Below are 57,671 nucleotides of genomic sequence, written 5' to 3' on the forward strand. Positions count from 1 at the left end.
GGCTCGACGACCTGGAGGGTTTCGACGCGGACCTGTTCGGCTATCCCGCCGAGGCGGCGGCGCTGCTCGACCCGCAGCACCGGCTGTTCCTGGAGGTCGCCTGGCACGCCCTGGAGGACGCCGGGATCGACCCGGACCGCGACCCGGCCCAGATCGGCGTGTTCGCCGGATGCGCGCCCAACCGCTACCTGCACCACCACCTGCTCGGCAACCCCGCGCTGGCACCGGCGGCGGGCACGCTCGCCGAGGACTGGGACGATGCGCTGACCGGTTCCGGCTGCGACTACCTGCCGACGCGGACCGCGTTCGCGCTGGGGCTGTCCGGCCCGGCCGTGGCGGTCCAGACCGCCTGCTCGACAGCGCTCGTCGCGGTGTGCCAGGCCGGGCAGAGCCTGCTGGACTACCGCTGCGACGTGGCGATAGCGGGCGGCGCGGCGGTGGTGTCCACCCGGCAGGCCGGGTACCGGCTGCGGCCGGGCGGGCTGCTGGCCACCGACGGGATCTGCCGCCCGTACGACGCCGCCGCCACCGGGCAGGTGTTCGGCAACGGCGCCGGGGCGGTGGTGCTCAAGCGGCTCGCCGACGCCCGCGCCGACGGCGACCACGTGTACGCCGTGCTCGCCGGGTGGGCGGTGAACAACGACGGCGCCGACCGGCCCGGCTTCACCGTGCCGGGCGTGTCCGGGCAGGCGGCGGTGCTGGCGGAGGCGCTGGCGTCGGTGGGCTGGGACGCGGCCGACGTGGGTTACCTGGAGGGGCACGGCACCGGCACGCCGGTCGGCGACGCGATCGAGGTGGACGCGCTGGCCCGGGTACGCCGGGGCGCCCGCGCGCCGCTGCTGCTCGGCTCGGTGAAGGGCAACTTCGGCAACCTGGACGCGGCGGCAGGCGTGCTCTCGCTGATCAAGGCCGTGTACGCGGTCCGCACCGGGCAGGTGCCGGGTACCGCGCACTTCACCGCCGCGCACGGCGACATCGACCTGGCCGCAGCGGGTGCCGAAGTCGGCGCGGAGACCCGGCCGTGGACGGGGGAGCGACGCGCGGGCGTCAGCTCGTTCGGCCTCGGCGGCACCAACGCGCACGTACTCGTCGAGCCCGCGCCCGCGACGGACGAGCCGGACGCCGGGGCACCCGGCCCGGTGGTGCTGGGACTGTCCGCGGGCAGCCCGGCGGCGCTGCGGGAACTGGCCCGGCGGCTGGCCGTCCGGCTTGCCGACGGCGACCTGGCGGTGGCCGACGTGGCGCACACGCTCGCGGTGGGACGGCGGCGGCTGGCGTACCGGGACGCTGTCGCCTGCGCCGACGCGGGGGAGGCGGTGCGCCGGCTGACCGCGCTCGCGGCCGGCGACCCGGCCTCCGACGACGACGCCGCAGTTCGCGCCTGGCGCGCCGGTGACGAGCCGGCCGTCCCGCCGGGCCGGCGGGTGCCGCTGCCCGGCTACCCGTTCCGGCGGACCCGGCACTGGATCGAGGCACCGCGATGACCGTCCGCGACGATCAGCGCGACCAGCGGGTCGGTCCCGAGCTGCCCTACCCGCAGGTGTGCCTGCCCGACCTGGTCGCGGCGCACGCCCGGCGGCGTCCCGGCGCCCCGGCCGTGGTGCAGGGCGACCTGACACTCAGCTACTCCGTCCTGGTCGGCCGGGCCGCCGCGCTCGCCGCGTCGCTGCGTGCCCACGGCATCGGCGCGGACGACCTCGTCGGCGTCTGCGTGGACCGCCGCCCGGACCTGGTGGTCGCGCTGCTCGGCGTGCAGACGGCCGGCGCCGGGTACGTCCCGCTCGACCCGGCGCTGCCGGCCGGACGGCTGCGGGAACTGGCCGCCGAGGCCCGCCTGCGTGTCGTCGTGGGTACGCCCGCCGCCGAGGCGTTCACCGGACGCACCGTGCTGGACGTCCCCACCGGCACCGCGCCCTGGCAGCCGACCCCGGCGACGCTCGGCACCACCGCGTACGCGATGTTCACCTCCGGGTCGACCGGGCAGCCCAAGGGCGCGGTGATCGAACACCGGGCGCTGACCGAGAAGATCACCTCGATCGCGGAGTTCTCCGGGTTCGACACGGCGACCCGGTGCCTGGCGTTCGCCTCGATCGGGTTCGACGCGTCGGTGGCCGACATGCTCGCCCCGCTCGCCGCCGGGGGCACAGTCGTGCTCGCCGGTGACGCCGAGCGGGCCGACCCGACCCGGCTCTACCGGATCTGCGCCGAGCAGGCAGTCGACGTGGTGGTGCTGCCGCCGCCGATCCTGCCGCTGCTGGACCCGGACCGGCTCTCCGGCGTGCGGCTGGTCGTCACCGGCGGCGAGGCCACCGGCCCGGAACAGGTCGGCCGCTGGACCGCCGGCGGGCGCCGCTTCATCAGCGTGTACGGCCCGACCGAGGCGACGGTGCTGGTGACCTGGTTCGAGGGCAGCGGCGACTGGACCCGGCCCATCCCGATCGGCCGGCCCGCCGCCAACCACCGCATCCACCTGGTCGACGACGAGCTGCGCGAGGTCGGCCCGGGGGAGATCGGCGAGGTGCTCGCCGGTGGTCCCGGGCTCGGCCGCGGATACCTGTTCGACGCCGCCCGCACGGCGGAACGGTTCCTCCCGGACCCGTTCTCCGGCAAGCCGGGGGAGCGCCTCTACCGCACCGGTGACCTGGCCCGGTGGCTGCCGGACGGGAGCCTGGAGTTCCTCGGCCGGGCCGACCGGCAGGTCAAGATCCGCGGGCAGCGGATCGAGCTGGGCGAGGTCGAGGCGGTGCTGCGCCGCCACCCGGACGTCGACCTGGCCAGCGTCCAGGTCCGCGCCGGCGCCGGCGGTCAGGAACTCGTCGCGTACGTGGCGACCGGCCTGGCCCCCGCCGAGCTGCGCGACTACTGCGCCCGGCTGCTGCCGCCCGCCGCCGTACCGGCCCGGATGCTCACCATGCCCGCGTTGCCGATCACCATCAACGGCAAGATCGACACCGAGCGGCTGGCCGCGCTCGACCTGGCCGGACCGGCTCACGTGCCGTCCGGCGAGCCGCCCGCCACCGACACCGAACGCCTCGTCGCGCAGGCGTGGGCGGCGCTGCTGGACGTCCCGGCGGTCGGCCGCGACGACGACTTCTTCCACCAGGGCGGGCACTCCATCACCGCCATGCGGCTGGTCGCCGACCTGCGCGAGCGGCTGGGCCGCGACCTCGCCATCGAGGACGTGCTGGTGGGGCGGACGCCACGCGGCATCGCCGCCCGCGCCGTCGCCGCCGCCGGAACCGGCCCGGCCGACGCCGCCGTCCGGGGACGGCCACCGGCGCTGTCCCCGGCGCAGCAGCGGCTGTGGTTCCTCGACCGCTACTTCCCGGCCGCCGCGTCCGCGTACAACGTCGCGTTCGCCGAACGGATCACCGGCCCGCTCGACGTGGCGGCGCTCGCCACGGCGCTCACCGCGGTCGCGGACCGCCAGCAGATCCTGCGCTGGCGCATCCCGGAGCGCGACGGCGTGCCGTACGCGGTCGCCGACCCGTCCACACCGGTGCCGCTGCCGGTACGCGACCTCGCCCCGGGCACCGATCTCGCCGGCCATCTCGCGGCGAGCGCCGCCACACCGTTCGCGCTGGCCACCGACACGCTGTGGCGGGCCGAACTGATCCGCGCCGGCGCCGACGAGCACGTGCTGGCCGTGTACGCCCACCACGCCGTGTTCGACGGCTGGTCGCAGTCGCTGTTCTACGCCGACCTCGCCGCCGCGTACCGGGCCGCGCTCGGGGACGGGCCGCCACTGCCGCCGCTGCCCGCCACCTACGGCGACTACGTGGCCTGGCGCGCCGACCGTGCCCGGCGCCGCGCCGCCGCCGACCTCGACTGGTGGCTGGAGCACCTGACCGGGGCGCCTGTGGTGCTGCGACTCCCCGGGGGACGGGACCGGCCGGCCGAACAGACGTACACCAGCGCGACGGTGCGTACCCGGCTGGACCGGGCCGCCACTGCCGCGCTCACCGACCTCGCCGCCGGGCTCGGCGCGACCCCCGCCGCCGCCGTACTCGCCGCGTTCACGCTGGTGCTGGGCCGGCGTACCGGCCTGCCCGACCTGGTGGTCGGCACCCCCACTGTGGACCGGCGGGCCGCCGACTTCGAACCGATGGTCGGCTTCTTCATCGAGATCGCGCCGCTGCGGCTGCGCCGGACGCCCGGGGCCGGCTTCGCCGCGCACGTCCGCGCCGCCTGGGAGGAACTGCTCGCCGCGCTCGCCCACCCGGAGGCACCTGTCGAGCGCATCGTCGGCGGTCTCGGACTGGGCGGCCTGCTCGACCGCAGCCCGCTGGTGCAGGTGCTGTTCAACATGTACACGTTCGACGAGCCCCGGCTGGACCTGGCCGGACTGTCCGCCGAGCCGGTGCCGGTGCCCGCGCCCGGCTCACCGTTCGACCTCACGCTCTACGGCATCACCCGGGACGGGCGGCTGCGCGTGGAGATCGTCTTCAACCCGGACGTCTACGGTGAGGCCCTGATCAGCGACGTGCTCGCCGACGTCGAGCGGTTGCTGCGGGCCGGCGCCGCCGACCCGGAGCGGCCGGTGGCCGAGCTGCCCGCCTGGACCGCCGTCCCGGCCGGGACGGCCGGCGACGTGCCCCGGGCCGCCCGCGTCACCCGGGCCGCGGGTCGCGCCGGGGTGCCCGCCGCCCGCCCGGCAACCGCCACCGAGCGGCGGATCGCCTCGGTCTGGTGCGACGTGCTCGGCGTACCGGAGGTGGCCGCCACGGACAGCTTCTTCGACGTCGGCGGCGGCTCGCTCGCGGTCGCCGTCGTACAACGGCAGCTCAACCGGCTGCTCGGCACGAACCTGCGGGTCGTGGACCTGTTCCACCACCCGACCGTCCGCGCGCTCGCCGCGCACCTGGACAGCCTCGGTGCCCCGTCGTCCGGCGAGGACGCCGAGGACGAGGCGGTGGCACGGGCCGCGCGCCGGGGCGCGCTGCGCCGCCAGCGGGTCCAGCGCCGCCCGGTGGTGGAGGAGGAGCCGCGGTGACGTACCTGGTCCCCCTCGGCGACACCGGCTGGTCGGTGTGGCGGGACGTGCTGCTGCGCAGCGCCGGGTTCCCCGCCGACGGACTGGACCGCCTCGCCGCGCCGGACTGCGCCGACGCCGCCGACCGGCACCTGTCCGGTGAGCTGGACGAGGCGTCGTTCAGCGCCGCGTACGCCACCGCCGTCCGGGCGTCGTCGGCGGCGCTGTGCGGGATCGCCGCCGACCCGCTGTTCCGCGAGGCCGTGGCCTGGCAGAACCCGGAGGCGATGGTGGCGCTGGACGGGCTGCTCCGCGACGGCCCGGACGCACCCCGCAACGTGCGCCGCCGGGGCCGGGAGAACGTCGTCGCCGGGTACTGGCAGCGCTACGTCGCCAAGTGCGAGACCATCGGCTTCTTCGGGCCGGTGTGCTGGGGCACCGTGGCACCGGGCGCGCCCGGCGTCACCGCCGTGCCCGGCCCCGGGCTGCTCCGCCGCCGCGCCGTCCACCTCGAACACTGGGCGCTCGCCGCGTACGCGGACCGGCTGGCCGCCGACCCGCAGGTCCGGCAGTGGCTCGCCCCGGTCCGGGCGCCGCACGTCCACCTGGCGGACCGGGTCGTGCACCGGCCGGCCCAGCGCCCGGAACCGGTGTCGCTGAGCGAGTCGATCGCGCTGTGCCGGTGCGACGGCACCCGCCCGGCCCGGGACGTCGTCGACGACCTGGTACGCGACGGGCAGACCGGCGTACGCCGCGCCGAGGAGGGGTTCCTGCTGCTGACCCAGCTCGTCGAGCGAGGGCTGCTGCGCTGGGACTTCGACCTGCCGCAGGGCTTCGCCGCGCAGGAGCACCTGCGGGAGCGGATCGCCGCGATCGGTGACCGGGACTGCCGCGCGCGGGCGCTGGCCGGGCTGGACCGGCTGGCCGCCGCCCGCACCCGGGTCGCCGACGCCGCCGGTGACCCGGCCGCCCTCACCGCCGCGCTGGCCGCGCTGGACGCCGAGTTCACCGCGCTCACCGGGCTGCCGCCGCGCCGCCGGGCCGGGCAGAACTACGCCGGGCGGGCGCTGTGCCACGAGGAGACCGCACGCGACGTGGACCTCACCGTCGGCGGCGGCCTGCTCGACTCCCTCGCCCCGGCGCTGGACCTGCCGCTGCGGGCGGCACGCTGGCTCACCGCCGAACTGGCCACGGCGTACGGCGACGCGCTGCGCGACCTGTACGACGACTTGAGCGGCGACGGCCCGGTCCGGCTCGGTGACCTGTGGTTCGTCGCGCAGGGGCCGCTGTTCGGGCCCGGTGACCGGCCGGTGGACCGGGTCGCGGCCGAGTTCGCCGCCCGCTGGGAACGGGTGCTCGGGCTGGCCGGACTGCCCGAGGGAACGGCCCGGGTGGAGTTCGGCGCGGCCGAGCTGGCGCACCGCGTGGCCGACCGGTTCCCGGCGGCCCGTCCCGGCTGGAGCGCGGGCCGGGTGCACAGCCCCGACCTGCAACTGTTCGCCGAGTCACCCGAGGCGCTGGCCGCCGGCGAGTTCGGGGCGGTGCTCGGCGAGCTGCACGCCGCGTACGCCACGTTCAACGCCGAGCTGTTCACGCACTGCCACCCCGACGTGGACCGGCTGCGGCGCGCGTACGCCGCCGACCTGGGCCCGCGACGGCTGCGCCCGCTCTACCCGGTGGACTTCCCCCGCGTCGGCGGGCGGCTGTCCGCGTCCCTGCCCGGGCCGGACGATTACCGGCTCGCGTTCGCCGACGCGCCCGGCGCGCCGCACGACCGGCTCGTCCCGGCGAACGCGGCGATCGTGTCCGAGGTGGACGGCATGCTGGTGGCGACCGGCCCGGACGGCTCGCGCTGGCCGTTGGTCGAGGTGTTCTCCGACCTGATCGCGGTGCACGCTGGTGACGCGTTCAAGCTGATGACCGACCGCCCGCACAGCCCCCGGGTGACAGTGGACCGGCTGGTGCTGGCGCGGGAGACGTGGCGCACCACCGTCGGGGCCACCGGCCTGGCCGACGTGGTCGACCAGGCGCGGCGCTACCTCGCGGTACGCCGCTGGCGGGCCGCGCTGGGCCTGCCGGAGCGGGTCTTCGTCCGGGTGGCCACCGAACTGAAGCCCACCTACGTGGACCTGACCAGCCCGCTCTACGCCAACCGGCTCTGCCTGCTGCTGCGCGCCGCCCGGCGGGCCGGCGGCGACGACGTGGCGGTGACCGTGTCGGAGCTGCTGCCCGCGCTCGGGCAGGCGTGGCTGCCCGACCGCGCGGGCCGCCGCTACGTCAGCGAACTGCGCCTGCACATCAGCGATTCGGCCGAGCCGGAGGTCATGGCGTGAACGAGACAGTGGAGCCGATCGCGATCGTCGGGCTCAGCCTGCGCGTACCGGGGGCGGCGTCGGCGGACGAGTTCTGGCGCAACCTGGTCGTCGGCGCCGAGTCGCTCACCCGGTTCACCCGCGCGGAGCTGCTGGCCCGGGGCGTTCCCGCGGAGCAGCTCGACGACCCGGCGTACGTGCCGGTGGCCGCGGTGCTCGACGGCGTGGACCGGTTCGACGCGGAGCTGTTCGGGCTGAGCCCCCGCGACGCGGAGCTGACCGACCCGCAGCAGCGGCTGTTCCTGGAACACGCGCACGCCGCGCTCACCGACGCGGGCTGCGACCCGGCCCGCTACGACGGCGAGATCGGCGTGTACGCGGGCGGCAACGCCGACCTGTACCAGTGGCTCAACGTCCGGCGGAACCCGCGGGCGCTCGCGGACGCCGGTGAGCTGCGCGTGTCGCTCGGCAACAAGCCGGACTACCTGGCCAGCACCGTCGCGTTCCGGCTCGGCCTGCGCGGCCCGGCGATGACGGTGCAGACCGCCTGCTCGTCGTCGCTCGTCGCGGTGCACCTGGCCGCAGAGGCGCTGCGCAGCGGCGAGTGCGACACGGCGCTCGCCGGCGGCGTGTGCGTGGAACTGCCGCACGGCGTCGGGTACGTCGCCGACGAGGGCTACACCTCCGCCGACGGGCACTGCCGCCCGTTCGACGCGGACGCCGACGGCACCGTCTACGGCAGCGGCGTCGGCGTGGTGGTGCTCAAGCGGCTCTCCGACGCGCTCGCCGACGGCGACGACATCCGGGCGCTGGTCATCGGCAACGCGGTGAACAACGACGGCTCGGCCAAGGCGAGCTTCACCGCGCCGAGCGTCACCGGTCAGGTGGAGGTGGTCACGCAGGCGCTCGCGGTGGCCGGCGTCGCCCCGCGCTCGGTCGGGTACGTCGAGGCGCACGGCACCGGGACCGTCCTCGGCGACTCGATCGAGCTGGCGGCGCTGAGCACGGCGTACGGGCGGCGCACCGCCGAGCGGGGCTGGTGCGGCGTCGGCTCCACGAAGGCCAACATCGGTCACCTCAGCGCGGCCGGCGGCGTGATCGGCCTGATCAAGACCGTTCTGTCGATGCGGCACCGGCTCATCCCGCCCACAGTCAACCACGACCGGCCGCACCCGGACATCGACATCGAGGCGAGCCCGTTCTACGTGGTGTCCACGCTGACCAAGTGGGAGCCGGAGGACCAGCGACCGCTGCGGGCCGGTGTCAGCTCGCTCGGCCTCGGCGGCACCAACGCGCACCTGGTGCTCCAGGAGGCACCGCCGCGCGTACCCCCGGAGCCGGATCACGGCGGCGGCGAGCTGCTCCAGGTGTCCGCCGCGACCCCCGACGCGCTGGCTGCCGCCTGTGCCCGGCTGGCCGAGCGGCTCACCGGCGCGCCGGAGTTGGAGCTGCGCGACGTGGCGTACACGTTGCGGGAGGGCCGGCCGGCGTACCGGCACCGGGCCGCCGTCGTCGCCGTCGACCGGGCCCGGGCCGCGGCGGCGCTCACCGACCCGAAGCGCCGGGCCGCCGGGGACGCCGCGACGCCGCCCCGGGTGGGCCTGCTCCTGCCCGGCCAAGGCGCGCAGCACTCCGGCATGGGCGCGCACCTGGCCGCTACCGAGCCGGTGTTCGCCGCCGCCGTGGACGAGTGCGCCGCGATCCTCGGCTGGGACGCGGGTGAGATGATCTTCGACGCCGGACCCGGCGCGGACGAGCGGCTGGCCGAGCCGTCGGTGGCGCAACCCGCGCTGTTCGCCGTCGAGTACGCGCTGGCGGTGCTGTGGCGGCACTGGGGCGTCACGCCCGCCGCGATGATCGGCCACTCCGTGGGCGAACTGGTCGCCGCCACTGTGGCCGGGGTGTTCGACCTGCCGGACGCGCTGCGGCTCGCCGCCGCCCGGGGCCGCCTCGTGCAGGCCGCGCCGGAGGGCCGGATGCTCGCCGTGCAGCGCGGCGCCGACGAGATCGCGCCGCTGTTGCCCGGCGGCGTGGCGGTGGCGATCAGCAACGGCCCGCACACCTGCGTGCTGGGCGGTGCCCCGGCACCGGTAGCCGCCGCCGAGGACCTTCTGCGCGAACGCGGCATCGGCTGCACGCCGCTGCGGTCGCCGTACGCGATGCACGTGCCGCTGCTGGCGGCGGTGCGCGACGAGTTCGCGGCGCTCGTGGCGGCGGTGCCGCGCCGGGCGCCGGACCTGCCGGTGTTCTCGGCCGCGACCGCCGCGCCGTTCACCGACGAGCAGATCACCGACCCGGCCTACTGGGCCGACCAGCTCTGCCGGCCGGTGCGGTTCGGCGCCACGGTGTCCGCGCTCGCCGCGACCGGCGCCGCCGACGACTGGCTGCTGCTGGAGTGCGGCCCCGGCCGGCAGCTCGCCGGTCTGGCCCGGCTCAGCCTGCCGGCGGGGGCCCGGGCGCCGCTGCGCACGCTGCCCGCGCCGGGGGAGCGGCTGACCGACAGGCAGACCGCGTACGAGGCGGCGGGCCGGCTGTGGGCGGCCGGGGTGCCGGTGCGGCTGCCCGCCTCCGGCACGCCGCGCCGGGTGCCGCTGCCCGGCTACCCGTACCAGCGCGCCCGGTACTGGATCGACCCGGAACCGGTGGCCGCACCCGCCGAACCGGCCACCGGCGAGCGGTACGACGACGGCGTGGTCGAGGTGCCGGTCTGGCACCAACTGCCCGACACGACACCCGTCGAGGCGCCCGGCCCGCTGCTGCTGTTCGCCGCCGGGGAGCGCGGCACAGCGCTCGCGGACCGGCTGCGCGAGCGCGGCGCGGACGTCACTGTGGTCCGCCCCGGAACGGCCTTCGCGGTCCGCCCGGACGGCTACCGGCTGCGCCCGGCCGGCGTCGCCGACCACCAGCGCCTGCTCGACGAGTGCGCCGACGACGGCCGGGCCGCCCGGATCGTGCACGCGTGGGCGCTCGACGGCGACCCGGCCGGCCCGGACGCCGACGCCGTGGCGGCGGCCCAGGAACACGGGTACCTCGCGCTGCTGACGCTGCTGGAGGCGTTGCCGGCCGCCGACGTGACGCTGGACGTGGTGACCGCCGGGACGGCCGACGTGACCGGCGCCGACCTGCTGCGCCCGGAACACGCCACAGTCGCCGGGGTGGTGCGTTCGGTGCCGCTCGAGCGTCCGGGCCTGCGCTGCCACTGGGTCGACGCCGACCCGGCCGAGCCGGGTGCGGACGCGCTGGCGGACGAACTGCTCGGCGCCGAGCGGGCCGAGGCGGTCGCACTGCGGCTGGGCGGGCGCCGCTGGACGCGCGGGTTCTCGGCGGCGCCGGCTCGCCGGCGTGCCGGGCCGGCACTGCGCGACGGCGGGCGCTACCTGATCACCGGCGGACTGGGCCGGATCGGCGGGGCGTTCGCCGCCGAACTGGCCCGCCGGGGCGCCCGGCTGGTGCTGGTCGGCCGGACCGCCCGGCCGGACCTGGTCGAGGCGCTGGAACGGGCCGGGGCGCAGGTCCGCCACGTGCGCGCCGACGTGACGGACGTGGACGCGCTGCAGGCGGTACGCGCCGACATCGAGGACGACCTCGGCGGACTCGACGGCATCGTGCACGCCGCGCGGCTGCCCGACACCGGGCTGTCCGCCGGGTCGCGGCTTGCCGAGGCGACCGCCGAACTGCTGCCGAAGGTCACCGGCACGCTGGCGCTGCGCGCGGTCTTCGGCGATCTGCCGCTCGACTTCGTGCTGCTCAGCTCCTCGGTCACAGCGCTCGCCGGTGGCCTGGGCCGCGCCGACGACACGGCCGCCAACGCGTTCCTCGACGCGTACGCGCGCAACCCGCACGGCTGGCGGGCGCCGGTGCTGTCGGTGGCCTGGGGCGCGTGGCGGGAGGAGGGCGTACCCGACCACGACGGGCTGGCCCCGGACGCGGCGGTACGCGCGGCGTGCCGGGCCCTCGCCGAGGGGCGGACCGGCTCGGTGGCGGTCGGCGCCTACACGGTGGAGGCGGTCGCCGGGCACGAGCGGCGGCTCGCCGCGACCACGGCGGCCACCGCCTCGACGGTGACCGCCACCGACGGCGACCTCACCGCCACCGTCGCCCGGATCTGGCGCGACGTGCTGGGCGTGGCCGAGGTCGGCCCGCACGACGACTTCTTCCGGCTCGGCGGCACCTCGCTCGTGGCCGCGCAACTGGTGCTGCGGATCCGGCAGGCGGTGGGCGCCCGGCTGTCCATGCGGGTGCTGTTCGACGCGCCCACCGTCGCGGCGATGGCCGCCCGGATCGAGTCGCTGCGCGCCGCCCCGTCCGCCTCCGCACCGGCCGAGGCGCCCATCCCGCGCCTGCGCCGACCGGGACGGCCGGGATGACCGAGTCACGCCACGACGTCACGCCGGTGGACGACGTCTACACCGTTCCCGCGTCGTACGCCCAGGAGCGGGTCTGGTTCACCGCCCAGCTCAGCCCCGGGCAGCCGCTGTTCACCATGACCGACGCGGTCACCCTGCCGGCGGGCGCCGGGCCGGAGCAGGCGCTCGCCGCGCTGCGGGCGGTCACCGACCGGCACGAGGCCCTGCGTACCACGCTGCGCCTGCACGACGGACGGCTCTACCAGGACATCCACCAAGCGGTCCCGGTGGAGCTGCCGGTCACCGACCTGTCCGCGCTGCCCGGGCCGGAGCGGGACGCCGCCCGCGCCCGGATCGTCGCCGAGCACGCCCGGCTCGACCTGCCGATGGACGCGGCCCCGCTGTGGCGGGCCCGGCTGCTGCGGCTCGACCAGGACACCTGGTGGCTGCTGTTCGCCGGGCACCACGTCGTCCTCGACGGCACCTCCCTGCTCCACCTGCGCGCCGAGCTGACCGAGCTGTGCGCCGCCGCCGTCGCGGGCCGCGCGCCGGACCTGCCCGAGCTGCCGATCCAGTACGCCGACTACGCGGCCTGGGAACGCGACCGCCTCGACGGCCCCCGGTGGGACGAGCTGCGCGAGTACTGGCGGGAGGCGCTGACCGGCCTGCCGGCAGTGCACGCGCTGACCACCGACCGGCCGCGCCCGGCGACGCTCACGTTCGACGGCGCCGACGTCCGCCGCACGCTGCCCGGCGACGTGACGGCGGCGCTGCCCGAGCTGTCCCAGCAGGCCGCCGCGACCCCGTTCATGGTGCAGCTCGCCGCCTACGTGGCGCTGCTGCACCGGCTGTCCGGGAGCGACGACGTGGTGGTCGGCATGCCGGTGGCCGGCCGGGACCGGGCCGAGCTGGAACCGCTGCTCGGCATGTTCATGAACATGCTGGTGCTGTGCTTCGACGTGTCGGGTGACCCGCCGTTCCTGACGCTGGTCCGCCGGGTCCGCCGGGTCGTGCTCGACGCCTGGGACCACCAGGACATGCCGTTCCAGAAGCTCGTCGAGGAGCTGGCGGTACGACGCGACCCGGGCGTGCCGCCGCTGTACCAGCTCACGTTCCACCACCTGCCCACCGGCCGGGGCGAGGCGTTCGGCGGCGCAATGGACGACCTCTCGCTGGAGATCGCCGGGAACGAACTGCGGCTGGAGTACCGCACCGCGCTGTTCGAGCGCGCCGCGATGGAGGCGTTCGCGGACCGCTACCTGCTGCTGTTCGCCGCCGCGGTGACGGCGCCCCGGACCCGGGTGAGCGCGCTGCCGGTCATGCCGGACGCCGAGCACGCGGCGGTCGTGACCGGCTGGAACGCCACCGCCGCGCCGGTTCGCCGGACCACGCTGGCGGAGCTGTTCGACGTCCAGGCCCGTCGTACGCCCGACGCTGTCGCGCTGGTCGACGGCGACACCCGGATGACGTACGCCGAGCTGTCCGACGCCGCCGAGCAGGTGGCGTCGCGCCTGGTCGCGCACGGCGTGGGACCGGAGTCGGTGGTCGCGATCCACGAGCCCCGCTCCCGCCGCCTGATCGCCGGGCTGCTCGGCATCCACCGGGCCGGCGCGGCGTACCTGCCGCTGGACCCGGACCACCCGCCGCAGCGGCTGGCCTTCATGCTCGCCGACGCCGGCGCCGGGGTGCTGCTGGCCGACGAGCTGCCCGACGGGCTGACCGTCCCGGGTACCGTGCTGCCGCTGACCGCGCCGGACCGGCCGCGCACCGCCGCCGGCACCGCCGCCGGCACCGCCGCCGGCAGTGCCGCCGGCACCGCCGCCGGCACTGCCGCCGGACCGGGGAACGCGGCGTACGTGATCTACACGTCGGGCTCCACCGGGCGGCCGAAGGGCGTGGTCAACGAGCACGCCGCGATCGTCAACCGGCTCGACTGGATGCAGGACGCCTTCGCGCTCGGCCCGGACGACGTGGTGCTGCACAAGACACCGATCGGATTCGACGTGTCGGTGTGGGAGGTGTTCTGGCCGCTGCTCGTGGGCGCGCGGCTGGTGCTCGCCGCGCAGGGCGGGCACCGCGACCCGGCGTACCTGCGGGAGCTGATCGAACGGGAGCGGATCACCACTGTCCACTTCGTCCCGTCGATGCTCGACGCGTTCCTGTCCACCGCCGGCCCGGCCGACCCGGCCCGCTGCGGGTCGCTACGGCGGATCGTGTGCAGCGGCGAGGAACTGCCCGCGGACCTGGCCCGCCGCGCCGTGGCCGCGATCCCGTCGGCGGCGCTGCACAACCTGTACGGACCCACCGAAGCGGCGATCGACGTCACCGCCTGGGCGGCCACGCCCGACGCACTGGCCGGCGTGACCCGGGTGCCGATCGGCGCGCCGATCCGCAACGTCCGCACGTACGTGCTCGACGAGGCGATGCGCCCGGTCCCGGCCGGCGTGGCCGGGCAGCTGCACCTCGGCGGCGTGCAGGTGGCCCGCGGCTACCTGAACCGTCCCGCACTCACCGCCGCCTCGTTCGTCCCCGACCCGTTCGGCGAACCCGGCGGCCGGCTGTACGCCACCGGCGACCTGGCCCGCTGGCGTGCCGACGGGACGCTGGAGTTCCTCGGCCGCATCGACGACCAGGTGAAACTGCGGGGCCTGCGGATCGAGCTGGGGGAGATCGCCGCAGTGCTGCGCGAACAGCCGGGCGTCGGTTCCGCCGCCGTCGTCGTGCGCGGCGCCACGCCCGCCGAGCAGCGCCTCGTGGCGTACCTGACGGGCGAGGCCCCGGAGCCGGCGGAACTGCGGGCGGCGCTGAAACGGCGGCTGCCGGAGTACATGGTGCCGTCGGCGTTCGTGACGCTCGACGCGCTGCCGCTGTCCGCAAACGGCAAACTCGACACCGCCGCGCTGCCCGCGCCCTCGTCCGGTGTCGCCCCCGCGCAGCGCCGTCCCCCGGTGACCCCGGTCGAGCAGACGGTGGCCGCCACCTGGCGCGACGTGCTCGGCGTACCCGAGGTGGGCCTGGACGACGACTTCTTCGAGCTGGGCGGGCACTCGCTGCTGGCGATCCGGATGCTGGCGCTGCTGCGCGAGGCGTACGGGCAGGTCGACGTCGGCGTGATGGACGTGTTCGCGCACCCGACGGTGCAGGGGCTGGCCGCGCTGATCGACGCCCCGGCGGACGGGGACCGGCAGCGCCCGCTGCTGTACGAGCTGACCCGGCCGGTCCCGGCGGACCAGCGGGTGCGCTCGTACGTGTGCGTGCCGTACGGCGGCGGGCTCGCCAGCATCTACCAGCCGCTCGCGGACGCGCTACCGGCCGGGCACACCTTGTTCTCCGTGGCGATCCCCGGCCACGACGTCGGCGTCCGCGACGCCGAGCTGCCCTTCGACGAGCTGGTCGAGCGGTGCGTGGCCGAGATCGAGGAGCGGGTGGACGGCCCGCTGGTCCTGTACGGCCACTGCGTCGGCGGCGCGCTGCTGACCGGTATCGCCCGGCGGCTGCACGAGCGGGGACGCCCGATCGAGGCGATCTACGCCGGTGGCGTGTTCCCGACCGCCCGGCCGGACAACATGCTCGGCCGGCTCGTCGACTGGGCCGACTCCCGGGGCGCCGACCGGCGGTACGAGACGTTCCTGCGCTCGATCGGCGCGGAACTGGCCGACCTGGACCAGGCGCAGGTCGACCGGTTCGTGCACCACGTACGCCGGGAGGCCGCCGAGGCGCAGGAGCGGTTCACCGGGTGGCTGGACGGCGAACCGGTCCGGGTGCCCGCACCGGTGATCTCCGTCGTCGGAACCCACGACGTGCTCACCGAGTACTACGAGGAGCGGTACCGCGAGTGGAGCTTCCTCGGCGAGTCCACCGCGCTCGTGGTGCTCGACGAGGCCGGGCACTACTTCGTCAAGCAGCGGGCCGAGGCGCTCGCCGAGGTGCTCACCCGCACCCATCCCCGGCTCGCCGCGCCGGCCGCCGCGCCGCGCCGCCTCGCCGGTGACGGCTGGGCACTGGCGGCCACCAGCACCGATCCGGTCACCGCCGAGACCGGCGTGCAACCGGGCGTACGCCGGTTCCTGGCGATCACCGCCAGCCAGCTCATCTCGTCGACCGGCTCGGCGCTGACCCAGTGGGCGGTGCCGGTCTGGGTCTACCTGGAGACCGGCTCGATGCTGTGGTTCGGCCTGTCCGGGGTGATCGCGTACCTGCCGGCGCTGCTGACGCTGCCGGTCGCCGGCGCGGTCGCGGACCGGTTCGACAGGCGCCGGGTGCTGCTGGCGGCGTGCGCGACGGCGGTGACCGCGGAGGCGCTGCTGGCGCTGCTGCTCTGGACCGACCGGCTCGGGCTGGCGGCCGTCTACACGCTCGTGTGCGTGCTCGGCGCGGCGTCGGTGTTCCAACGCATCACCTACCTGGCCGCGATCCCGCAGGTGGTGCCGAAGCGCTACCTGGGGCACGCCAACGGCATCGCGCAACTCGCGGTCGGGCTCAGCTCGCTCGCGGTGCCGCTGCTGGCTGCGGGACTGCTCGCCGCGATCGGCCTGGCCGGCGTCCTGGTGATCGACATCGTCAGCTACGTGGTGGCGATCGGTGTGCTGGCCGCGGTGCGGTTCCCCGACCTGCTCGGCCGGCGCCGCAAGGAGCCGTTCCTGGCCGAGCTGATCGGCGGTGCGCGGATGGCGTGGGCGGAGCCGGGCTTCCGGGCCATGCTGGGCTTCTTCTCGCTCTACAACCTGTGCCTGGCGAGCCTGCTGCTGGTGCCGCCGATGGTGCTCGCGTTCGGCACGATGGGTCAGGTCGGCACGGTGGCGTTCGCCGAGGCGCTCGGCGCCGTCCTCGGCGGGCTCGCCATCGCCGTGTGGGGCGGCCCGACCCGGCGCCGGATGCCCGCGCTGATCGCCATCGCGTTCGGCGTGGCGGTCAGCCTGGTGCTCAGCGGCGTCCGCCCGAGCCTGCTGCTGGTGGCGCTCGGCAGCTTCGGCGTGGGGCTGGGCCTGGGCCTGCACAACGGCATCTACCTGTCGATCATCCAGGTGAAGGTGCCGCAGCGGTTCCACGGCCGGGTGCTGGCGATCATCCAGACGCTGACCTGGGCGACGCTGCCGCTGGGCTTCGCCGTGCTGGTGCCGCTGAGCGGGTCGCTGCTGGAACCGATGTTCGCCCCCGGCGGGGCGCTGGCCGGCAGTGTCGGCGCGCTGATCGGCACCGGCCCCGGCCGGGGACTCGGGTTCGCGTTCGTGGTGTCCGGGCTGGCCCTGGCCGTGGTGGCGCTCGGCGCCTACGGTGTCCGCCGGCTGCGCCGGTTCGACACCGAGACCCCCGACGCGCCGGCGGACGCCACCGAGTGGCTACCGCACCTGCGCCGGGTCGACGATCTGTAGCCGCAGCTCCGAGGCGTACGCCCGGCCGGTCCCGTCGGTCAGCCAGGCGTCGTCCGGACCGGGCAGCAGCTCGGTGACGGTGAGCCCGACCTCGTCGCCGCCCTTGGCGTGCGCGCCGCGCAGCAGCGTGCACAGCAGCCGGGTGTAGACGCCGCTGGTCAGGTCCACGTAGCTGGGTTTGAGTTCGGTGTCGACCCGCACGAAGATCCGCTCGGGCAGGCCGAGCGCGAGCCGCCAGCGCCGTACCGCGAGGTAGCGTTCCCGCTCGCCCTTGACCGTGTGCAGGCCGGTCTCGCCCACAGTGGTGCGCCACGTCTCGCGGACCAGCACCAGGCCGTCGACCGTGATGCGCGGCGTGCGCCCGGCGTTGCCGGCCAGCTTCCACGTGTCGAACACCTGGTGGTCGAACAGCGGCGCGAACACCTCCAGCAGCGGCCACCGGCGCCCGTCGTCGGCGTGCGCGGTCAGCGTGCCGTCGTCGCCCGGCCGCACGGTCAGGGCGGTGATCGGCACGAGGCGGTCCGGGTCGGCGCCGGGCGCGTCGACGAACCCGAGCTGGGCGTCGGCGGGCCCGTGCAGCCACTCCGCGATCCGGGCGGTGTGCCGGGGCCAGTCCACCGGCGGCAGCAGCCGGACCCGGCCGCCGGGCAGGTCGGCGTGCATCCCGTCGCGCAGCCGCTGCGGGTCCGGGTGCCCGTACGCGAAGAAGTGCGTGTCGAACGCGGCCAGGGCCACGTGCAACTCGCCGAGCACGACGGTGAAGTCGCCGCGCAGCAGCGCCGCCTCGTTCGGGGCGCACACGTGCACGTCCGGGCTGTGGATGCGGGCGGCGGCCCAGCCGGGCGCGTCGGCGGGGAACGCGGCGGCGACCCGCTCGGTCAGCTCGGCGGCGTCGAACCGCAGCTCCCGGGCGTCGGAGTCGGCGTCGGCCAGGCCCAGCACCTCTGCCCACCGGTCCAGGAACTCGGCGGTGACGGCGGCGGCGGGCGGGTCCGTCCCGAACACCACCGCCTGCGCCAGGAACCACAGGTCGGCCACGGGCACGTCGTCGGTGGCCGACTCCGCCGCCAGGTCGCGGTACAGGGCGGCCAGCGCGTCGGCGTACGCCTGCCCGATCGCCGCGGTCAGCCACCGCGCCGACAGCAGCAGCGGTTCCAGCGGCGCGAGTCGTGCCAGCAGCGCCTCACCGAAGCGGACGTCCAGGTCACGGACCGTCTCCAGGTGGCACAGCGTGCGCCCGGCGTACACCTCGCCGGGCTGCTGCCGCGCGTCCCGTCCGGTCAGTTCCACGAACCGCCGGTCCAGCGCGGACATCGCGGCGGCCAGCGCGTCCGGGCCGTCGGCGGCGGCCACCGCGTCGCGCAGGTCGCTCACCGTCGCGAGGTCGCCGAGCACCCGCTCGCGGACCGGGTCGTCGCCGATCGCGGCGAGCTGCTCGCGCAACGCGTCCTCGGCCGTGAGGTCGACCGGCAGGTCGAAGCCGATCCGGAGCACGCCGCGCCCGGCCAGGTCGTCGAGCTGCGCGTGCACGTCAGCGGCCCGGCGGAAGCCGCTCGCCGGGTCCGCGAGCAGCGCGGCGACCAGGTCGGCCACGCGCGGTCCGCGTCGCGCCAGCGTGAGCAGCGCGGCGGTCGCCGCCGGGAGCGTCTGCGGTGGATGGTGCGGGTGCCGCAGCACGCGGTCGCGCAGGCTCAGGTGCGGGGCGAGCCGCACCGGCAGCCAGTCCCGCACGCCTGGTACGCGGGCGAAGGCCGCCGCGAGCGCGTCCAGGCCCCACCGTTCCAGGAACACCTTCCGGGTACGCGTCAACGCCGCACCCTGACGCACCGTCGCGATCGGAGCGCTGCCGCCCAGCTCGGTCCAGCAGATCGGGCCGAAGAAGCCCACCGTGTCGTTCTTCAGGCAGTACCGCTGCCAGTACTTCGCGACGACCTCCTCCCGGTGCCGCCGGCGCAGGTTGCGCCGGGCGTGCGGGCCGTCGCGCCGGATCGCGTCGACGGCGAGCAGGACCGCCGGGTTCTGCCAGGTCAGCGCCGTACGGAAGGCGTCGTCGCAGGCGATGTCGTCGACCGCCTGCCCGAGGTCGGCAGCGGCGGCGTCGAACGCCGCAGCGAACTCCGCGGCGTCGCCGTCCCCGCGTAGGTGCCGGTCGGCCGCCTCCGCGAGCGCCGGAGCGGCGAACCGGCTCATCCCGTCGGCCGGAAAACCGGCCGACCGGAGCAACGCGAAACGCCATACGTGCCAAGGGGTTCCGGGCAGGGACGTGAGATGCTCTCGGGGCATGGGGGAATGGTAAGCAGCGGCGGATCTGCGGCGGGACGGTCGAGCATGAGCTTCGGGCTGGTGTCCTTCGGTGAGGCGCTCGGCGACCCGGCGCCCGTCGCCGACGTGGTGGCGCAGTACACCGACGACGTCAACCGCGTCCTCGGCTACGGCTACCGGCGGGTGCACCGCGCCGCGCCGGACGTCGGCCTGACCGACCTCGCCGAGCGGGCCGGCCGCCGCGCCCTGGACGCCGCCACGCTGCCCGCCGCGCGGGTGGACCTGCTGGTGCTCGCCGTCACCGACCTCACCGAACACCTCTACTGGGACGCCGCCGCCGACCTGGCTCACCGGCTCGGCGCGGCCGGCGCCGAGGCGGTGCTGCTCACCCAGGCGTGCACCACCGGCGTGCTCAGCCTCGACACCGTCGCCGGCAAGTTCGCCACCCACCCGGAGTACGCCACCGCGCTCGTCGTGGCCGCGAACCGGACCTGCGAGGCGTACTGGAACCGGATGGACACCCAGCCGATGGTGTTCTCCGACGGCGCGGTGGCCACAGTGGCCCGGCGCGGGCACCCTCGGCTGCGCTGGCAGGTCACCGAGGCCGCCACGGACGGCCGCTACGCCGGGTTCTACCGGCTCGACGGCGGTGGCGCGGCGGCGCCGTTCGCCCCCGGCGCCGAGCCGCCCACCGCCCGCGACGTGTGGCACGTGATGGAGTTCTTCGACTACGACCCCGAGCAGTTCGCGCAGTACGCCCGCCACCTCGACGAGCGGATGGTGCGGGTCACCGAACGCGCCTGCGAGCGGGCCGGTGTCACCGTCGCCGACCTGTCGCGGCTGATCCTGGTCGCCGACAACGAACGCGCCATGACGTCGCTCGCCGAGGCACACAAGGTGCCGCCGGAGCGGACCAACCGGGAACTGGCGGCCGAGTACGGGCATCTCGGCGCGGCGGATCAGTTGTTCGGACTGAGCCGTCTGCTCGACGCCGGTGAGCTGCACGACGGCGACCGGGTCGCGTTGATCTCGCTGGGCCGGGGCACCCACTGGGCCTGTACGATCATCGAGGTATGAGCATGTCCAGCCGGCTGGTGCGGCTCGTCGCCGACGTGCTGGAACTGCCCGTCGACCAGGTCGACGCGCAGACCGGCCCCGCGACCACCGCCGCGTGGGTGAGCCTGCGGCACCTCCAGATCGTCGCGGCCGTCGAGGACGCGTACCGGATCTCGCTGACGCCCCGGGAGATCCGCACCGTGCGGTCGGTGGCCGACCTGCGCGCGCTGCTCGCCCAGCGGGGCGTCCCGGAGTGAGCGTCGCGCCGGCCCCGCTCGACGACGCCGACCTCGGCGCCGGGCTGCTCATCCGCCGCTTCGAGGAGCACCTGCTGCGCCTGTACGCCGACGGTCACCTCGCCGGCACCACGCACACCTGCCTCGGCCAGGAGTACGTCCCGGTCGCGCTGGCCCCGCTGCTGACCGGCGACTTCGTGTTCAGCAACCACCGCGGCCACGGGCACTACCTGGCGCACTGCGGTGACCCGGAAGGGCTGCTGGCGGAACTGCTCGGCCGCGACGGCGGGGTGTGCCACGGGTACGGCGGCAGCCAGCACCTGCGCCGGGACCGGTTCCTGTCCACCGGCGTGCAGGGGGAGAGCCTGCCCGCCGCGGTCGGCGTGGGCCTGCACCTCAACCGCACCGGGCAGGACGCGATCGTGGTGGCGTACATCGGTGACGGCACGTGGGGCGAGGGCGCCGTCTACGAGGCGCTGAACATGGCCGCACTGTGGCGGGTGCCGCTGCTCGTCGTGGTCGAGCACAACCGGATCGCCCAGTCCACCCCGACCACCGCGCAACTCGCCGGCACCATCGCCGGCCGGGCCGCCGGGTTCGGCATCACCGTCAGCGAGTCCGACTCGCTCGACCTCACCGAGGTGCGCGCCGCCGCCGTGCCGCACGTCGAGCGGGTCCGCGCCACCCGGACGCCGCACGTGCTGGTGCAGCACACGGTCCGGCTCGGCCCGCACAGCAAGGGCGACGACACCCGGTCCGCCGGCGAACTCGACCGGCTGCGCCGCCTCGACTGGCTCCAGCGGTACGCCGAGGCGTACCCGGAGCGGTTCGCGGCCGCCGACGCGCGGGCCCGGCAGCGGGTCGCGGAGGTCTCGGCCGAGGTGCTGGCCCGGCCGCTCGCGCGCGGAGCGGCGGCGTGACGCGCGCGGAACGGGTCAGCCGCAACCTGAACCGGGCCCTGCACGCGCTGTTCGCCGCCGACGAGCGGGCCTGGCTGCTGGGGGAGGACGTCGCCGACCCGTACGGCGGGGCGTTCAAGGTGACCCAGGGCCTCTCCACCGCCTACCCGGACCGGGTGCTGTCGACGCCGCTGAGCGAGAACGGCATCACCGGCGTCGCGGGTGGCCTGGCGTTGTGCGGCGACACAGTGATCGTCGAGATCATGTTCGGGGACTTCGCCGGTCTCGCGTTCGACCCGATCCTCAACCTGATCACCAAGTCCGTCGCCATGTACGGCGAGCGCACCCCGATGCGGGTGGTGATCCGCTGCCCGGTCGGCGGTGGGCGGGGCTACGGCGCGACGCACAGCCAGAGCCCGCAGAAGCACTTCATCGGCATCCCGCACCTCGCGCTCTACGAGCTGTCCCCGCTGCACGACGCGGCCGACGTGCTGGCCGCCGCGCTGCGCCGCGACGAACCGGCGATGCTGTTCGAGGACAAGATCCTCTACACCCGGCGGCGGTACGTGGACGGCCGCGTCGACGACCGCCTCGCCTTCGAGTTGCGCGGCGCGGACGGCAACTGGGCCCGCGTCCACGACCCGGACGCCACCGGCGCGCCCACGCTCGTCATCGCGCCGGGCGGGGTCGCCGACCGGGCGATCGCCGCCGCCACGCGGGCCGCCGAGCGGGGACGTCCGGTCGAGGTGCTGGTCCCGGCGCGGCTCTACCCGGTGGACGTGGACGGCCTGCGCGACCTGCTCGACGGCGCGCACGGCGTGATCGTCGCCGAGGAGAGCACCGCGGGCGGCACGTGGGGGAGCGAGGTCGCGGCCCGCCTGCACGCGGAGGCGTGGCCGCTGCTGCGCGGCCCGGTCGAGCTGGTCAGCTCCGCCGACCGGGTCATCCCGTCCGCGCCGCACCTGGAACAGGCCGTGCTGCTCGGCACCGACGCGATCCTGGACCGGATCATGCGCCTGCCCGCCCCGAGGACGGCGGCCGCCGACCGGGGTGGACGGACTGTCGCCGGCCCGGCGGCTCCGGCCGGCGTGTCTCCGGGCGTCCCGGTGGACGTACCCCGGCTCAACCCCAACGACGACAGCTACGTGCTGCTGGAATGGCTGGTCGCGGACGGCGCCACTGTCGAGGCCGGCGAGCCGGTCGCGGCGGTCGAGACGTCCAAGGCGATCGAGGAGCTCGCCGCGACGCAGGCCGGCGTGCTGCGCCAGGACGTGGCCGCCGGCGCCGACTGCGCCCCGGGCACGCCCATCGGCCGGATCCTGCCCGAGCCGGCCGTGCCCGCCCCGGTGGAGCCGCCGGGCGCGCCCGCTGCGGCGTACCCGGAGCCGGTCGAGGCCGTGGGGACGCGGACCGTGCCGCCGGGACGGCCGCTGCCACCGGCGCAGCGCCGCATCGCCGACGTGGTGTCCACCTCGCACCGGGAGATCCCGGTGGCCTTCACCGCCGTCCGCGTGGACGTGACGGCAGCGCTCGCGTACGCCCGCCGCGCCGCCGACGAGACCGGCGCGTCGGTCGGCCTGACCGAGGTCGTCATCGCCGCCGTGGCCGCGCTGCACGAGCGGTTCGGCGGCCTCTACGCCCGGCTCACCGGCGACGGGTTGGTGGTCGACGCGGAGGCGCCGTCGATCGGGCTCACCGTGGACGTCGGCACCGGACTGTTCCTGCCGGTGATCCGTGACGCGGCCGGACTGGACCTCGGCGACCTCGCCGACGCCGTGGTCGCGCTGCGGATGAAGGCGCTGCGCGGCCGGCTCCGCGAGGAGGACATGGCCGGCATGAACTTCCTGGTCGCGCTGAACGACACACCCGGCGTCACGGTGGCCCGGCCGGTCGTCCCGCCCGGCGTCACCTGCGCCCTGTCGGTGCCGGACGTGCACCGCGAGGTCGTGCTCGACGGCGACGGCGGGGTACGCGAGCGGACCGTGGCGGACCTGGGTCTGGCGTACGACCACCGGCTCGTGAACGGTGCGCAGGCCGGGGCGTACCTGGCCGCGCTCGCCGAGGTGCTGCAACGCTGACGGTCACTGCGGCCCGGCCGCCGTGCGGTCGTGGCGCGTGCCGGTTGCGACGCCGGACCGGTGAGAACCTTGCGGCAGCGGTGCCTCTGGCCGGGGGATGACCGAACCTGCATCATAGATGTCCATGAGTGCGCAGCAGTCCGCGGCCCGCATGTCGGTGGCCGGCCCGCAGCGCGACCGATGGGCCACTGTGCTCGGTCACGTCACTTCAGCGATCCCGGCCGGCACCGCCTACGTGCTCGTCGACGGCCACGAGCGCCACGCGACGGTGCTGGCCGACCGTCTGGCCGCCGCCCTGCGCGACGCGGGCCGCCCGCGCATACGACTCAGCCGGGCGATCTGCGCCGGCCCCGCCGACCTCCGTGGCGGACTCACCCCCGGTTCCGTCGTCATCGCCGCCGGCCCCGCCTGGCGGGCCCAGCTGCCCACCGGCCACTGGCACCTGACGATCCGGGTGCGCGGCGCCTCCCCGGAACGCGGACGCCGCCACCGGAGCGACGCCGCCGACATCGTGGTCGACCTGGCCGACCCCGCGTGGCCGGTGATCCGGCACATCGGCGCCTGGTTCACCCACACCGACGCCTGGTACCGCACGGAGACGCAGGCGTTCTTCGCCGCCCGCGCCGCCACCTGGGACACCGAGTCCGGCGACGACCTCACCGCGTACGCCGCCGCCGTCACCGACGCCGCCATCCCCACCGGAGCGAACGCCATCGACGTCGGCTGCGGAACCGGCCGCGCGCTACCGGCCCTGCGCGACGCCGTCGGACCAGCCGGCACCGTTCTCGGCGTCGATCTGACCCCCGCCATGATCGACGTAGCGCGCTCCCGCGCCCACGCCGCCGACGCCGCGCTCGCCCTGGCCGACGTCCGCCGCCTCCCCCTGCCCGGCCGCGCCGTCGACGCCGTCTTCGCCGCCGGCCTGCTCCTGCACCTGCCCGACACCGACGCCGGACTGCGCGAACTCGCCCGCGTCACCCGCCCCGGCGGCCGGCTCGTCCTCTTCCATCCCTCCGGCCGCACCGATCTCGCCGGTTGCGGCACGCATAGCGGTGATCCGCTCACCGAGACGTCCCTGCGCCTCGCCGCGCACCGCACCGGATGGCACCTCACCGGCTACGACGACCCGCCGCACCGGTTTCTCGCCCTCGCCACCCGGCGGTGACCTTTCGCGGATGAGCAATCTGGGAGAAGAGGGGCTCACCCCATGACGTCTAGCGTCGATGCGTGTACGTTCCGTGATCGCCGGCGAGGGGGATACCGCATGTCGAACGGGTTCATCGGCGCGCTCAACGGTCGTCATCACCGCGTGGCACTGTCGGGCTTCATGGTGGTCGTGCTCGCCCACTGGGCGGAGCATCTGGTTCAGGCGTACCAGATCTGGGTGCTCGGCTGGCCCCGTCCGCAGGCGCGGGGTGTCCTCGGTGAGTTCTACCCCTGGCTGGTCACGTCCGAAGTCATGCACTACGGGTACGCGCTGCTCATGCTCGTCGGTCTGTTCCTGCTGCGCCCGGGGTTCGCCGGGCAGGCGCGCACCTGGTGGACGATCGCCCTGGCCCTCCAGTTCTGGCATCACATCGAGCACCTGCTGCTGCTGATCCAGGCGCAGACCGGGCACTTCCTGTTCGGCAGCGCGGCGCCCACGAGCCTGCTCCAGGTGGTCTATCCGCGCGTCGAGCTGCACCTGTTCTACAACTCCGTCGTCTTCATCCCGATGGTCGTCGCCATGTACCGGCACCTGCGGCCCTCCGCCGCCGAGGAGCAGGCCACGGTGTGCACCTGCGCCGGCCGCCGGGTGGCGCCGGCGCTGGCGGTGTCGCGGGGTGGTGTGTGACCCGCGCCGGCTGGGCGTCCGCCGTCGTCGTGGGCCTCGCGGTGCTGTTCGGCTGGACCGGGGCCGCGTGGGCCGGCTCCGGCGCGGCGAGCAGCGTCCCCGCCGACGGCGCCGTCCTCACGTCGGCGCCGTCGGCGGTCGAGCTGGTCTTCACCGGGCGGCCGGTGGCAGCCGACTCGCACGTGGCCGTGCGCGACGCCGCCGGACGGTCGCTGGCCGTCGGCGAGCCGCGGCGAAGCGGGGACCGGTCCCTGGTGCAGACGGTACGCAGCGCCGAGCGCGGCGATGTCGTCGTCGCCTACCACGTGGTGCTCGCCGACGGCAGTGAGAAGAGCGGCACGCTGTGGTTCAGCGTCGGCACCGGTGTGCGGCCGGCCCGGGCGTCGGATCAGGGCGCCGAGGCGGCCGCCCCGCTGCACGAGCACGGGATCGATCCGTTGAGTGCCGTGCTGCTCCTGATCAACGCCGTCGTCGTGTTCGTGGCGGTCGCCATGCTCGTCCTGCGGCCGCGGCGGAGCGTCGAGCCGCCGCCCGCCCCGGCTCAGCGCCCGGAGATGAGCAGCCGCTGAGCCCGGCCGGGCGCGGCGGGCAGACCCCACAACGCGTCCACCGCGGCCATTCCCGGCCCGAGCGGCACCGGCGGAAGGTTGAGCCGCCGGGCCGCCGCCACCGCGCCGGGCGTTCCGTGCGCCATGCCGGCGCCGCTCCAGATCGACCACTCCGCCACCAGTGTCACCGCCGCCGGCAGGTCGGCCGCGAGGCGTACGGCGCAGCGCCGCAGCAGCTCGTTCGCGAGCGCGTACGCGCCGAGGCTGCGGTGCGGCCGCTCGGCCGTGATCGAGCCGAAGACGAGCACCCGGCGCAGGGCATGGCGGTCCACCGCGTCCAGCGCGTGCCGCAGGCCGTCCACCTTCGCCGCCTGGACGGCGCTCAGCCCGGCCGCCGTGCCGGCCGTGACCGGGCCGCCGCGCAGCAGCCCGGCGCAGTGCACGACGCCGGCCAGCCGCAGGTGTCCGGTGGCCGCGAGTGCCCGGCGCAGGGCGGCGCTGTCGGTGACGTCGGCCCGGAGCACTGTCACGCCTGTGGTCCCCGCCATCCGGTCGAGGTGCCGGCGGCCCGCGGTGCCGAGCCGGTCGGGCGTGGCCGTGTCGGCCAGGACCGGGTGCAGGCCGTGCCGGCAGGCCAGGACGGCGGCGGCCCGCAGGCCGAGCCCGCCGAGTCCGCCGGTGACCAGCACGGCTCCGCCGGGACCGGCGGGGCCGGCCGCCGGGGGCAGGTGAACCGGCTGCCAGTCGGTGGTGCGGAGCCGGCCGTCCCGGTCCACCCGCACCTCGCCGGCGACCGGGGAGGCGGCAGTGACCAGGTCGGTGGCGGCGCGCACCGCGGCCGGTGCGGGGCCCTCGGTCAGCTCCGCCACCACGCAGGACAGGCCGGGATGCTCGACCGCCGCGGCGCGTGCCAGGCTGCCGCCGCCCGCGCCCAGGTGCACGACCGCGAGCCGGCTGCCGCGTGCCACGGCCGCCCGGATCGCCCGCAGCAGGCGCCTGTTGTCGACCCGGTGGAAGGCGCGGCCGAGCAGCACGGCGACCGCCTCCGGTGCGTCGTCGCGGCTCGCCGCCCGCAGCGCCGGGGCGAGCGGGTGCCGCTCGGGGCCGACGATCGTCCACCGGTACGCCCGCGCGTCGCCGGGCGGCGCGGCCTCGCGTTCCCGGGGCGTGCGGATGTCGAGCGCGGTCCTCATCGCAGGACCGCGAGCAGGGTGGGGATGGCCTCGGCCTGGAAGTCCACATCCACGTCGAAGTCGTTGATCATCCCCTCGAGGACGAGCAGCGACATGAGCGGGAAGACGAACTCCGGCGCCGCCGTGATGCCGTACCGCCGCTGCAGGTTGAACAGCTCCGCGGCGAACGGCGCGAGCCGGAACTGCCCGGCGGTGCGGCGGTGGTTGCGCACCACGAGATCCCGTACGCCGGCCTGGAACGCCTGCACGTCGCACCCCGGCGGTACGTGTTCGGCGCTGCGCAGGATGACCTCGGCGGCCTGCTGGCCGCGACCCATTGACATGGACAGGAAGAACTCGGCGAACAGCCGCCGTACGTGCGGCTCGAGCCGGACCACGAACCCCGCGTCGAGCAGCACCACCTCCTCGACCCGCAGGTAGAGGTTGCCGGGGTGCATGTCGCAGTGCACGAGCCCGTCGACGAACAGCATCCGGTACACGCCGTGCAGCACCCGCCGGACGATCTGGCGGCGCTGCTCGCGGTTGAGGTCGCCGGGCTTGAACTGCCGCAGGTCCGGGATCCATTCCATCACCAGGACGCCGTCGCGGCAGAGCGCCGGCCGGGGTGCCGGGATCCGGAACGCCGCGACATCGGCGAGGTTCTGCCGCAGCTGTAGCAGCGCGGTGGCCTCCTGCGCGAAGTCGAGCTGCCGCAGCACGGCGGTGGAGACGTGGCCCAGCATGCGGCGCATCGGCACCTTGCGCAGGCCGGGCAGGCGTTCCAGCAGCCCCGCGCCGGCACTGAGCAGGTCGAGGTCGCGGCGCATCTGCGGGCCGATGCCGCCGCGCCGCACCTTGACGGCCACCGGCGTCCCGTCGTGCAGCCAGGCCCGGTAGACCGAGGCGATGCTGCCGCTGGCCACCGGCTCGCTGCCGATCCGCGCGAAGGGCGTGCCGTCCGGGTAGGCCGCGTCCAGCACCGCGCGCGCCTCCCGGGCGGACATGGCCGGGACCCGGTCGTTGAGGCGGGCGAGCTTGTCGCACCACCGGCCGGGCAGCAGGTCACGACGCGTACCGAGGATCTGGCCGCCCTTGACGAAAGTCGGGCCGAGCCGGGTGAGCAGTGCGGTCACCCCGGCGGTGGTGGGCGAGGCCCGCCGGGTGAGCCGCCGGCCGGCCGCGACGGCGAGGTGCCGAGCCGTGATCGCCGCCCAGGCGGCGGCGCGGCCGGACATCTGCGGGAGGGACGAGCGCGGTACGGACGTGGGCGTGTAAGCCACCATCGGAGCCCCCGATCGCTACATGTACTGACAGCTTAGGGAGGGATGGAAAGGCGTGAGAAGTGTCCAGGTTCATTTTTCTATAGCGTCGTCGATGTTGAGCCTGACGGAACCGACCGAAGGGAATGCGAGATGGCGATCGACCTATGCAACAAGTCTCCAGTGTCCGCCGACGGTGAGGTCCGGACGTGGCCGCAGGAAACCGCGCTGCTCGAGGATCTCGGCACCGAACAGCGCGATGCGCTCAACTTCGCGTACCGCACCACCCTGAGCAACGTGGATCCCCGGCTGGTGGCCGGCGACCCGGCGGCGTGGGCGAGCGACTTCGGGTACGCCCTCAACCGGGTGGCGATCCGGCTCGACAACCGCACCAACGACGAGCTGCGGCACGACGCCCTGCACCACGCCGACCCGGCCATGCGCGAGCAGGCGATGTACGAGTACGCCGACCGCGACCAGGCCGACGCCTTCGAGCTCCTGGAGCAGGTCGTCCGGCACGACACCAACCGGGAGGTGCGGTGGGACGCGCTGTGGGCGATCGAGAAGCTGGGCGGTGCCCAGGCGATCTCGACGCTGCAGAAGTTCCTCGGTGACGCCGACCCGGAGATCGCCGAATGGTCCAAGCTGTTCATCAGCGAGCTGCAGAGCGGTGACCCGTCGTTCGACGGCCGGGACGCCCTCTACACGCCGGGCCGCACCTTCGACGAGACCATCTACCTGCTGATCCACTGCGACCTGTACGTGCGTCTCGACGAGTCGAACACGCACTGGGGCAAGATCTCGCTGGCCCCGCAGGGCCTCGCGCGGATCTACGGCCAGGCCCACGCCTGTCCCAACGTGCAGACCCGCGAGCGCCAGCTGGTGATCGCCAAGACGATCTCCGGCCTGCACGCCGACGACTCGCCGCACTGCGACAACTACCTGTTCCGCGGCTTCACCGACCGGACGCGCCGCGACCGGGGCAACTTCTTCTTCGAGTCCCTGGTGCCGCGGACGTTCTTCAAGTCCGGTCGCGCCGACGACCCGAGCGAGGGCGTGCGCAAGGCGAACATCGGCTTCGCCCGGTACGGCACCTGGCACCTGGAGCCGAAGTTCCAGATCCGCGAGGAGGCCGCGATCCGCTACGTCCGCGGCCGCTTCCAGGGCTGGGGCTACGTGAACCTGGCCCGCATCGCGGGCCGCTCGATCGAGCAGGTCCTCACCCCGGGCAACGGCGTGCTGTCCACGCTGCACGACCCCGAGGTCGGCCCGATGACCAACGCCTTCATCCTCGGCACGTTCAAGGGCAAGCTGAACGACTGGGACGGCGACGGCCGCATCGACATGAACTCGCGTGACGTGTACTCCACCGTCGACGGCGAGATCGACTCCGACCAGGACGGCGTCGCGGACGAGCCCGGCCTGACCTGCTGCGACCACACCACGCTGATGCCCTGACGGGCGAGGCACCCCGCATCCGTTCCCACGATCCATGCGATGCGTCCGGGCGGCCGAGGCCGCGCCGAACTCTCAGGAGGAGAAGACAATGACAGCCCCCGCCAGCAAGCCCTCCGTGATCTACGGCCGGCCGGTTCCCACCGACGGCGTCCCGAACCGGTACGTCGGCACGGAGGTCAAGCCGTGGACGCCGCCGGTCCCCGGCATCGACAACCTCGGCATCACCTCGGTCGACACGTTCGCCGTGCCCGGCGTCGGCGAGTACACAGTGCCGTTCGAGGGCTACGTCCGGGTCGTGCGCTCGGAGCCGACCTCCGAGGACTGGGCGACCGCCGAGGTCTACACGAACCTGATCGAGATGAAGATGACCGGCAGCTGCGAGGAACTCGGCGAGATCACTGTCACGCTGAACCCCGACTGCCTGTCGACCGGCCAGATCCGTACCCCCTTCGACCCGTACGCCGGTGAGGGGCCGTCGGCGAAGGCCTGCCGGATGGCGGTCGGTGCCATCTTCGACATGCCGAAGCTCGGCCTGAAGCTGATGAACAAGGAACCGATCATCCTGACCATCGACGACGTCCGGCAGATCCCGCCGGCCGGCTCGCCCGGCAAGGGCCAGATCTACCGGATGCTGCCGCTGCACGACACCCGGTACCCGGAGAAGGACCCGGTGGCGTACGTGACCAGCCTGCGGTTCACCATGGGCGGTTACCTCGCCGAGGACGCGATGTAGCAGTGAGATGGACGCGGGCCGGACGCGACGTGGTCCGGCCCGCGCTCGCTGGCCGGGAGGAGGGACGATGGACGACCACAGTGGTGACCGGGGTCGACGGCTTCTCGGCGCGCCTCCGGTCCGGACGGCGATCACCGTGCCGGTCGGTGTGGACGAGCTGTGGGCGGCCCTGACCGACCCGGTCCGTCTCGCCGCCTGGTTCGGCACCACCCGCGGCGACTGGCACGTCCGGACGCCGTGGCGGATCGACTTCGGCGACGGTGACTTCTTCGTGGTCACGCCGGTGCGCGTCACCGACCGGCTCATCGAGTTCACCTGGTCGTTCCTCGGCGTCGGGCCCGAGCAGCACATCACCTGGCGGGCCGAGCCCACCGCCGGCGGCGCGCGGCTCACCGTCGAGGACGCCGACCCGGTGCGGCCGCCGGCCGAGATCGAGCAGATGCGCGCCGGCTGGACCGACTTCCTGCAACGACTCGACGGGTACCTGCGCACCGGACGCTCGACGCGCTACGACTGGCGGTCCGACATCGACGGCTCGGTGGACCTGCCACCGGCCTGGGACGCGTTCGAACCGTCGCTGCTCTACCGGTGGCTCCCGGTGGCGAGCGACGGCTTCCGGCCCGCCTGGTTCTTCGTCGTCGACGCCGACGGGCCACGTCGTTTCCCGCTCGACGACTGGTCGGTGCGGGAGGGCACGGTGACGTTCACCGTGCAGGTCACCGAGCGCGGTGCCGGCACCACCGCCGAGCTGGCCCTGCACCGGCTGGCCGACCGTCAGCGGCTGGAGTTCAGCCACCAGGGCTGGCGCCATCTCGGGCTGCCGGACAACCGCGCGCACGCGCTGCGCCGCCGTTTCGCCGCCGCCTGGACGGCCGCCGCGGACTGCGCGCGGGAGCTCGCCCGCCTGTCGGTACCGCCCGGATAGGCGGTCACTCGCCGCCACCACATTGTCATGCAATACTCAAGTAGCATGACAGCCGGAGGGTGGACGAAGTGAACGCGGTCCGCGGGAAACGCTCCTATGACCAGCAGTGTGCCCTCGCTTACGCGTTGGATGTGGTGGGCGAGCGGTGGACCTTGCTCGTCATTCGCGAACTACTCCACGGCCCGCGTCGCTACAATCAGTTACTGGAAGCGCTACCCGGCATCGGCACCAACCTGCTCGCCGCCCGGCTCGCCGCGCTCGTCGACGCCGGCCTGCTGACGCCCACCGAACCCCGCAAGCGCACCGGTGGCTACCAGCTGACCGACCTGGGCCGCTCGCTGCACGAGCCGATCCTCGGGCTGTCCCGCTTCGGGCTCGCATACGCCGCTGGGCACGAGCTGCCCTCCGGGTCCACCGTACGCGCGTCCTGGGCCGTCCTCGCCATCGAGGCGATGGTGGACGACGGACGCACCGGCGAGATCGACGAGAGCTACGAGTTCCGGGTCGACGAGGAGATCTTCCACGTCGACGTGCGGGCCGGTCACGCCGAGGTCGTGGCCGGGCCGGCCGACGCGCCGTCGCTGACCGTCCGGACCGACGCGCGCAGCTTCTTCAGCCTCGGCATGCGGCAGCTCGACCCGATCGAGGCGCTGGTCAGCGGGCAGGTCGCGGCGGTCGGCGTGCCGGCGGCGGTCACCCGCTGCCTCCGGCTGCTCGGCATCACCCCCGACGTGGCGGTTTCCACGGACCGGCTGGCCGACGTGGGGCCCGCCCCGGTGTGACGCCGCCGGTCCGCGGACGAGAGGTGAGGGAGCGCAGATGAGCGAGACGTTCGGCGGCACACTCGTGTGCGAGCAGGTCGGGGCGTGGACCTATGTCACAGTCCCGCCCGAGATCGCCGGCCGGCTGGGCACCGCGGCGCGGATCCCGGTGACCGGCCGGATCAACGACACCCCGTACGCCGGCTCGGTGATGACCGGGCCGAACGGCAACCGCTACATCGTGGTCAACAAGACCGTACGCGCCGCCGCCGGGGTGGAGGCGGGAGACGACGTGCGCGTCACCCTGGAACCGGACACCGAGGCGCGCACGGTGGAGGTGCCCGACGACCTGACCGCCGCGCTCGGCGATCATCCCGATGCCCAGGCATTCTTCGCCACGTTGTCCTACTCGCGGACCAAGGAGTACGTCACCTGGATCACCGGCGCCAAGCGGCCGGAGACCCGGGCCCGGCGGATCACCCAGGCCGTCGAGCTGCTCGGCGCCGGCCGGGTGCTCAAGGGCTGACCCCGGGGGATCGGCGCGCTGCGCAAGTTGCGAGAAGCGGCGAGACCCCCGGCCTTCCTACGATCGGCGTACGCGTTCCGGCCCCGGACGGCGGCACGCGACGCACCTGATCCTGACTCCCACGCACCGATCGACGCCACGCGGGCGGCGACCGGTGATCAGTGGTGCCCGTCAGCGGCCCGGTGAGCGTCCGCCGTCCTCGAGCCGGCCCAGGTCGCACCCCAGGGAGGCAGACCGTGACCGTCGAATCGGCAGAGCTGAACGGAGCACACACCACGGAGACGTCCTGGCCGGACTTCGCCGAACTCGAACCGTCGCGGGCCCTGGACACCTTTCCACCGCTCAACGCGATCCAGGCCCGCTCCATCGTCCAGGACCGCTGGGAACGCCTCGTCGCGGTCGTCGAGATCCCGAACCCGATCGAGCGGGTCTGGCAGGCGCTCACCACGCCGGAGGAGATCCGCTCCTGGCTGGCGCGGTGCCGCGGCTCACTGACCGCCGTCGGCAGCGACGTCCTGCTCGACTTCGAGGACGGCGAGTTCTTCCACTGCCGGCCGCTCGTGGCGGAGCCGCCGCGTGACGGCCACGCCGAGCTCAAGTACTTCTGGCGCTGGGTCGGCGTCGGACCGGCCACCCGGGTCGTCTGGGAGCTGGACGCCACCGGCGACGGCGGCACCCGGATCACCGCGACCGAGGAGGCCCTGAACTCGCCGTCGGACTGGCGCGGCTGGAACGGCAACGGCTGGCCGGGGATCCTCGACCAGCTCGCCGGCTACCTGCGTACCGGCACGACGTGGCGCTGGCCGTGGCGGCGGATGGGTCCGTACGTGCAGATCGAGCTGGAGTCCACGCCGTACGACGCCTGGGAGCTGCTGACCAAGCCGGAGTCGCTGCGCTACTGGCTGCAGCGCCGCTTCGGCACGTTCACCGACGGCGACAAGCTCACGCTGATCATGGGAGACGCCAGCGGCGTGGTGGAGATGTCGGTGCACCGCCACGTGGAGCCCAACCAGCAGTTCCCCTCCTACCTGCCGTGGCTGGAGTTCGGCCTGCGCCGGGCGTCGTGGCCGGTCGAGCTCAACGGCAAGCTCTACATCGAGCCGGCCGGCGTGGGCCGCAGCCTCTTCCAGATCTTCGTGGACAACTGGGAGAACCTCCCGGCCGAGCTGCAGCGCGAGGAGCGCGAGATCATCTGCGGCTTCTTCCGCGACTCGATGGTCCGGGCGCAGAACCTGACCTCGCCCCGGCCCTCGCCGTCGCACCAGCACGGCTGGACCTGACCCGCGTCGTCACCCTCCGAGGAAGGCAGCTGCGATGACCCTGTCCGACCAGGTCGAGACCGGGGCGCCGGACGCCCTGATCCAGCTCATGTCGCCGGCCGCCGCCGCCGACCCGTACCCGATCTACTCCTGGCTGCGCGAGACCGCGCCGGTCTACCGCAGCCGGTTCGGCGCGTACCTGGTGAGCCGGTACGCCGACGTGCAGTACGTGCTCAAGCACGCCGAGGTCTTCCCCGGCGCGCACCCGGACGCGATGGCGCAGATGTTCCCGCAGGCCGTCGAGCACGAGGCGTACGACGTGCTGGTCAGCTCGCTGGTGGGCAGCAACCCGCCCAAGCACACCCGGCTGCGCAAGCTGATCGGGCACGGGTTCACCAGCCGCCGGGTGGCCGACATGCAGGCCTCGATGGAACGGTGGTCGGACCGGCTCGTCTCGGACGTGCTGGAGCGCCTGGTCGACGGGGCCACAGTGGATCTGCACACCGACGTCTCGGTGCCGATGCCGATGCACATGATGTCCGACCTGCTCGGCATCCCGGAGCCGGACCGCGAGTCGCTGGCCCGCAACGTGCCCGAGATGATGAACGTCGTCGACCCGGCCGCGACACCCGACGCGGTCCGGCGGGCCGACGAGGCGTTCCGCGAGCTGGGCACCTACTTCGACGCCATGATCGCGCAGCGCCGCCGGGACCCGCGCGACGACCTGGTCTCGGCGCTCGTGCAGGTGCGTGACGCCGAGGACGGCAGCCTCGACGACGCCGAGCTTCGTACCCTGCTGTTCACCCTCTGGTCGGCCGGCTTCGAGACGACGGCGACCGCCATCGACAACGCGATGTTGCTGCTGCTGGAGGACCCGGGGCGCGGACGCTGGCTGGACACCGAGGACGGCACCCGCAGGTTCGTCGAGGAGACGCTGCGCTTCGAGTCGTCGGTGCAGGTCGCGCCCGGCCTGCGCTTCACCGGCGCGGACGTGGAACTGGGTGGGGTCGTCATTCCACAGGGCTCCCAGGTGCGGCTGCTGATCGGGTCCGCGAACCGGGACCCGGAGGCGTTCCCGGACGCGGACGCGTTCGACCCGGGCCGCGCCGGTCCCCTGCCGCTGAGCTTCGGCGCCGGCATCCACTACTGCCTCGGTGCGGGTCTGGCCAGACTGGAGATCGCCGTGTTGCTCCGCCGGCTGCGCGCCGCCGCTCCCGGGCTGGTTCTGGCCGCCCCGCCGGTGCGGCGGCGCACAATACCGCTCCGCGACTTCGCGTCGCTGCCGGTACGGCTCCGTCAGCTCGACTGACACTACGCGAAACGCAAGCTCATTAACTGCGCGAAGATATAGTGGATGATAGGGTGTCGCCATGGCGGACGCGATCAGAGCGCGAGACATCAGCAAGCAGCTAGGCAAAAGTAAGGTTGTCAGCGCCTTGTCGCTGGACGCCGCGCCCGGCACTGTGGTGGGCCTGCTCGGCCCCAACGGCGCCGGCAAGACGACGACGGTGCGGATTCTGTCCACTCTGCTGCGGGCCGACTCCGGCACCGTCGAGATCTACGGCGTCGACGCCGCGAAGCAGCCGGGGCGGGTCCGTTCGATGATCGGGCTCACCGGCCAGTTCGCCGCCGTCGACCCGGTCCTCACCGGCCGGGAGAACGTCGAACTGGTGGCCCGGCTCTACCGCATCGGCCGGGCCGAGGCCCGCCGGCGCACCGGTGAGGTGCTCACCCGCTTCGGTCTGGACGAGGTCGCCGACAAGCAGGTGAAGACCTACTCGGGCGGCACCCGGCGGCGGCTCGACCTCGCCACGAGCATCCTCATCCGCCCGCGCGTGCTCTTCCTCGACGAGCCCACCACCGGCCTCGACCTGGAGTCACGGCTCGGGTTGTGGGCCGAGATCGAGATGCTGGTCCGTGAGGGCACCACAGTCCTGCTGACGACGCAGTACCTGGACGAGGCCGACCGGCTGGCGAAGACGATCACCGTGCTCGACAAGGGGCGGGCGGTGGCCCAGGGCACTCCGTCGGAGCTGAAGTCGCGCGTCGGCGGAGACCGTGTGGAGTTCGTCCTGGAGGATCCCGCCCGGCTCGACGACGCGGTCGCCCTGCTGCGGACGCCGGGCGCCGAGGAGCCCGTCGTCGACCGGCCGCTGGCGCAGATCACCGCCCGGATGGGCGACGATCTCGTCCGGGTCGCCGACGCGCTGAACCGGCTGGCCGACCACGACATCCGGGTGGCGACCCATGTGGTCCGGCGCCCCACCCTCGACGACGTCTTCCTGGCCCTGACCGGCAGCCGCGCCGCCGCGGCCGGCGTCGCCACGTCGTCCGCTCGGAAGGGAGAGGGCAAGTGACCGTCGACGAATCGACGACCCGGCAGCGGGACACCCCCACGCCGGCGTGGGAGGCACCGCCCGAGCGGCGGGGGCCCGGCTGGTTCGTGGGCGACGTGCTGCTGCTGGCCGGCCGCAACATCCGGCACATGCAGCGCCGCCCCGACCAGCTGATGGCGGCGATCCTGCAGCCGATGATGTTCTTCATCCTCTTCACCTATGTGTTCGGCGGCGCCATCTCGGTGCCGGGCGGCGACTACAAGCAGTTCGTGCTGCCCGGCGTCTTCGGGCAGATCGTCGTCTTCGGCGGCATCGCCGGCATGTGCGTGGGCATCGCGGAGGACCTCCGCAACGGCATGATGGACCGGTTCCGCTCGCTGCCGATGAGCGACAGCGCGGTGCTGATCGGCCGCACCCTTGCCGAGACCTTCCGCAACCTGATCGCGCTCGTGGTCACCGGCGCGGTCGGGTACGCCTTCGGGTTCCGGCTGCACGGCACGTTCCTGCAGGTGCTGGCGGGGATCGGCGTGCTGCTGCTGTTCGGCTTCGCGCTCTGCTGGGTGCTGTCGATCGTGGGCGTCACCGCCTCCAGTGCCGAGGGCGCGCAGAGCACCGCGATGCCGTGGATGTTCCTGCTCGGCTTCGTCAGCTCGGCGTTCGTGCCGTCCGAGTCGATGCCCGGCTGGCTGCGGCCGTTCAGCGACAACAGCCCGGTGACGCTGACCATCAACGCGGCGCGCGACTACTTCAACGGTGTCTCACCGGGCGGGGACGCCCTGGCGTCGGTCCTGTGGTCGCTCGGCCTGCTGGTGGTCTTCGTGCCACTGGCGACGGCACTGTTCCGCAAGGCCACGGCACGCACCTGACGGTGGGGGTCGACCCGGCGATCGGCAGGAGGAACCCACGACATGGAGGTCATCGGCGTCGGCTTCGGCCGTACCGGCACCGCCTCGCTGCGGGAAGCTCTCAACATTCTTGGGATGGGTCCCACGTATCACACGAAGGAGATCCTCAAGGACCCCGCCCGGCTGGCCGACTGGCAGGCGGCTGTGGGCGGGGCCGACGTGGACTGGGACCAGGTGTTCGCCGGCTATCGGTCCACAGTCGACTGGCCCGCCGCGGCGTTCTGGCGCGAGTTGGTGGAGCGGTACCCGGAGGCGAAGGTCATCCTGACCGTGCGCGACCCGGTGCAATGGCACCGCTCGTGCATGCGCACCATTTTCATGGCGTACCGGCAGGATCTGTTCAGCCGTCTCCTCGTCCCCGCCATGCAGTTGCCGCTGCGGGCCCTCGATCGGCGTTTCGGCGCGTTCAACGAGATCTTCGACGGCGTTTTCCGCCGCCATTTCGGGGACGGGCCGATTCAGGACGAGAAATACGCCGTCGAGGTTTTCGAAAAGCACGTCCGCGACGTCCAGGAATGCGTTCCGGCTGAGCGCCTCCTGGTCTATCGAGTATCGGAAGGATGGCCCACCTTGTGTAAGTTCCTCGGTGTGGGAGTGCCCATCGTCGCCTTCCCGCACGACAACGACCAGGATGCCTTCCAGCGGGACAGCCGACTGTTCGTCACCCGCGGCCTGGCCCGCATGGTGACCGGTCCGGTGCGCCGCGCGGTCGGCCGGTTCCGGCGGACGCAGGACGCCCCGGAGGCGGCCGGCCAGAACCGCTGAGGCCGCCGTCCCGGGCGTCCCGCCGACCGCTCCGGCACTCCGGTCGTGTCCGGCGCTGCCGCCGCGGCCGGCCTTCGGCCTGCGTTCGTCCGGCCGACCCGTTTGCACGATCCCTGCGACCGGACGGGAGTGTCGATGGACAAGGAACTCGAGGAGTACGCGGACCGCGCCTGGCGCGGTGACGAGCCGCTGTTCGCCTACTACAAGGGTGAGCTCCGTAAGGACGGGCTCCGCCGGATCGACGACGGTGTGTGGATGTGGGCGGCGACCGGCAACGTCTACGTCTTCGAGACGGCCGACGGCCTGGTGCTCTTCGACACCGGCGACCGCAACACCGCGGCCGCGCTGCACGCGGCGGTGCGGGCACGCAGCACCGCACCGGTCGTCACCGCCGTCTACTCCCACGGCCACATCGACCACGTCCTCGGGCTGTCACCGTTCGAGGCGGAGGCCGCCGAGCGCCACGACCCCGGCATCTCTGTCGTGGCGCACGCCGCCGTGCCGGAGCGCTTCGCCCGGTACCGGCTGACCGCCGGGTACAACGCGACAGTCAACCGCCGGCAGTTCCGCGCTCCCGGTATCACGTGGCCGACCGACTATCGCGAGCCCGACCGCACCTACCTCGACACGCTCACGCTGCGGCACGGCGATCTGACGATGGAGCTGCGGCACGGTCGCGGCGAGACGGACGACGCGACGATGGCCTGGCTGCCCGAGCGGCGCATCCTGTGCTGCGGCGACTTCTACGCCTGGGTGGCGCCCAACGCCGGCAACCCGCAGAAGGTCCGCCGCCACGTGGCCGAGTGGGTGCGGGCGCTGCGCTGGATGGCCGGCCTCGGCGCCGAGATCCTGCTGCCCGGCCACGGTCTGCCGGTGGTCGGTGCCGACCGCGTCCGCGAGACGCTGCTCGGGTCGGCGACGTTGCTGTCGACACTGCACGACGGTGTGGTGGCGATGATGAACGAGGGCTGCACGCTCGACGAGATCCTGCACGCCCCCCTGGTCACGCCGGAGGTGTCCGCCCTGCTGGCCCAGCCGTGGCTGCGCCCCACCTACGACGATCCGCAGTTCATCGTCCGCACCGTCTGGCGCACCTACGGCGGCTGGTACGACGGTGACCCGGCCACCGTGCGACCGGCGCCGCGCGCCGACCTGGCCGCCGAGGTGGCGCAGCTCGCGGGCGGAGCGTCCCGCCTGGCCGAGCGCGCCCTCGACGCGGCGGACCGCGGCCGGCTCGACCTCGCCGGTCACCTCGCCGAGTGGGCGGCGTTGAGCGCTCCCGAGGACCGTGACGTGCAGCGGGCCCGCGCCGACGTGTTCGGGCGGCTCGCCGCCGGCACGCCGGCGTTGATGGCGCAGGGCATCTACACCTGGGCGCAGGCCGAGGCCCAGGCCAAGGCCGACGACGTCGACCCGTGGTCGACGATGCGCGGGGGCCGCTGGGCGCCCTGACGCCGGAAAACACGGCCGGACAGGACGGTGGGGGTGGTACCCGGATCCGGGTACCACCCCCACCGTCCTGCCGTCAGTCGCCGGACTCCTCGACGATCATCACGCCGTTGCCGTCCGGGTCCTCCACCGAGAAGAACGCGCCGAACGGGGCGTCGAAGACCGGCGACGCCTCCACGCCCGCCGAGGCCAGCTCGTTGTGCAGGCCCTTGACGTCCTTGCACGCCACCGAGATGTGCTGCGCCCCGGGGCGGAGACCGCCCACGCCCCAGGTGGCGAGCACCACTGTGGTCTCGCCTCCCGGAGTGCCCAGCTGCAGCCAGCGCAGGCCCGGCTCCGGCGGCATCTCGTCCGGGGTCATCTCGTGGTCATTGATCACCTCGAATCCGAGGCGGGCGTAGAAGTCTTTCGCCTTGTCCTGGTCGGTGACCGGGATGGTGATCAATGTGATGTGGCTGATTCCCATGGAATTTCCCATCTCACGGCATATGGGCGAACAGTGCGATCATCCTACCGAACCGGTCCCCGTTGTGCATGCCTGAGACGCGCATGTCCGGCGCGGATTGTCATGGTCGCGCCGGACGAGTGCGATGGCGAGATCAGTTCGATTTCACCATTTCCCGGCGCAGGGTGTCGGCCGCGTTTCCGGTACGCATTTCACACACCCGGACGAGCGTGTCGTAGGCGACGAGCGCCCCGCGTACCGTCTCGTTGTAGAGATCCTGCGCGGCCACGCCGAGGTCGCGCATGGGCTGCATGAACAGCAGGAAGAACGCGTTGAAGTCGTACCCGTTCAGGATCTCCTCGCCGATCGGCTCCATGCGCTGGAGCAGCTGCACCCGCACCCGCAGCTTGCGCAGGTAGGCGATGCGCGACTGGGCCATGCCGGCGAAGCCGCCCTCGCCGGCCTGGATCAGCCGGTTCTCGAAACACTCGTCCCGGCCCTTGGCCAGCGCGAGTGCGCTGTACCGCTGCAGCTCCCCGTACTCCCGGACCGCGGTGTCGATCTGGTCGACGGTCCCGTCCAGGGCCCGGAAGGTCTGCGAGTAGGTCTTCAGGACGCCCGCCATCTGCTCGGCCACGTTGGCGGCGTCGAACGAGCCGTCCGGTGACACGGCTCCGGCGGAGGCTTCGACGACGTACCGCACCGTGTCGTCGAGGCAGGCCAGCGAATCGAGGCAGTCGCGAACGGCGCGCAGCGTCGCGCCGGTCGCGACCGCGTCGGACACCAGACCGGTGACGATCTCGGCGGCGTCTCCGGCGGCGTAGTTGGTCGGGGGGCACTCATTGTGTAGACCCAGTACACCCACAGCTTCCTCCCTCACTGGTGATCGAGCTCTCCCTCGACCCTAGGGGCGCTGCGGGGGCCGGGACTTCTCCTGTGTTGCCCGCCGGTACGGCCGGCCCGGATAGGCAAGCGGCGAGAAGCCGGGCCGCGGACCGGCGCGAAGAATGATCGCGGAGAGCGCGGCGAACCTGCGGAAAGGGTGGTGCCCGATGCCCGGCGACGCGACGACGGATGCGGTGTCGACTCCGGAACTGGCGGAGGTGTTCGACCGGGCGGCCCCACGCTACGACCGCACCGGCGTCCGCTTCTTCGGGCCGATCGGCGCTCGCCTGGTGGCAGGGCTCGATCTGCGCCCGGGCGAGGACGTGCTCGACGTCGGCTGCGGGCAGGGCGCCTGCACCGTCCCCGCCGCCCGCGCCGTTGCGCCGGGCGGCTCGGTGATCGGCATCGACGTGGCGCCGGTCATGGTGGAGGGCGCCCGCGCGGAACTCGCCGACGAGGGCCTGACGAACGCGGAGGTACGGATCGGTGACGCGGCCACACCCGGCTTCGCCCCGGCCCGGTTCGACGCGGTCGTCGCGGGCCTGGTGATGTTCATGCTGCCCGACCCGGCGGACGCCGCGGCCCGCTACCGACGGCTGCTGCGCCCGGGCGGCCGCTTCGCGATGACCACGTTCGGCGCCGACGACCCCGCGTTCTTCCACGTCACCGACGCCGTCGTGCCGTACGTGGACGGTGGCATGCCCCCGGTCCCCGGCCGCACCGACAATCCGTTGCGCTCCAAGGAGGGGATCCACCGCCTGCTGCGCGACGCCGGCTTCGCCGACACGCGGATCGAGGACGAGACGCTCGACCTCGAGTTCACCGACCCGCGGCAGTGGTGGGCCTGGCTGTGGCAGACGGCCGGCCGGATGGTGCTCGAGCGGGTGCCCGCGGAGCGGCTGGGTGCGGCGCGGGCGGCCGCCGAGGCCCGGATGGAGGAGGTCGCCGCCGACCGCGGACGCCTGGTCGTGCACTGGAACGTCTGGTACTCGTACGCCACCGCCGGCTGACTTCGAGCCCGTCCCGAAGGGGGATCCGTCATGGCCGCAACCAGCCCGCCGACGTTGCAGGGCCTGCCGCTGTTCGGCAACGCCTTCGCCTTCATGCGTGACCCGGTCGCGCTGGCCCGCGCCGGCTACGCCGAGCACGGTCCCGTGTTCGCACTGCGGATGGGGCCGCGGCGCTCGGTCGTCGTGGCCGGCGTCGAGGAGAGCCGGCACGCCATCGCGCTGCCCGAGACGATCCTCGCCGTCCAGCCGGTCTACCAGTGGCTGAAGCCCATGTTCGGCGCGGTCATGCAGGCCGCCGACCACCCGGACTACCTGCGTCAGCGGGCCGCGTTGCTGCCCGCCTTCCACAGCCGCAACCACGCGGACTACCTGGCCGCCATCATCGGTGAGACGAGCGACTGGATGGACCGGCTCGGCCCGCGCGGCGAGTTCGACGCGCGCGCCGACCTGGAGCGGCTGAGCATGGACATCGCCGTACGCCTGTTCCTGGGGTCCGGCTTCCGCGCCCGGCACGGCGACCGGTTCCGGTCGCTCTTCCTCGACATCGCGGCCGGGATGGAGTTCTTCCTGCCGGCCAACCTGCCGACGCCGCGCCTGCGCCGGCGCGACCGCGCGCGCCGGGAGATGTTCGAGCTGATGGGGCCGCACCTGCGGGCGGTCCGGGAGGATCCGGACACCGGACGGTACGGCTTCCTGCCGCACCTGCTCTCGGGCGGCGCGGCCTTCGACGACGAGACCGTCATCGGGCTCATCCTGATCCTGGTGTACGCGGCGTACGAGACGACAGCGGCCCAGATGGCCTGGTCGCTCATTCTGCTGCTGCAGCACCCGAAGGAACTGGCGGCGATGGAGGAGGAGATCGCCGATCTGCCCCGGCAGGCCGGCGACTGGACCGTCACGGACCTGCACCGGCAGCGACGGCTGTTCGAGGCGCTGCTGGAGTCCCAGCGGCTGCGGCCGGTCACGACGCTGCTGACCCGGCAGACAGTCACCGCGTACGAGGTCGGTGGTTTCACCGTGCGGGCCGGCTGGCAGACGCTGTTCTGCCCGCCCGTGACGCACCGCGTGCCGGAGGTGTTCCCGGACCCGGACCGGTTTGACCCCGACCGGTTCAGCAGGGACCGGGACGCCGACGGCCGGGCGGCAGCCGGCCTGCTCAACCTCGGCGGCGGCCTGCACGCCTGCCTGGGCGCCCGCTTCGCCGACCTGGAGATGAAGGCGGTGCTGGCGATGCTGACCCGCTCGTACGACATGGAGCTGGGGATCGCCGAGCCGCGGCAGGCGCCGGGGCTGGGTGTGGCCCGGCCCGCGTCGTGCCCGGTGCGGTACACCGCCCGGTCCTGACCTCGTGGCCGTCGGTGGACCCGGTTCCACCGGCGGTCACGGGCACCGGCACGGCCGGGGCTCTCAGCGGACCTGCGCCCGCCGCGGCCCGGCCTGGGACTCGAGCATCAGCAGGGGGAACGCGAGCAGCAACGGCGGATCCAGCAGGGCCGGCCGGCGCAGCGGGATGCCGACCGCGACGGTGGCCTGCGCCGCGACCGGCTCGTCGGGGATCTCGGCGGCGCCGACACAGATGCCGGCCGAGGGCTCCTCGGTGAGGACCTCGCCGATGGTCGCGTCGGTGCGGGCGCTGACCGCGAGCACGCTCGCCCGGCCCGCCGCCGCGAGCGGTAGCGGGAACACCGCCGGCGAGAGGATCGCGGCGCAGGACGAGGGCCGTTGCTGCGGTATTCCGGACCGGAAGGTGGCGACCACGGTGAGGCCCGGGTGGCCGTCCGGGCGGGCCCCGACGTGGAGGAGCGCGAACGGCTGACGTGCGGGGGCCGGTGGGGTGGAGACCAGTTCGCGCAGGGGCAGGTCCGCGACGGCCCGGCCGTACGTGCGGAAGCGGCCGGGTGACACACCGACGAGGCGGGTGAACTGGGTGGTGAAGGTGCCGAAGCTGGAGTAGCCGACCGCCATGCTGATGTCGGTCGCGCTGGCGTCGCTGCCGAGGAGCCGGCGTTTCGCCTCGGCCATCCGCACGGCGGTGAGGAACCGGCCCGGCGTGACGGCGGTCAGCATCCGGAACACGCGGTGGAAGTGGAACGGGCTCATCAGCGAGGCCCGGGCGATGTCGTGCAGCCGGTGTGGCTCGTCGAGGTGGCACCGCATCGAGGTCACCGCCTGGGTGATCGCTCCGATGTGCACGGAAGCCGCGGTCGCGGTGGTGGTCCCTGTTTCGTGGACGGCAGGCATGGGGCGTCGGACCTCCTGAGGGGATTGCGGAGATCGATCAACGACGGCAGCAGCAGGGCCGGATGGACGTCGGCGGAGCGCTGTCCGACTCGATGCTATAAATTCATATAGCAATCGGCAAGCCCGTGAGAGCTATGTGTGAACAGTCCGCCACGGTAGGTGCTGCACCGGTTGGAGGGTAGCTGCGCCATTTTCGGCACCGGCAATCGATTTCATAGGTTTGTTTCCCGACAGAGCGCATTCGCCACCGAAGGCGCCGCGCCGAAACGGTCGAGCAGTTGCAGACCGATCCGGCGGATTGTCCGCAACATTCGATAGGATGTGCCGTGCTCGTCATGCCGGGCCATCAGGAGCGACTTGTCGACCAGGCGGTTGAGCAGCGGACGCAGGTCGATCCGGACCTCCCGGTCGCAGTAGGAACGGGCCGTCCTCTCCACCATGTCCGGGCTCACCGGTTCCTCCATCCCGCTGACCAGCGCGAGGCACTGCTGTTCGGCGAGCGTGAGCCGGTCCACTGTGCGTACCACCGCCGCGTGCAACGAGCGGTGGTGCGCGGGCGTGCCCCGGCGGCTCGCGTCCAGCAACCGCAGCGGGTCGCGGCACTGCTCGGCGAGTTCGGGCAGACCGGTGGTGCGCAGCACGCGGGCGGCCAGTTCCAGCGCGAGCGGCAGGCCGTCGAGCCGGCGGCAGATGGTGGCGACCAGGGCGCAGTTGTCCTCGTCCACCGAGAAGGACGGGCACGCCTGGGTGGCGCGCCGCGCGAACAGCGCCACGGCGGGCACGCGCAGCAGCGCCGCCGGGTCGGCCGGAGTCTCCGGCCCGGGCGGGCGGAGCGGACCGATCGTCAGGATCGTCTCGTACGGCAGGCCGAGCAGCTCCCGTGAGGTGACCAGGACGCGCGCCTGCGGACAGGACCGCAACAGGTCGTCGACGAGCCCGGCGCAGGGCTCCAGGACGTTCTCGGCGTTGTCCAGGAGGAGCAGTAGCTGCTGGCCGGCCAGATCGTCGAACGGCCGGGCCGCAGGGGCGTGACGCTGCGGGAGCATCGGGTGCAGGGTTCGCCGTACCGCGTCGGCCGCCTCCGCGGCACCGCAGGCAGTGGCCAGTTCCACCACCGCGACGCCGTCACGGAAGTCCCCCCTGGCGGCGGCCGCCGCCGCGCGCGCGACAGCGCTCTTGCCCACCCCCGCGGGCCCGCTCAGCGTGATCAGCCGCTGCTGGACGAGCAGGTCACGCAGCTGTCGCAGCTCGGTCTCGCGGTCGATCAGCGGGTCGACCGCCGGTCCCGGCCCGAGCCAGCCGCCGGGTGGTGCTGGGACTCGGCTCCCGCCGGCGGCTACCAGTTGCCGGTGCACCCGGCGCAGCTCGTGGCCGGGTTCGACGCCCAGCTCGGCCTGCAGCCGGGTGCGGATCCGGTCGTAGTGGGACAGCGCCGAGGCACCGTGGCCGGCGCGCCGCTGGGTCTCCAGGTAGAGCGCCTGCGCGGCCTCGTTGAGGGGGTCCACCTGGGCGAGACGTTCGGCGGTGGGCAGGACCGCGACGGCGCCCTTGCTGGTCAGGCCGGCCCGGACGTACGCCATCGCCACTGTGGTCCACTTTCCCCGAAGCAGGGTGACGTCCTCGCACCCGGGCAGCAGGGACTCGAGATCGGTGGTCAGCGAGGCGGGCCACTCGCCGAGTGCCCGGCGCAGCAGGCCGTACGCCTCGCCGGCGGCACCGGAGGCCAGCAGTTGCAGCCCGTGGTCGGCGTGGCTGTGGAAACGGCTGACATCCACCGCGTCCGGTGGCAGCCGAAGCTGGTAGCCGGTGCCGCTGTGCCCGATCACGTTGGTGCGGCGCCGCGCCGGGGTGTCCGGCTCCATCACCTGGCGCAGCCGGGCGATGTACGTGTGCACCAGCGACTGCGGGGTGCCGGGCGGCTGGTTCTCCCAGAGGGCCTCGATGATCTCGTCGATCGGCACCGGGGTGCCGTGGCGCAGGGACAGCAGGGCGATGATTGCCCGTTGTTTGCGGGACCCGAGGTCGACCTTGCGGGAATCGATTACTGCGTGGGTGGCGCCGAGGACTTTAATCTCCACAATTGCCGCACGCAACACGTTGCCCCCAGGTCGCCCGTATCGACGTCAACCAACGTCAGAGTAGTAATTAATTCGGGAAACCTGAAGTGCACAAATATTGCGCCGTAAATTGGTTTTCTATATGTAGCCTGGGTTGTGTGCCGAGGACCGGGCGGCCGAAGGCCGAGTTGGTGTTGACCGACGAGGAGCGCGCGACGCTGGTGCGCTGGTCGCGGCGGGCGAAGTCCTCTCAGGCCCTGGCGCTGCGGTGCCGGATCGTCCTGGCGTGTGCCGAACCCGGGGCGACCAATGCCGCAGTGGCGGCCGACCTGGGGGTGTCGCGGCCGACGGTGGGGAAGTGGCGCAGCCGTTTCGTGCAACGGCGTCTGGAGGGTCTGGCCGACCGGGACCGCCCGGGCCGGCCGCCGTCGATCGGCGCGGACCGGGTGGAGGAGGTGCTGGTGTCCACGCTGGAGGAGGCGCCCCCGGGTGCTACCCACTGGTCCCGCAGGTCGATGGCCGAGAGGACCGGGCTGTCGCGGTCGACAGTCGGGCGGATCTGGCGCCGATTCCACCTCAGACCGCACCGGGATCCGCCGTTCAACCTCTCGGCCGACCCGGTGTTCATGGCGAAGGTGGTCGATGTGGCCGGGTTGTATCTGAACCCGCCGGCCGGCGTGGTCGCGCTCGTGGTTCACGAGGCGGCACGGATCCCGCCAGGGCCGCCGACGGCGCCCGGCCGGCCTGCCCCGGAGCGCCCGCGCGCCGGCGCCGCCGGCCTGTTCGCCGCGCGCACCGTGGCCGACGGCGCCGCCGCGGGCCGCAGGTACCGGGCGGCGGATCTCAAGAGGTTCCTCGCCCGGGTCGACGCCTCGGTCCCCGCCGAGCTGGACGTTCACCTCATCTGGGACAACCACGGCGCGCACCACGCCCCGGCCGTCACGTCCTGGCTGGACCGGCACCCCCGCTTCCGCGTGCACGTCACCCCGACCGACTCGGCCTGGTTCACCCAGCTCGATCGCTGGTTCGGCTTCCTCGCCGACCAGATGGTCCCGCGCGGCACCCCCCAGTCAGTGCAGGCCCTGGAGGTCGGCATCAGCGCGTGGGTCGCGGAGCGGGGCGAGAACCCCGGCCCCTTCACCTGGACGAAGACGGCCGAGGAGATCATCGAGTCCCTCGGTCGATTTAATAAACGGACATCTGGCGCGGGCGAGTAGTGAGATCGGCCGCGGAAACGCGATTTCGTTACTATATGTAATTCAAGTTTTCTTCAAGAACGGATGTGCAGACTGGCGCCGCACGGACACTGTGGACCGACTCCGCGGGAGCGTCATGAGAACCGACAACGCCACGCTCGACGAAACCCGCCCCCGTAGCTGGCGCCGCCTGCTGCATCAGCCGGACCGCCTCGCCGACTTCACGGTCCGGGGCTTCGCGTCCGACCCGCCCGAGCTGCGCGCGAGACTGGAGACCGCCGCGGGAACCTTCCTGGACGGCTTCAACGCGGGACTCGACGCCCCCGCCGGCGCGCCTCCGCGATTCGACGACCAGCCGGACCACCTGCGCGGTTTCGCCGTGGAAGGGCTGGCCATGCAGGCCGCACTGCTCGACCTCCTCGTCCCGGGCAGCCGCCGGCTGCCGGCCGTGCTGCGCCTGCACGGCCCGGCCCACATCCACCTGATCCATGTCGGCGTGGGATGGGCGATGGCCAAGCTGCGCTGGCCGTTCTGGGCCCGGCTGTCCGGCCTGGACCCGCTGCTGCGCTGGCTCGCGCTCGACGGCTGGGGCTTCTCCGCGGGCTTCTTCGCCGACGCCGGTGGGCTGCGCCGCATCACCGCCCACCCGCGCCGGTGCTCCGAGCGCTGCGCCATCCGCTACCAGGGTGTCGGCCGCAGCCTGTGGTTCCGGGGCACCGCGGTACCCACCCGGGTGGCGGACCTCGTCGCCACGCTGCCGCAGTGGCACCACGGCGACGCCTGGAGCGGTGTGGGCCTCGCCGCCGCGTACGCCGGCGGGGTCTCGCCGGAGGGACTCGCCACGCTGCGCGAGCGTGCCGGAGCGCACGCCGGCGACCTCGGCCAGGGTGTGGCCTTCGCCGCCGCGGCCTGGCAGCGCAGCGGCTGGACCCCGCCCGAACTCGCCAGCACCGTGCACGCGCTCACCGGCACCGACCCGCGTACCGCTGCGGACTGGACCCGCGAGGCCGAGGCCGGGCTCCGCACGCCCGCCACCGGCCCGGTCGAGTACCAGACGTGGCGGCAGCGCATCCGCGCCCGCGTGCTGCTCGCGTCGCTCTGATCCGCCCGCGACCATCCGAGGGGGAACCTGTGCCGTCCGCTGTTCGTAGAACGCTCGTACCCGCCCTGGCCGTGCTGCTGTGTGTCGTGGCCGGCCTGTTCACCCGGCTGCCGTCGGTCTCCGCGTCCGACGCCGACGCCCTGAGCGCCCGCTTCGCCTTCACGCCCGCTCCGTTGAACGCCACCGGGGACACCCGCCGGCTCCGCGAGGTCCAGCCCGCACTGAACCATCTCGCCGCGTGGATCTCCGCGGTCGGCGCAGGCGTCGGCCTCGGCGACTTCGACGGCGACGGCCTGCCGAACGACCGCTGCCTGGTCGACCCCCGCGACGACTCGGTCACCGTGGCGCCGGTGCCGGGCACCGGCGAACGGTACGCCGCCGTCACCCTCCAGCCGGCCGGTGTCGCGTACGACGCCCGCACCACAGCGCCGATGGGATGCCTCCCCGCCGACTTCAACGGCGACGGCGCACTCGACGTCCTGGTGTACTTCTGGGGCCGCGTACCGCTGCTCTACCTGCGCCAGCCCGGCGGCGGCGCACCCGGCGCCGCGGGCTTCCGGGCGAGCGACGTGGTCGCTCCCGGCGAGATCTGGAACTCGACCACCGCCAACGTCCTCGACGTCGACGGCGACGGCGGCCTGGACATCCTCATCGGCAACTACTTCCCGGACGGCGCGCGGGTGCTCGACCGGACCGCCGCCGACGACCCGGTGATGCGGATGCAGGACTCCATGTCCCTGGGCCGCAACGGCGGCCGCAACCGGCTCCTGATGTTCGACGGGAACACCCCCGCCGCCGGCGGCGCGCCCGTTCCCGCGTACGCCGACCGGTCCGACGCCTTCACCACCGGCCAGGCGCGGGCCTGGACCCTGGCCACCGGGGCGCAGGACCTGACCGGCGACGGCCTGCCGGAGCTCTACTTCGCCAACGACTTCGGGCCCGACAACCTGCTGGTGAACGAGTCCCGTCCCGGCCGGCCCGAGTTCCGCGAGGTGAGCGGCACGCGCGACCCGCTGGCCCCCAAGTCCAAGGTGATCGGGCACGACTCGTTCAAGGGCATGGGCGTCGCCTTCGACGACCTGAACGCCGACGGCCGGCCGGATCTGCTGGTCAGCAACATCACCTCGCCGTTCGCCCTGCAGGAGAGCAACTTCGCCTTCGTCAGCACAGGCGGCCGGTTCACCTCCGGGCGCGCGCCGTACCGGGACCGCAGCGAGGAACTCGGGCTGTCCCGCAGCGGCTGGGCCTGGGACATCAAGGCCGCCGACTTCGACGCCGACGGCCGCCGCGAGATCACCCAGGCGGTCGGCTTCCTGCACGGTGGCACCGACCGCTGGGCCGAGCTCCAGGAACTCGCGATGGCCAACGACACCTTCCTGAAGTACCCGTGGGCCTGGCCGAACTTCCGGCCCGGCGACAGCCTGTCCGGCCACGAGCGCAACCCCTTCTTCGTACGCGGGCCGAACGGCCGGTTCGTCGACGTGTCGAAGCGGCTGGGGATGACGAACACCCAGGCCTCCCGGGCCATCGCCGTCGGCGACGTCGACCACGACGGGCGGCTCGACATGGCGGTCGCCAACCAGTGGGCCGCCTCGGAGCTGTTCCGCAACACCGGTCCGGCGACGACCCACCTCGGGCTGCGGCTGGTGGTGCCCACCGCCAACGGCGCGACCCGTGCGGCGATCGGTGCCCGCGTCGAGGTGCGCCGCGCCGACGGTACGACGCTGACCGACCAGCTCTACCCCGCCAACGGACACACCGGCGTGAACGCCGACGAACTGTACTTCGGCCTCGGCGGCAGCCCGTCCGCCCAGGTCCGGATCACCTGGCGCGACGCCGCCGGACAGCACGAGACGAGCACCACGCTCGCCTCGGGCTGGCACACGGTCACGCTGCGACCCGAGTCCTGATCGAGGAGAGAACCATGGCCAACAAGGACCCCCGGATCGTCGCGCTGCGCCGGTTCGCCCTGTCCATCACCGTGTTCACGCTGCTGGGGCACACGGTCCTCGGATTCGAGCAGTCGTGGCTCACGCCGATCGCCGCGCTGCTCACCGCGTACGCTCTCGAGCTTCTCCTGGAGACGCTCGAGGCCCGCGTCGAGCGCCGCCCGGTCCGCTACCGAGGCTCCGCCATCGACCTCGTCAACTTCCTGCTGCCCGCGCACATCGGCGGACTGGCCTGCGCGATGCTGCTCTACGGCAACGAGCGGCTGTGGCCCACCCTGTTCGCCGTCACCGTCGCGATCGCGAGCAAGTACGTGGTGCGGGTGCGCTTGACCGCCGGGGGAGCGGCGAAGCACGTCCTCAACCCGAGCAACTTCGGCATCGTCGTGACGCTGCTCTGCTTCACCTGGGTGGGGATCGCACCGCCGTACCAGTTCACCGCGAACATCAACGGGATCTGGGACTGGGTGGTGCCCGGCGCGATCCTGGCCGCCGGCACGATGCTCAACGCCAAGCTGACCCGGCGCGGGCCGCTGGTCGCCGCCTGGGTCGCGGGCTTCGCCGCACAGGCGGTGCTGCGGTCGGTGATCTTCGACCACGCTCTGGTGGCGGCGCTCCTGCCGATGACCGGCGTGGCGTTCGTCCTGTTCACCAACTACATGATCACCGACCCCGGAACCACCCCGCACGCGCCGCGCCGGCAGGTCGTGTTCGGTCTGGCCACCGCGGCGGTCTACGGCACGCTGGTGCTCCTGCACATCGAGTTCGGGCTGTTCTTCGCGCTCACCACCGTGTGCGTCGGCCGCTGGGTGGTGATCGTGACCGCCCGCCGGATCCGCGAGCGGCGGCAGCCGGTCACCGGACCCGGTGCGCCGGAACGCGCCTCCCAGTCCGCCGTCCCGGTCGGAGCCCAGGCATGACCGGCACGAGAGCCCCGATCGTCGTGGTGGGCATGGCCTGCCGGTACCCGGACGCCGCGGACCCGGGGCAGCTCTGGCAGACGGTGCTCGGGCGCCGGCGCGCCTTCCGGCCCCTGCCACCGGAACGGCTGCCGGTCGCCGACTACCACCGGCCCGGACCCGAGGAGGTCGACCACACGTACGTCGACCGCGCCGCCGTCCTCAGCGACTGGGTGTTCGACCGGTCCCGCTTCCACGTGCCCGGTGAGGTCTTCCGGGCGGTCGACCTGACCCACTGGCTGGCCCTGGAGGTGGCCGCGGACGCGCTCGCCGACGCCGGCTGCCCGGCGGGCGCGGGCCTGCCCGACGACCGGGTCGGCGTGCTGCTCGGCAACTCGATGACCGGCGAGTTCAGCCGCGCCAACGGGCTCCGCCTGCGCTGGCCCTACGTGCAGCGGCTGCTCGCCGAGACGCTGGCGGGGCTGGACCTGTCGGACGCCGAGCGGGAGAAGCTGCTCGCCGCCGCGGAGGACCGGTTCAAGGAGCCGTTCCCGCCGCCGGGCGAGGAGACGCTCGCCGGGGCGTTGTCAAACACCATCGCCGGCCGGATCTGCAACCACTTCGACTTCCACGGCACCGGCTACACGGTCGACGCCGCCTGTGCCTCGTCGCTGATGGCTGTCGCCACGGCCGCCCGGATGCTCGCCGACGGCGATCTCGACGTGGCGCTGGCGGGCGGTGTGGACCTCAGCCTCGATCCGCTGGAACTGGTCGGCTTCGCCCGCGTGGGCGCGCTGGCCACCGGCGACATGCGGATCTACGACTCGCGGCCGACCGGGTTCCTGCCGGGGGAGGGCTGCGGGATCCTGGTCCTGTGCCGTGAGGACTTCGCCGCGGAACACGGCCTGCGGCCGTACGCGCGGCTGCACGGCTGGGGCACGTCGTCGGACGGCAACGGCGGGCTGACCCGGCCCGAGCCCGCCGGCCAGCTGCTCGCGCTGCGGCGCGCGTACGACCGGGCGGGTCTCACTCCCGAGCAGGTGTCGTTCGTGGAGGGGCACGGCACCGGCACCGCTGTCGGCGACGAGACCGAACTGTCCGCGCTGCGCGACCTGCACGCCGGCCGCCGCCTCCCGGCGGTGCTCGGCAGCGTGAAGGCGAACATCGGGCACACCAAGGCGGCGGCCGGAGTCGCCGGGATGATCAAGGCCGTACTCGCGATCCACCACCAGGTGATCCCGCCGACCACCGGCTGCGAGTCACCGCATCCCGCACTGGCCGCCGCCGGGTCGCCGCTGGTGGTGACCGACGAGCCGACGCCGTGGCCCGGCCCGGACCGGTACGCGTCGGTCAGCGCCATGGGCTTCGGCGGCATCAACGCCCACGTGGTGCTGGGCGGGATCACGCCCACCACCCGCCGGGTCGTCACCGACGCCGAGCGCCGGGCCGCCCGTCCCATGCCGTCCCACGAGGTGGTGGTGTGCGCGGCGGCCGACCCTGCGGCCCTGACCGCGCGGCTGACCGACCTGGCCGATCTGGCCGGCCGGCTGTCCCGGGCGGAACTGGGTGATCTCGCGGCCACGCTGGCCGCGGAGCCGGTCGCCGAGGGCGCCGTCCGGTTCGCCGCCGTGGTACGCGACCCGGACGGCCTGGTCCGCGCCGCCCGGCGCGCCGTGACCGCGCTGGCCGACGCGGACACCGAGCTGTTCGACCCGGAGGCCGGTGTCTTCCTCGGCGTCGGCGCGGCGCCCCGGATCGGTTACCTGTTCTCCGGACAGGGATCCCCGGTCCGTCCGGGCGCGGGCGCGCTGGGGGAGCTGCTCGACGGACCGCTCGCCGGGTACGACCCGGAGGTGGAGGTCGCGGCGGGCGCCGTGCCGGACACCGCAGTCGCCCAGCCCGCCATCCTGCGGGCCTCGCTCGCCGGTCTGACCTGGCTGCGCCGGCTGGGGGTGGAGGCCGAGGCGGCCGTCGGGCACAGCCTCGGCGAGATCGGCGCGCTGTGCTGGGCGGGGGCACTCGACGACAAGGAAGCCCTCGACCTGGTACGCGTTCGAGGCCGGCTGATGAGCGACGCGCCGGGTCGCGGCGCGATGGCCGCCGTCGCCGGGCCCGCGGACCGGGTCCGCGAGCTGCTCCGCCCGGGCCCGGTCGTGGTCGCCGGGGAGAACAGCGCGGAGCAGTGCACGGTGTCCGGCCCGGCCGCGGAGGTGGCCCGGTTCGTCGCCGGCGCCCCGTCCGCCGGCCTGCGGGCCACCGCACTGCCGGTCTCGCACGCCTTCCACTCGCCGATGATGGCTGCCGCGAGCCTCGCCCTGCGCGATCACCTCACCGGACTCGCCGGGCGGGCACCCCGACGGCCGGTCTGCTCCACGGTGACCGGTGACTGGCTGGACACCGGCACCGACCTCGCCGGCCTGCTCACCCGTCAGCTCGTCGAGCCGGTCCGCTTCCGCGACGCGCTGGCGCGCCTGGCCGAGCGAACCGACCTGCTGATCGAGGTGGGCCCCGGCGCCGTGCTGGCCGGGCTGGCCGCGGATCTGCCGGACGCCCGCGTGGTGGCTCTCGACTCGGGCGCGCCCGGCCCGCACGGCATCGCCACCGTGACCGCCGCGCTGTTCGCGACGGGCGCCGGGCCGGACGTGGGCGCCTACTACGCGCGCCGGGCGTGCCGCCGGCTCACGCCGGACTGGCGGCCGGTCTTCCTGCGCAACCCCTGCGAGGGCACCGGCGGACCGGCGCGGTCGCCGCAGCCGCCTCGTCCCCGTCCGGCGCCCGCCACGCCGACATCCGCCCCGCCCGTGGTCACCGTGGACGACACCGACCTGCTGAGCGCCGTCACCCGGCGGGTGGCGGCCATGGTCGAACTCGACGCGGCCACGCTGCGCCCGGACACCCGGCTCGTCGCCGACCTGCACCTCAGCTCGCTGCGGGTCAGCCAGCTCGCCGTGGACGCCGCCGCGGCGGTCGGCCGGTCGGCACCTGCGGTCCCGGCCGCCCTGGCCGACGCCACCATCGACCAGCTCGCCGCGATGCTCGCCACGCTGCCGGCGGCAGGGGAGGCCGACGCCCCACCGGCCGGCATCGCCAGTTGGGTGCGCGCCTTCACCGACCGGTTCGTCGAGTCCGCCGCCCCGACGACCAGGCCGGGCGCCCGGCGCGGGTGGACGGTGCTCGGTACCGAGGACCACCCGCTGAGCAAGGGGGTGGCCGAGCACTTCCCGCTCGCCGACCCCCCGGACGCGCGGTTGCTGCTGCTGCCACCGGGCCTCACGGTGCCGGCGGAGCTGGTCGTGACCGCGCTGCGCGCCACCGCCGCCGACGGGCTGCCGCTCGTGGTGCTGCACCACGGCGGGGTGGGCGCCGCGGTCGGCCGCAGCCTCGCCGTGGAGCGGCCGGGCGCCGCGGTGATGGTCGCCGAGACCCCGGTGGACGACCGCTGCCTCAAGCTCGTCGCCGAGGCGTCCGTCGACTGGACCGGCTACGTCGAGGTCGTCTACGACGAGGACGGTGTCCGCACCACCCGGGTCGCCGCTCCGCTCGCGCTGTCCCGCCGGGACGAGCGCATCCCGCTGGCTCCGGGCGACGTGCTGCTGGCCACCGGCGGGGCGAAGGGCATCGGGCTGGAGTGCGCCGCCGCGGTGTGCCAGGCCACCGGTGCCACGGCGGTGCTCTTCGGGCGCAGCCCCGGCACGGACCCGGAGGTCCGGGACGGCCTGGACCGGCTGACCGCGCTCGGGATCACCGCCGGCTACCACGCCGTCGACGTCAGCGACGGGCCCGCCGTCACCGCCGCCGTCACCGCCGTCCAGAAGCGGTACGGACCGGTACGCGGGCTGCTGCACGCCGCCGGCCACAACACGCCGCGGCGGATCGAGGACGTGACCGTCGAGGGTCTCCGCGCGACGCTGGCACCGAAGGCCGACGGCTTCGACCACCTGGTCGCGGCCCTCGGCGACGATCTGCGCTTCGCCGTCGCCTTCGGATCCGTCATCGGGCGCACCGGGTTGACCGGCCAGTCGGAGTACGCCGTCGCCAACGAGTGGCTCGCCCGGCGCTGCGCGGAACTGACGCGGGAGCGGCCCGGCACCCGTTGGCTGACGGTGCAGTGGTCGGCCTGGTCCGGCGTCGGCATGGGGGTCCGCCTCGGCGTCCTCGACGCGCTGGTGCGCGACGGGCTCGAGCCGATCAGCGTCCCGGCCGGCACCGACCTGCTGTTGCGCCTGCTGGCGGCACCGGACACCGGGCCGTGCGTGCTGGCCGCCGGTCGTCTGCCCGCCGGACCGACCCTGCGCTACCGCGACGACGACCGCACCGGCGGGCGGTTCGCCGAGCGGGTGCTGGCGCTGACGCCGGGGGTGGAGAGCGTCGTCGGCGCCACCCTGACCGCCGGCACCGACCCCTACCTGTCCGACCACGTCGTCGACGGCGTCCCGCTGCTGCCCGCCGTGCTGGGGCTGGAGGCGATGACGCAGGCCGCCACAGCGCTCACCGGGGCGCCGGGGACGCCGGTGCGCCTCACCGGCGTACGGCTCGAACGGCCGGTGACGGTGACCGACCGGCGCGACATCCGGGTCGCGGCGCTGGTCCACGACGACGGGCGGGTGGAGGCCGCGCTGCGCAGCGACGACACCGGCTTCGCGGTGGACCACTTCGCGGCGGTCGTGACCACCGGCGCCGTGCCGGCACCCGATCCGGCGGTGCCAGCGCCGGCCGTGCGGCTCGGGGAGCCGGGCCTGCCGGCGACGGGCCTCTACGGCGGCCTCTACTTCCACGGGCCCGCGTTCCGGCGGGTGCGCGGATATCACGCGCTGAGCGCGTACCGGTGCGTGTTCTCGGTCCGCGCCGAACCCGGCACCGCGTGGTTCGGCATGTACCTCGACGCGTCGCTGCGGCTCGGCGACCCGGGCGCCCGTGACGCCGTGCTGCACGGGCTGCAGGGCTGTGTCCCGGACCGGCGCGTGCTTCCGGTCTCCGTCGAGCGGATCACCGTGTGGCACCGGCCGTCCGGCGTGCTCACCGTCACCGCCCGGCAGCGCGCGGAGGACGGTGCCGAGTTCGTCTACGACGTGCTGGTGACCGACGAGTCGGGCCGCCCGGTCGAGGAGTGGACGGGGCTGGTCCTGCGCGCGGTGGCCGAGATCGGCTGGTCCGAGATGCCGGCGTTCCTCGCCGGTCCGGCAGTGGCCCGGCGGCTGCGGCACCGGCATCCCGGCATCGATGCCGCGGTGCTCCCCGCGACGCGCGGCGACGGAGGGCCCACCGTCCGGTTGGCCGACTGGCTCGACGGCGCCGCGCTGGGCGAGCCCGCAGGCGCACGGCACGCCGGCGACGGTCGGGTCACGGCGCCGGGCGGCGGTGGCGTCTCGGCCAGCCACCTCGACGACCTCGTGCTCGTGACGGTGGCCCCGGGCCCGGTCGGCGTCGACTGGGAACGTGTGGACGACCGCCCGCCGCCGCTGGAGGAACGGCACCGGGCCCTCGCCGTGCGGCTCGCCGCCGAGTCCGGGGAGGACGAGGCCGTCGCCGCCGTCCGCGTGTGGACGGCGATCGAGGTGACCCGCAAGCTCGGGCTCGGGCCCTCGGCGCCGCTGGTGTTCACCGGCCGGGAGCCGTCCGGCACGCTCGGCCTGCGCAGCGGCGACCACGTCCTGAGCAGCGTGCTGCTGCGGACGGCCGGGGACGCGCGGCAGGTGGCGGTGTGCGTGGGGACGCCGGCATGAGCGCCCCGGTCTACCGCTACCGGCACCGGGTGACGTTCGACGAGACGAACCTGGTGGGAAACGTCTACTTCGCCCACTACGCCCACTGGCAGGGGCACTGCCGGGAGCACTTCCTCGCCGAGCAGGCGCCCTCCGTGCTCGCCGCCCTGTCGGACGGGCTGGCGCTGGTCACCGTGTCGATGTCGGTCGAGTTCTACGCCGAGAGCCACGCCTTCGACACGGTCGAGATCGAGATGTCGCTCGTCGAGCTCAACGGCAATCGCATCACGATGGGCTTCGACTATCGCCGGGTCCGCCCGGACGGCGCTCCCGCCGCGCTGATCGCGCGGGGCCGGCAGACGGTGGCCGTCATGGAGCGGGTCGACGGTCAGTTGCAGCCGGCCCCGGTGCCGGCCGACCTGGCGGCCGCGCTCGCCGTCTACCGCCGTCCCGCGGCGGGGGTGTGGGTCCGATGACAGTCGGCGTCATCGGCTGCGGGCGGATGGGCGTCGCCGTCACCCGCGCGGTCGCCGCCGCGCGCTGCAGCGTGCTGCTCGCCGGACGGACACCCGGGGCGGCGGCCGCCGCCACCGCCGGCGTACCGGGAGCCTTCGCCGCCGACATCCGCGTCGTCCTCGAACGGGCCTCCCTCGTCGTGCTCGCGGTTCCGCTCGGTCCGGCCTGCCGGGTGCTGACCGAGACCCCGGTGCCGGGCCGGGGCCGTC

General features: G+C 74.1%; 39 protein-coding genes (2 of these 39 running past the window's edge). 32 read left to right on the top strand and 7 right to left on the bottom strand.

Annotation, left to right across the window (positions count from 1 at the left end; all coding sequences use genetic code 11):
- The 5 genes in view from IRY44_RS08915 to IRY44_RS08935 are tightly spaced (each overlapping or abutting the next) and all read left to right on the top strand, a layout consistent with a single transcriptional unit that may run on beyond the window.
- A protein-coding gene (locus IRY44_RS08915; RefSeq protein ID WP_194799963.1) for a polyketide synthase crosses the window boundary here: on the top strand, nt 1–1,484 show its 3' portion. 169 nt of this gene lie to the left of the window's left edge; the window shows 1,484 of its 1,653 coding nt (coding positions 170–1,653); the start codon falls outside the window, past its left edge; the stop codon is at nt 1,482–1,484.
- Nucleotides 1,481–4,993: a non-ribosomal peptide synthetase gene (locus IRY44_RS08920; RefSeq protein ID WP_194799964.1), complete on the top strand. Its 3,513-nt coding sequence runs from the start codon at nt 1,481–1,483 to the stop codon at nt 4,991–4,993. Before IRY44_RS08915 ends, IRY44_RS08920 begins: the two co-directional genes overlap by 4 nt.
- On the top strand, nt 4,990–7,305 hold the full coding sequence (locus IRY44_RS08925; protein WP_194799965.1) for a lantibiotic dehydratase: 2,316 nt from the start codon (nt 4,990–4,992) through the stop codon (nt 7,303–7,305). The genes IRY44_RS08920 and IRY44_RS08925 overlap by 4 nt, the downstream gene beginning before the upstream one ends.
- The gene (locus IRY44_RS31015) at nt 7,302–11,651 is read left to right on the top strand and encodes an SDR family NAD(P)-dependent oxidoreductase (RefSeq protein WP_194799966.1); all 4,350 of its coding nucleotides are present in this window, start codon (nt 7,302–7,304) and stop codon (nt 11,649–11,651) included. Before IRY44_RS08925 ends, IRY44_RS31015 begins: the two co-directional genes overlap by 4 nt.
- Nucleotides 11,648–17,002 carry a non-ribosomal peptide synthetase/MFS transporter gene (locus tag IRY44_RS08935; RefSeq protein WP_194799967.1) on the top strand — a complete coding sequence of 1,785 codons (5,355 nt, stop codon included), beginning with the start codon at nt 11,648–11,650 and terminating at the stop codon, nt 17,000–17,002. The genes IRY44_RS31015 and IRY44_RS08935 overlap by 4 nt, the downstream gene beginning before the upstream one ends.
- On the opposite strand, the gene IRY44_RS08940 is transcribed toward IRY44_RS08935, so the two are convergent.
- On the bottom strand, nt 16,970–19,285 hold the full coding sequence (locus IRY44_RS08940) for a lantibiotic dehydratase (protein ID WP_194799968.1): 2,316 nt from the start codon (nt 19,283–19,285) through the stop codon (nt 16,970–16,972). The genes IRY44_RS08935 and IRY44_RS08940 overlap by 33 nt on opposite strands.
- Before the next feature lie 45 nt (nt 19,286–19,330).
- Between IRY44_RS08940 and IRY44_RS08945 the strand changes: the two genes are divergently transcribed.
- From IRY44_RS08945 to IRY44_RS08975, 7 genes are all read left to right on the top strand, one after another.
- A complete protein-coding gene (locus IRY44_RS08945; protein WP_194799969.1) occupies nt 19,331–20,341 on the top strand; it encodes a 3-oxoacyl-ACP synthase III family protein in 1,011 nt (336 codons plus the stop codon).
- A complete protein-coding gene (locus tag IRY44_RS08950) occupies nt 20,338–20,577 on the top strand; it encodes an acyl carrier protein (RefSeq protein ID WP_018786864.1) in 240 nt (79 codons plus the stop codon). The genes IRY44_RS08945 and IRY44_RS08950 overlap by 4 nt, the downstream gene beginning before the upstream one ends.
- Nucleotides 20,574–21,476, top strand: a complete 903-nt coding sequence (locus IRY44_RS08955; protein ID WP_194799970.1) for a thiamine pyrophosphate-dependent dehydrogenase E1 component subunit alpha — start codon at nt 20,574–20,576, stop codon at nt 21,474–21,476. The genes IRY44_RS08950 and IRY44_RS08955 overlap by 4 nt, the downstream gene beginning before the upstream one ends.
- Nucleotides 21,473–23,533: a 2-oxo acid dehydrogenase subunit E2 gene (locus IRY44_RS08960; protein WP_194799971.1), complete on the top strand. Its 2,061-nt coding sequence runs from the start codon at nt 21,473–21,475 to the stop codon at nt 23,531–23,533. The genes IRY44_RS08955 and IRY44_RS08960 overlap by 4 nt, the downstream gene beginning before the upstream one ends.
- Nucleotides 23,534–23,657: 124 nt before the next feature.
- The gene (locus IRY44_RS08965; RefSeq protein WP_228531757.1) at nt 23,658–24,698 is read left to right on the top strand and encodes a class I SAM-dependent methyltransferase; all 1,041 of its coding nucleotides are present in this window, start codon (nt 23,658–23,660) and stop codon (nt 24,696–24,698) included.
- 99 nt (nt 24,699–24,797) lie between these two features.
- Nucleotides 24,798–25,367, top strand: a complete 570-nt coding sequence (locus IRY44_RS08970) for a hypothetical protein (RefSeq protein WP_194799972.1) — start codon at nt 24,798–24,800, stop codon at nt 25,365–25,367.
- Nucleotides 25,364–25,936, top strand: a complete 573-nt coding sequence (locus tag IRY44_RS08975; RefSeq protein ID WP_194799973.1) for a copper resistance CopC family protein — start codon at nt 25,364–25,366, stop codon at nt 25,934–25,936. The genes IRY44_RS08970 and IRY44_RS08975 overlap by 4 nt, the downstream gene beginning before the upstream one ends.
- On the opposite strand, the gene IRY44_RS08980 is transcribed toward IRY44_RS08975, so the two are convergent.
- Both IRY44_RS08980 and IRY44_RS08985 read right to left on the bottom strand, forming a co-directional pair.
- Nucleotides 25,909–27,108, bottom strand: a complete 1,200-nt coding sequence (locus IRY44_RS08980) for a KR domain-containing protein (protein WP_194799974.1) — start codon at nt 27,106–27,108, stop codon at nt 25,909–25,911. The genes IRY44_RS08975 and IRY44_RS08980 overlap by 28 nt on opposite strands.
- The gene (locus tag IRY44_RS08985) at nt 27,105–28,322 is read right to left on the bottom strand and encodes an AarF/ABC1/UbiB kinase family protein (RefSeq protein ID WP_194799975.1); all 1,218 of its coding nucleotides are present in this window, start codon (nt 28,320–28,322) and stop codon (nt 27,105–27,107) included. The genes IRY44_RS08980 and IRY44_RS08985 overlap by 4 nt, the downstream gene beginning before the upstream one ends.
- A gap of 177 nt (nt 28,323–28,499) precedes the next feature.
- Between IRY44_RS08985 and IRY44_RS08990 the strand changes: the two genes are divergently transcribed.
- The 11 genes from IRY44_RS08990 to IRY44_RS09040 all read left to right on the top strand — a co-directional run bounded on the left by IRY44_RS08990 (nt 28,500) and on the right by IRY44_RS09040 (nt 39,466).
- Nucleotides 28,500–29,804 carry a HEAT repeat domain-containing protein gene (locus IRY44_RS08990; RefSeq protein ID WP_194799976.1) on the top strand — a complete coding sequence of 435 codons (1,305 nt, stop codon included), beginning with the start codon at nt 28,500–28,502 and terminating at the stop codon, nt 29,802–29,804.
- Nucleotides 29,805–29,892: 88 nt separating this feature from the next.
- The gene (locus IRY44_RS08995; protein WP_194799977.1) at nt 29,893–30,537 is read left to right on the top strand and encodes a DUF6073 family protein; all 645 of its coding nucleotides are present in this window, start codon (nt 29,893–29,895) and stop codon (nt 30,535–30,537) included.
- A gap of 67 nt (nt 30,538–30,604) precedes the next feature.
- A complete protein-coding gene (locus IRY44_RS09000) occupies nt 30,605–31,462 on the top strand; it encodes an SRPBCC domain-containing protein (protein ID WP_194799978.1) in 858 nt (285 codons plus the stop codon).
- A gap of 68 nt (nt 31,463–31,530) precedes the next feature.
- Nucleotides 31,531–32,244 carry a helix-turn-helix domain-containing protein gene (locus IRY44_RS09005; RefSeq protein WP_194800133.1) on the top strand — a complete coding sequence of 238 codons (714 nt, stop codon included), beginning with the start codon at nt 31,531–31,533 and terminating at the stop codon, nt 32,242–32,244.
- A gap of 37 nt (nt 32,245–32,281) precedes the next feature.
- Nucleotides 32,282–32,749, top strand: coding sequence for a YdeI/OmpD-associated family protein (locus IRY44_RS09010; RefSeq protein WP_194799979.1), 468 nt, complete (start codon nt 32,282–32,284; stop codon nt 32,747–32,749).
- Between the two features lie 236 nt (nt 32,750–32,985).
- Nucleotides 32,986–34,029, top strand: coding sequence for an SRPBCC domain-containing protein (locus IRY44_RS09015; RefSeq protein WP_194799980.1), 1,044 nt, complete (start codon nt 32,986–32,988; stop codon nt 34,027–34,029).
- 34 nt (nt 34,030–34,063) lie between these two features.
- Nucleotides 34,064–35,317: a cytochrome P450 gene (locus tag IRY44_RS09020; protein WP_194799981.1), complete on the top strand. Its 1,254-nt coding sequence runs from the start codon at nt 34,064–34,066 to the stop codon at nt 35,315–35,317.
- 61 nt (nt 35,318–35,378) lie between these two features.
- Entirely contained in the window at nt 35,379–36,365 is a 987-nt protein-coding gene (locus IRY44_RS09025) for an ATP-binding cassette domain-containing protein (protein ID WP_194799982.1), read from the top strand.
- Nucleotides 36,362–37,210, top strand: a complete 849-nt coding sequence (locus IRY44_RS09030) for an ABC transporter permease (RefSeq protein WP_135239627.1) — start codon at nt 36,362–36,364, stop codon at nt 37,208–37,210. The genes IRY44_RS09025 and IRY44_RS09030 overlap by 4 nt, the downstream gene beginning before the upstream one ends.
- Before the next feature lie 42 nt (nt 37,211–37,252).
- Nucleotides 37,253–38,014 carry a sulfotransferase family protein gene (locus IRY44_RS09035; protein ID WP_194799983.1) on the top strand — a complete coding sequence of 254 codons (762 nt, stop codon included), beginning with the start codon at nt 37,253–37,255 and terminating at the stop codon, nt 38,012–38,014.
- Between the two features lie 135 nt (nt 38,015–38,149).
- A complete protein-coding gene (locus IRY44_RS09040) occupies nt 38,150–39,466 on the top strand; it encodes an alkyl sulfatase dimerization domain-containing protein (protein WP_194799984.1) in 1,317 nt (438 codons plus the stop codon).
- 73 nt (nt 39,467–39,539) lie between these two features.
- Here IRY44_RS09040 and IRY44_RS09045 read toward each other — a convergent pair whose 3' ends face one another.
- Both IRY44_RS09045 and IRY44_RS09050 read right to left on the bottom strand, forming a co-directional pair.
- A complete protein-coding gene (locus IRY44_RS09045) occupies nt 39,540–39,929 on the bottom strand; it encodes a VOC family protein (protein ID WP_167796872.1) in 390 nt (129 codons plus the stop codon).
- Nucleotides 39,930–40,062: 133 nt separating this feature from the next.
- A complete protein-coding gene (locus IRY44_RS09050; RefSeq protein ID WP_194799985.1) occupies nt 40,063–40,773 on the bottom strand; it encodes a hypothetical protein in 711 nt (236 codons plus the stop codon).
- 187 nt (nt 40,774–40,960) lie between these two features.
- Between IRY44_RS09050 and IRY44_RS09055 the strand changes: the two genes are divergently transcribed.
- Nucleotides 40,961–41,803: a class I SAM-dependent methyltransferase gene (locus IRY44_RS09055; RefSeq protein ID WP_194799986.1), complete on the top strand. Its 843-nt coding sequence runs from the start codon at nt 40,961–40,963 to the stop codon at nt 41,801–41,803.
- A 30-nt stretch (nt 41,804–41,833) separates the two neighbouring features.
- Nucleotides 41,834–43,147 carry a cytochrome P450 gene (locus IRY44_RS09060; RefSeq protein ID WP_194799987.1) on the top strand — a complete coding sequence of 438 codons (1,314 nt, stop codon included), beginning with the start codon at nt 41,834–41,836 and terminating at the stop codon, nt 43,145–43,147.
- Nucleotides 43,148–43,210: 63 nt separating this feature from the next.
- Here IRY44_RS09060 and IRY44_RS09065 read toward each other — a convergent pair whose 3' ends face one another.
- Both IRY44_RS09065 and IRY44_RS09070 read right to left on the bottom strand, forming a co-directional pair.
- Entirely contained in the window at nt 43,211–43,996 is a 786-nt protein-coding gene (locus IRY44_RS09065) for a helix-turn-helix transcriptional regulator (RefSeq protein WP_370584902.1), read from the bottom strand.
- Nucleotides 43,997–44,256: 260 nt separating this feature from the next.
- Complete coding sequence (locus IRY44_RS09070; RefSeq protein ID WP_194799989.1) at nt 44,257–46,137, bottom strand: BTAD domain-containing putative transcriptional regulator; 1,881 nt, start codon at nt 46,135–46,137, stop codon at nt 44,257–44,259.
- A 122-nt stretch (nt 46,138–46,259) separates the two neighbouring features.
- Here IRY44_RS09070 and IRY44_RS09075 point away from each other — a divergent pair, with 122 nt between their 5' ends.
- The 7 genes from IRY44_RS09075 to IRY44_RS09105 form a co-directional block, all read left to right on the top strand.
- On the top strand, nt 46,260–47,318 hold the full coding sequence (locus tag IRY44_RS09075; protein WP_194799990.1) for an IS630 family transposase: 1,059 nt from the start codon (nt 46,260–46,262) through the stop codon (nt 47,316–47,318).
- Between the two features lie 115 nt (nt 47,319–47,433).
- Nucleotides 47,434–48,399, top strand: coding sequence for a DUF1702 family protein (locus IRY44_RS09080; RefSeq protein WP_194799991.1), 966 nt, complete (start codon nt 47,434–47,436; stop codon nt 48,397–48,399).
- A 71-nt stretch (nt 48,400–48,470) separates the two neighbouring features.
- Nucleotides 48,471–50,309 (top strand): CRTAC1 family protein, encoded by a 1,839-nt coding sequence (locus IRY44_RS09085; RefSeq protein WP_370584903.1) that lies wholly within the window; start codon nt 48,471–48,473, stop codon nt 50,307–50,309.
- A 14-nt stretch (nt 50,310–50,323) separates the two neighbouring features.
- Complete coding sequence (locus IRY44_RS09090) at nt 50,324–51,265, top strand: enediyne biosynthesis protein UnbU (RefSeq protein ID WP_194799993.1); 942 nt, start codon at nt 50,324–50,326, stop codon at nt 51,263–51,265.
- A complete protein-coding gene (locus tag IRY44_RS09095) occupies nt 51,262–56,967 on the top strand; it encodes a type I polyketide synthase (protein ID WP_194799994.1) in 5,706 nt (1,901 codons plus the stop codon). Before IRY44_RS09090 ends, IRY44_RS09095 begins: the two co-directional genes overlap by 4 nt.
- A complete protein-coding gene (locus IRY44_RS09100) occupies nt 56,964–57,422 on the top strand; it encodes a thioesterase family protein (RefSeq protein WP_194799995.1) in 459 nt (152 codons plus the stop codon). The genes IRY44_RS09095 and IRY44_RS09100 overlap by 4 nt, the downstream gene beginning before the upstream one ends.
- On the top strand, nt 57,419–57,671 hold the 5' portion of the coding sequence (locus IRY44_RS09105; RefSeq protein WP_194799996.1) for an NADPH-dependent F420 reductase. Its footprint extends 422 nt past the window's final position; 253 of the gene's 675 nt are visible here — the first part of the coding sequence; the start codon lies at nt 57,419–57,421; the stop codon falls past the right edge of the window. The genes IRY44_RS09100 and IRY44_RS09105 overlap by 4 nt, the downstream gene beginning before the upstream one ends.

The sequence above is a fragment of the Micromonospora sp. ANENR4 genome, assembly GCF_015354395.1.
GTDB lineage: Bacteria > Actinomycetota > Actinomycetes > Mycobacteriales > Micromonosporaceae > Micromonospora > Micromonospora aurantiaca.

What these genes read in the sequence shown, in the direction of transcription:
- IRY44_RS09000 (WP_194799978.1), top strand. Translation starts at nt 30,605, where the DNA reads ATGGACGACCACAGTGGTGACCGGGGTCGACGGCTTCTCGGCGCGCCT.
- IRY44_RS09100 (WP_194799995.1), top strand. Translation starts at nt 56,964, where the DNA reads ATGAGCGCCCCGGTCTACCGCTACCGGCACCGGGTGACGTTCGACGAG.
- IRY44_RS08940 (WP_194799968.1), bottom strand. Translation starts at nt 19,285, where the DNA reads ATGCCCCGAGAGCATCTCACGTCCCTGCCCGGAACCCCTTGGCACGTA.
- IRY44_RS09090 (WP_194799993.1), top strand. Translation starts at nt 50,324, where the DNA reads ATGGCCAACAAGGACCCCCGGATCGTCGCGCTGCGCCGGTTCGCCCTG.
- IRY44_RS08990 (WP_194799976.1), top strand. Translation starts at nt 28,500, where the DNA reads ATGGCGATCGACCTATGCAACAAGTCTCCAGTGTCCGCCGACGGTGAG.
- IRY44_RS09010 (WP_194799979.1), top strand. Translation starts at nt 32,282, where the DNA reads ATGAGCGAGACGTTCGGCGGCACACTCGTGTGCGAGCAGGTCGGGGCG.
- IRY44_RS08980 (WP_194799974.1), bottom strand. Translation starts at nt 27,108, where the DNA reads ATGAGGACCGCGCTCGACATCCGCACGCCCCGGGAACGCGAGGCCGCG.
- IRY44_RS08945 (WP_194799969.1), top strand. Translation starts at nt 19,331, where the DNA reads ATGAGCTTCGGGCTGGTGTCCTTCGGTGAGGCGCTCGGCGACCCGGCG.
- IRY44_RS09045 (WP_167796872.1), bottom strand. Translation starts at nt 39,929, where the DNA reads ATGGGAATCAGCCACATCACATTGATCACCATCCCGGTCACCGACCAG.
- IRY44_RS09055 (WP_194799986.1), top strand. Translation starts at nt 40,961, where the DNA reads ATGCCCGGCGACGCGACGACGGATGCGGTGTCGACTCCGGAACTGGCG.
- IRY44_RS08970 (WP_194799972.1), top strand. Translation starts at nt 24,798, where the DNA reads ATGTCGAACGGGTTCATCGGCGCGCTCAACGGTCGTCATCACCGCGTG.
- IRY44_RS09095 (WP_194799994.1), top strand. Translation starts at nt 51,262, where the DNA reads ATGACCGGCACGAGAGCCCCGATCGTCGTGGTGGGCATGGCCTGCCGG.
- IRY44_RS09040 (WP_194799984.1), top strand. Translation starts at nt 38,150, where the DNA reads ATGGACAAGGAACTCGAGGAGTACGCGGACCGCGCCTGGCGCGGTGAC.
- IRY44_RS08965 (WP_228531757.1), top strand. Translation starts at nt 23,658, where the DNA reads ATGAGTGCGCAGCAGTCCGCGGCCCGCATGTCGGTGGCCGGCCCGCAG.
- IRY44_RS09080 (WP_194799991.1), top strand. Translation starts at nt 47,434, where the DNA reads ATGAGAACCGACAACGCCACGCTCGACGAAACCCGCCCCCGTAGCTGG.
- IRY44_RS08995 (WP_194799977.1), top strand. Translation starts at nt 29,893, where the DNA reads ATGACAGCCCCCGCCAGCAAGCCCTCCGTGATCTACGGCCGGCCGGTT.
- IRY44_RS08950 (WP_018786864.1), top strand. Translation starts at nt 20,338, where the DNA reads ATGAGCATGTCCAGCCGGCTGGTGCGGCTCGTCGCCGACGTGCTGGAA.
- IRY44_RS08920 (WP_194799964.1), top strand. Translation starts at nt 1,481, where the DNA reads ATGACCGTCCGCGACGATCAGCGCGACCAGCGGGTCGGTCCCGAGCTG.
- IRY44_RS08985 (WP_194799975.1), bottom strand. Translation starts at nt 28,322, where the DNA reads ATGTCCGGCCGCGCCGCCGCCTGGGCGGCGATCACGGCTCGGCACCTC.
- IRY44_RS09025 (WP_194799982.1), top strand. Translation starts at nt 35,379, where the DNA reads ATGGCGGACGCGATCAGAGCGCGAGACATCAGCAAGCAGCTAGGCAAA.
- IRY44_RS09035 (WP_194799983.1), top strand. Translation starts at nt 37,253, where the DNA reads ATGGAGGTCATCGGCGTCGGCTTCGGCCGTACCGGCACCGCCTCGCTG.
- IRY44_RS09020 (WP_194799981.1), top strand. Translation starts at nt 34,064, where the DNA reads ATGACCCTGTCCGACCAGGTCGAGACCGGGGCGCCGGACGCCCTGATC.
- IRY44_RS08935 (WP_194799967.1), top strand. Translation starts at nt 11,648, where the DNA reads ATGACCGAGTCACGCCACGACGTCACGCCGGTGGACGACGTCTACACC.
- IRY44_RS09060 (WP_194799987.1), top strand. Translation starts at nt 41,834, where the DNA reads ATGGCCGCAACCAGCCCGCCGACGTTGCAGGGCCTGCCGCTGTTCGGC.